The sequence below is a fragment of the Variovorax sp. J2L1-78 genome, from assembly GCF_030317205.1.
GTDB classification, from domain to species: domain Bacteria; phylum Pseudomonadota; class Gammaproteobacteria; order Burkholderiales; family Burkholderiaceae_C; genus Variovorax; species Variovorax arabinosiphilus.
In genome coordinates this window covers 336,440-392,941 of record NZ_JASZYB010000001.1, presented here as the reverse complement: position 1 = coordinate 392,941, position 56,502 = coordinate 336,440, and the positions used below count along the sequence as shown (strand labels likewise).

At 67.6% G+C, this 56,502-nt stretch carries 51 protein-coding genes (1 of these 51 running past the window's edge); 15 read left to right on the top strand and 36 right to left on the bottom strand.

Annotation, left to right across the window (positions count from 1 at the left end; translation table 11 throughout):
- Window positions 1–7: 7 nt before the first annotated feature.
- From QTH86_RS01895 to QTH86_RS01870, 6 genes are all read right to left on the bottom strand, one after another.
- Complete coding sequence (locus QTH86_RS01895) at window positions 8–709, bottom strand: ABC transporter ATP-binding protein (RefSeq protein ID WP_286646358.1); 702 nt, start codon at window positions 707–709, stop codon at window positions 8–10.
- A 1-nt stretch (window position 710) separates the two neighbouring features.
- Window positions 711–1,478, bottom strand: coding sequence for an ABC transporter ATP-binding protein (locus QTH86_RS01890; RefSeq protein WP_286646359.1), 768 nt, complete (start codon window positions 1,476–1,478; stop codon window positions 711–713).
- The gene (locus QTH86_RS01885; protein WP_286646360.1) at window positions 1,475–2,797 is read right to left on the bottom strand and encodes a branched-chain amino acid ABC transporter permease; all 1,323 of its coding nucleotides are present in this window, start codon (window positions 2,795–2,797) and stop codon (window positions 1,475–1,477) included. Before QTH86_RS01885 ends, QTH86_RS01890 begins: the two co-directional genes overlap by 4 nt.
- A 153-nt stretch (window positions 2,798–2,950) precedes the next feature.
- A complete protein-coding gene (locus tag QTH86_RS01880; protein ID WP_286646782.1) occupies window positions 2,951–3,904 on the bottom strand; it encodes a branched-chain amino acid ABC transporter permease in 954 nt (317 codons plus the stop codon).
- A gap of 87 nt (window positions 3,905–3,991) precedes the next feature.
- The gene (locus tag QTH86_RS01875; protein ID WP_444813537.1) at window positions 3,992–5,233 is read right to left on the bottom strand and encodes a branched-chain amino acid ABC transporter substrate-binding protein; all 1,242 of its coding nucleotides are present in this window, start codon (window positions 5,231–5,233) and stop codon (window positions 3,992–3,994) included.
- A 147-nt stretch (window positions 5,234–5,380) separates the two neighbouring features.
- Window positions 5,381–7,024: a 3-(methylthio)propionyl-CoA ligase gene (locus tag QTH86_RS01870; protein ID WP_286646361.1), complete on the bottom strand. Its 1,644-nt coding sequence runs from the start codon at window positions 7,022–7,024 to the stop codon at window positions 5,381–5,383.
- Window positions 7,025–7,185: 161 nt separating this feature from the next.
- On the opposite strand from QTH86_RS01870, the gene QTH86_RS01865 reads away from it, so the two are divergent.
- The 5 genes from QTH86_RS01865 to QTH86_RS01845 all read left to right on the top strand — a co-directional run bounded on the left by QTH86_RS01865 (window position 7,186) and on the right by QTH86_RS01845 (window position 10,850).
- The gene (locus tag QTH86_RS01865; protein WP_286646362.1) at window positions 7,186–8,670 is read left to right on the top strand and encodes a protein adenylyltransferase SelO; all 1,485 of its coding nucleotides are present in this window, start codon (window positions 7,186–7,188) and stop codon (window positions 8,668–8,670) included.
- Window positions 8,667–9,095 (top strand): peptide-methionine (R)-S-oxide reductase MsrB, encoded by a 429-nt coding sequence (gene msrB, locus QTH86_RS01860; RefSeq protein ID WP_286646363.1) that lies wholly within the window; start codon window positions 8,667–8,669, stop codon window positions 9,093–9,095. The genes QTH86_RS01865 and msrB overlap by 4 nt, the downstream gene beginning before the upstream one ends.
- A gap of 39 nt (window positions 9,096–9,134) precedes the next feature.
- The gene (locus QTH86_RS01855; RefSeq protein WP_286646364.1) at window positions 9,135–9,677 is read left to right on the top strand and encodes a septation protein A; all 543 of its coding nucleotides are present in this window, start codon (window positions 9,135–9,137) and stop codon (window positions 9,675–9,677) included.
- Window positions 9,674–9,937, top strand: a complete 264-nt coding sequence (locus tag QTH86_RS01850; protein ID WP_286646365.1) for a BolA family protein — start codon at window positions 9,674–9,676, stop codon at window positions 9,935–9,937. Before QTH86_RS01855 ends, QTH86_RS01850 begins: the two co-directional genes overlap by 4 nt.
- 127 nt (window positions 9,938–10,064) lie before the next feature.
- Entirely contained in the window at window positions 10,065–10,850 is a 786-nt protein-coding gene (locus QTH86_RS01845; RefSeq protein ID WP_286646366.1) for a foldase protein PrsA, read from the top strand.
- Window positions 10,851–10,898: 48 nt separating this feature from the next.
- On the opposite strand, the gene ygiD is transcribed toward QTH86_RS01845, so the two are convergent.
- A complete protein-coding gene (gene ygiD, locus QTH86_RS01840) occupies window positions 10,899–11,801 on the bottom strand; it encodes a 4,5-DOPA-extradiol-dioxygenase (protein WP_506555346.1) in 903 nt (300 codons plus the stop codon).
- Window positions 11,802–11,896: 95 nt separating this feature from the next.
- Window positions 11,897–15,922, bottom strand: coding sequence for a phosphoribosylformylglycinamidine synthase (gene purL / locus QTH86_RS01835; RefSeq protein ID WP_286646367.1), 4,026 nt, complete (start codon window positions 15,920–15,922; stop codon window positions 11,897–11,899).
- Between the two features lie 203 nt (window positions 15,923–16,125).
- On the opposite strand from purL, the gene map reads away from it, so the two are divergent.
- The 3 genes from map to QTH86_RS01820 all read left to right on the top strand — a co-directional run bounded on the left by map (window position 16,126) and on the right by QTH86_RS01820 (window position 20,075).
- Entirely contained in the window at window positions 16,126–16,950 is an 825-nt protein-coding gene (gene map, locus QTH86_RS01830; RefSeq protein ID WP_286646368.1) for a type I methionyl aminopeptidase, read from the top strand.
- A gap of 16 nt (window positions 16,951–16,966) precedes the next feature.
- Window positions 16,967–19,573: a [protein-PII] uridylyltransferase gene (locus QTH86_RS01825; RefSeq protein ID WP_286646369.1), complete on the top strand. Its 2,607-nt coding sequence runs from the start codon at window positions 16,967–16,969 to the stop codon at window positions 19,571–19,573.
- Window positions 19,574–19,670: 97 nt separating this feature from the next.
- Window positions 19,671–20,075 (top strand): DoxX family protein, encoded by a 405-nt coding sequence (locus QTH86_RS01820; RefSeq protein ID WP_286646370.1) that lies wholly within the window; start codon window positions 19,671–19,673, stop codon window positions 20,073–20,075.
- A 33-nt stretch (window positions 20,076–20,108) separates the two neighbouring features.
- On the opposite strand, the gene def is transcribed toward QTH86_RS01820, so the two are convergent.
- The 5 genes from def to smc all read right to left on the bottom strand — a co-directional run bounded on the left by def (window position 20,109) and on the right by smc (window position 27,982).
- A complete protein-coding gene (gene def, locus QTH86_RS01815) occupies window positions 20,109–20,648 on the bottom strand; it encodes a peptide deformylase (protein ID WP_286646371.1) in 540 nt (179 codons plus the stop codon).
- A gap of 51 nt (window positions 20,649–20,699) precedes the next feature.
- Entirely contained in the window at window positions 20,700–21,149 is a 450-nt protein-coding gene (locus QTH86_RS01810) for a hypothetical protein (RefSeq protein WP_286646372.1), read from the bottom strand.
- Window positions 21,150–21,267: 118 nt separating this feature from the next.
- The gene (ligA, locus tag QTH86_RS01805; RefSeq protein ID WP_286646373.1) at window positions 21,268–23,355 is read right to left on the bottom strand and encodes an NAD-dependent DNA ligase LigA; all 2,088 of its coding nucleotides are present in this window, start codon (window positions 23,353–23,355) and stop codon (window positions 21,268–21,270) included.
- 23 nt (window positions 23,356–23,378) lie between these two features.
- A complete protein-coding gene (locus QTH86_RS01800) occupies window positions 23,379–24,473 on the bottom strand; it encodes a cell division protein ZipA C-terminal FtsZ-binding domain-containing protein (RefSeq protein WP_286646374.1) in 1,095 nt (364 codons plus the stop codon).
- On the bottom strand, window positions 24,470–27,982 hold the full coding sequence (smc, locus tag QTH86_RS01795; RefSeq protein WP_286646375.1) for a chromosome segregation protein SMC: 3,513 nt from the start codon (window positions 27,980–27,982) through the stop codon (window positions 24,470–24,472). The genes QTH86_RS01800 and smc overlap by 4 nt, the downstream gene beginning before the upstream one ends.
- Before the next feature lie 104 nt (window positions 27,983–28,086).
- Between smc and QTH86_RS01790 the strand changes: the two genes are divergently transcribed.
- The 3 genes from QTH86_RS01790 to bla all read left to right on the top strand — a co-directional run bounded on the left by QTH86_RS01790 (window position 28,087) and on the right by bla (window position 30,526).
- Window positions 28,087–28,854, top strand: a complete 768-nt coding sequence (locus tag QTH86_RS01790; RefSeq protein ID WP_286646376.1) for a hypothetical protein — start codon at window positions 28,087–28,089, stop codon at window positions 28,852–28,854.
- An 89-nt stretch (window positions 28,855–28,943) separates the two neighbouring features.
- A complete protein-coding gene (locus QTH86_RS01785; protein WP_286646377.1) occupies window positions 28,944–29,636 on the top strand; it encodes a P-loop NTPase family protein in 693 nt (230 codons plus the stop codon).
- Between the two features lie 2 nt (window positions 29,637–29,638).
- Entirely contained in the window at window positions 29,639–30,526 is an 888-nt protein-coding gene (gene bla / locus QTH86_RS01780; RefSeq protein WP_286646378.1) for a class A beta-lactamase, read from the top strand.
- Window positions 30,527–30,539: 13 nt separating this feature from the next.
- Here the strand turns inward: bla and QTH86_RS01775 are convergent, their stop codons facing one another.
- From QTH86_RS01775 to QTH86_RS01740, 8 genes are all read right to left on the bottom strand, one after another.
- A complete protein-coding gene (locus tag QTH86_RS01775) occupies window positions 30,540–31,043 on the bottom strand; it encodes a disulfide bond formation protein B (RefSeq protein ID WP_286646379.1) in 504 nt (167 codons plus the stop codon).
- Complete coding sequence (locus QTH86_RS01770; protein ID WP_286646380.1) at window positions 31,040–32,152, bottom strand: sulfate/molybdate ABC transporter ATP-binding protein; 1,113 nt, start codon at window positions 32,150–32,152, stop codon at window positions 31,040–31,042. Before QTH86_RS01770 ends, QTH86_RS01775 begins: the two co-directional genes overlap by 4 nt.
- 11 nt (window positions 32,153–32,163) lie before the next feature.
- Entirely contained in the window at window positions 32,164–33,057 is an 894-nt protein-coding gene (gene cysW / locus QTH86_RS01765) for a sulfate ABC transporter permease subunit CysW (RefSeq protein WP_286646381.1), read from the bottom strand.
- Between the two features lies 1 nt (window position 33,058).
- Window positions 33,059–33,937, bottom strand: a complete 879-nt coding sequence (cysT, locus tag QTH86_RS01760) for a sulfate ABC transporter permease subunit CysT (RefSeq protein ID WP_286646382.1) — start codon at window positions 33,935–33,937, stop codon at window positions 33,059–33,061.
- Window positions 33,938–33,968: 31 nt separating this feature from the next.
- Window positions 33,969–34,976, bottom strand: coding sequence for a sulfate ABC transporter substrate-binding protein (locus tag QTH86_RS01755; protein WP_286646383.1), 1,008 nt, complete (start codon window positions 34,974–34,976; stop codon window positions 33,969–33,971).
- Window positions 34,973–35,548: an RBBP9/YdeN family alpha/beta hydrolase gene (locus QTH86_RS01750; RefSeq protein ID WP_286646384.1), complete on the bottom strand. Its 576-nt coding sequence runs from the start codon at window positions 35,546–35,548 to the stop codon at window positions 34,973–34,975. The genes QTH86_RS01755 and QTH86_RS01750 overlap by 4 nt, the downstream gene beginning before the upstream one ends.
- Complete coding sequence (locus QTH86_RS01745) at window positions 35,545–36,186, bottom strand: peroxiredoxin (RefSeq protein WP_286646385.1); 642 nt, start codon at window positions 36,184–36,186, stop codon at window positions 35,545–35,547. The genes QTH86_RS01750 and QTH86_RS01745 overlap by 4 nt, the downstream gene beginning before the upstream one ends.
- Before the next feature lie 76 nt (window positions 36,187–36,262).
- On the bottom strand, window positions 36,263–37,225 hold the full coding sequence (locus QTH86_RS01740; protein ID WP_286646386.1) for a LysR family transcriptional regulator: 963 nt from the start codon (window positions 37,223–37,225) through the stop codon (window positions 36,263–36,265).
- Between the two features lie 132 nt (window positions 37,226–37,357).
- Here QTH86_RS01740 and QTH86_RS01735 point away from each other — a divergent pair, with 132 nt between their 5' ends.
- A complete protein-coding gene (locus QTH86_RS01735) occupies window positions 37,358–38,002 on the top strand; it encodes an FMN-dependent NADH-azoreductase (protein ID WP_286646387.1) in 645 nt (214 codons plus the stop codon).
- Here QTH86_RS01735 and QTH86_RS01730 read toward each other — a convergent pair.
- The gene (locus tag QTH86_RS01730; protein ID WP_286646388.1) at window positions 37,975–39,390 is read right to left on the bottom strand and encodes an APC family permease; all 1,416 of its coding nucleotides are present in this window, start codon (window positions 39,388–39,390) and stop codon (window positions 37,975–37,977) included. The two genes, QTH86_RS01735 and QTH86_RS01730, sit on opposite strands and share 28 nt — an antisense overlap.
- A 109-nt stretch (window positions 39,391–39,499) precedes the next feature.
- Window positions 39,500–40,054, bottom strand: coding sequence for an NADPH-dependent FMN reductase (locus QTH86_RS01725; RefSeq protein ID WP_286646389.1), 555 nt, complete (start codon window positions 40,052–40,054; stop codon window positions 39,500–39,502).
- 124 nt (window positions 40,055–40,178) lie between these two features.
- Here QTH86_RS01725 and panE point away from each other — a divergent pair, with 124 nt between their 5' ends.
- Window positions 40,179–41,114 carry a 2-dehydropantoate 2-reductase gene (gene panE, locus QTH86_RS01720; protein WP_286646390.1) on the top strand — a complete coding sequence of 312 codons (936 nt, stop codon included), beginning with the start codon at window positions 40,179–40,181 and terminating at the stop codon, window positions 41,112–41,114.
- 124 nt (window positions 41,115–41,238) lie between these two features.
- Here panE and QTH86_RS01715 read toward each other — a convergent pair whose 3' ends face one another.
- From QTH86_RS01715 to QTH86_RS01700, 4 genes are all read right to left on the bottom strand, one after another.
- The gene (locus QTH86_RS01715) at window positions 41,239–41,781 is read right to left on the bottom strand and encodes a DsbA family protein (RefSeq protein ID WP_286646391.1); all 543 of its coding nucleotides are present in this window, start codon (window positions 41,779–41,781) and stop codon (window positions 41,239–41,241) included.
- A 123-nt stretch (window positions 41,782–41,904) separates the two neighbouring features.
- The gene (epsC, locus tag QTH86_RS01710; RefSeq protein WP_286649369.1) at window positions 41,905–42,810 is read right to left on the bottom strand and encodes a serine O-acetyltransferase EpsC; all 906 of its coding nucleotides are present in this window, start codon (window positions 42,808–42,810) and stop codon (window positions 41,905–41,907) included.
- A gap of 75 nt (window positions 42,811–42,885) precedes the next feature.
- Entirely contained in the window at window positions 42,886–43,920 is a 1,035-nt protein-coding gene (locus QTH86_RS01705; RefSeq protein ID WP_286646392.1) for an exostosin domain-containing protein, read from the bottom strand.
- 137 nt (window positions 43,921–44,057) lie between these two features.
- Window positions 44,058–44,681: a DUF4124 domain-containing protein gene (locus tag QTH86_RS01700; protein WP_286646393.1), complete on the bottom strand. Its 624-nt coding sequence runs from the start codon at window positions 44,679–44,681 to the stop codon at window positions 44,058–44,060.
- Between the two features lie 158 nt (window positions 44,682–44,839).
- On the opposite strand from QTH86_RS01700, the gene QTH86_RS01695 reads away from it, so the two are divergent.
- Window positions 44,840–46,312, top strand: coding sequence for an alpha/beta hydrolase family protein (locus tag QTH86_RS01695; RefSeq protein WP_286646394.1), 1,473 nt, complete (start codon window positions 44,840–44,842; stop codon window positions 46,310–46,312).
- 23 nt (window positions 46,313–46,335) lie between these two features.
- Here the strand turns inward: QTH86_RS01695 and QTH86_RS01690 are convergent, their stop codons facing one another.
- Window positions 46,336–47,658, bottom strand: coding sequence for an ABC transporter ATP-binding protein (locus tag QTH86_RS01690; RefSeq protein WP_286646395.1), 1,323 nt, complete (start codon window positions 47,656–47,658; stop codon window positions 46,336–46,338).
- Window positions 47,659–47,668: 10 nt separating this feature from the next.
- The gene (locus QTH86_RS01685) at window positions 47,669–49,396 is read right to left on the bottom strand and encodes an ABC transporter permease (protein ID WP_286646396.1); all 1,728 of its coding nucleotides are present in this window, start codon (window positions 49,394–49,396) and stop codon (window positions 47,669–47,671) included.
- A 118-nt stretch (window positions 49,397–49,514) separates the two neighbouring features.
- Between QTH86_RS01685 and QTH86_RS01680 the strand changes: the two genes are divergently transcribed.
- Window positions 49,515–50,057: a cysteine hydrolase family protein gene (locus QTH86_RS01680; RefSeq protein WP_286646397.1), complete on the top strand. Its 543-nt coding sequence runs from the start codon at window positions 49,515–49,517 to the stop codon at window positions 50,055–50,057.
- Between the two features lie 1,176 nt (window positions 50,058–51,233).
- Here the strand turns inward: QTH86_RS01680 and QTH86_RS01675 are convergent.
- The 7 genes from QTH86_RS01675 to ssuE all read right to left on the bottom strand — a co-directional run.
- The gene (locus QTH86_RS01675; protein WP_183026473.1) at window positions 51,234–51,449 is read right to left on the bottom strand and encodes a TOBE domain-containing protein; all 216 of its coding nucleotides are present in this window, start codon (window positions 51,447–51,449) and stop codon (window positions 51,234–51,236) included.
- 34 nt (window positions 51,450–51,483) lie between these two features.
- A complete protein-coding gene (locus QTH86_RS01670; protein WP_286646398.1) occupies window positions 51,484–52,308 on the bottom strand; it encodes an ATP-binding cassette domain-containing protein in 825 nt (274 codons plus the stop codon).
- Complete coding sequence (locus QTH86_RS01665) at window positions 52,305–53,270, bottom strand: aliphatic sulfonate ABC transporter substrate-binding protein (RefSeq protein ID WP_286646399.1); 966 nt, start codon at window positions 53,268–53,270, stop codon at window positions 52,305–52,307. The genes QTH86_RS01670 and QTH86_RS01665 overlap by 4 nt, the downstream gene beginning before the upstream one ends.
- Window positions 53,271–53,287: 17 nt before the next feature.
- Window positions 53,288–54,121, bottom strand: coding sequence for an aliphatic sulfonate ABC transporter permease SsuC (gene ssuC, locus QTH86_RS01660; protein ID WP_286646400.1), 834 nt, complete (start codon window positions 54,119–54,121; stop codon window positions 53,288–53,290).
- Window positions 54,122–54,128: 7 nt separating this feature from the next.
- The gene (gene ssuD, locus QTH86_RS01655; protein ID WP_286646401.1) at window positions 54,129–55,298 is read right to left on the bottom strand and encodes an FMNH2-dependent alkanesulfonate monooxygenase; all 1,170 of its coding nucleotides are present in this window, start codon (window positions 55,296–55,298) and stop codon (window positions 54,129–54,131) included.
- A 13-nt stretch (window positions 55,299–55,311) separates the two neighbouring features.
- Window positions 55,312–56,268 (bottom strand): sulfonate ABC transporter substrate-binding protein, encoded by a 957-nt coding sequence (locus QTH86_RS01650; RefSeq protein ID WP_286646402.1) that lies wholly within the window; start codon window positions 56,266–56,268, stop codon window positions 55,312–55,314.
- Between the two features lie 99 nt (window positions 56,269–56,367).
- A protein-coding gene (gene ssuE / locus QTH86_RS01645) for an NADPH-dependent FMN reductase (protein ID WP_286646403.1) crosses the window boundary here: on the bottom strand, window positions 56,368–56,502 show its 3' end. It continues 450 nt past the right edge of the window; the window shows 135 of its 585 coding nt (coding positions 451–585); its start codon lies beyond the right edge, outside the window; it ends in the stop codon at window positions 56,368–56,370.

The following is a 56,502-nucleotide window of genomic DNA, read 5'->3' as shown; positions in this document are numbered from 1 at the left end:
GGGGTTTTCAGACCTCCAGCCATTCCTTGCGCGTGGCCGCGTCGGCACGCAGGCTGTCGGGCGTGCCGTCGAAGACGATGCTGCCGTGCCCCATGACCAGCGCGCGGTCGGAAATGGCCATCGCGATGGTCAGCTTCTGCTCGATCAGCAGCACGGAAATCCCCCGGTCCTTGAGCCGCTTGAGGTATTGGCCGACCAGTTCGACGATCTTCGGCGCGAGCCCCTCGGTCGGCTCGTCGATGATGATCAGGTCGGGGTCGCCCATCAGCGTGCGGCACAGCGTGAGCATCTGTTGCTCGCCGCCCGACAGCACCCCGGCCTCGGTGTGCTGCCGTTCCTTCAGCCGCGGGAACATCGCGTACATGTCGTCGAAAGACCAGCGGCTGTTCTTCGCGGCCGCCTTGCCCTTCTGGCCCAACAGCAGGTTCTGGTGGACCGTGAGCTTCGGGAAGATGTCGCGGTTCTCGGGCACGTAGCCGATGCCCAGGTGCGCAACCTCGTAGGCCTTGCGGCGCAGGATGTCCTGGCCCTTCCAGTGCAGCGAACCCTCGGCATGCACCAGGCCCATGATGGCCTTGGCGGTGGTCGAGCGGCCCGAGCCGTTGCGCCCGAGCAGCGCGACGATCTCTCCCGCGCCGACTTCGAAAGACACGCCGTGCAGCACATGGCTCTTGCCGTAGTAGGCATGCAGGTCTTGGAGCTTGAGCATCTCAGTGGCCTCCTTGGGCGTCGGCCACGGCAGAGCCCAGGTAGGCCTCCTGCACGCGCGGATTGGCGCGGACCGCGTCCGGCGTGTCGAAGGCGATCACTTCGCCATACACCACCACCGCGATCCGGTCGGCCAGGCCGAACACCACGCCCATGTCGTGCTCCACCGTCAGCAGCGTGCGGCCCACCGTCACCTCCTTGATGAGCGCGATGAAGTGCGCAGTTTCCGTCTTGCTCATGCCGGCGGTCGGCTCGTCCAGCAGGATGACGCTGGCGCCGCCGGCGATGGTCACGCCGATCTCCAGCGCGCGCTGCTCGGCATAAGTCAGGTTCACCGCCAGCACGTCGCGCTTGCGTTCCAGCCCGACCTGGCGGATGAGTTGTTCGGTCCGCTCGTTGGCATCGTCCAGCTTCGACAGGAAGCGCAGGAAGGTGTAGCGGTAGCCCAGGCTCCACAGCACGCCGCAGCGCAGGTTCTCGAACACGCTGAGCTTGGGAAAGATGTTGGTGATCTGGAAGCTGCGCGACAGGCCCAGCCGGTTGATCTCGTACGGCCGCAGGCCATTGACCAATTGGCCGTTGAGCCGCACCTCGCCGCTGGTCGGCGCCAGCCGGCCGCTGATGAGGTTGAACAGCGTCGACTTGCCCGCGCCGTTCGGCCCGATGATGGCGACGCGCTCGCCCGCGTTCACCGCCAGGTTGGCGCCGCGGATGATCTCGGTCTTGCCGAAGTTCTTGCGCAAGTCCTTGAGTTCGAGCGCATAGGTCATGCCGTGACCTCCCGGCGCTTGATCTCGCGCTCGATCTCCTCCTGTGCCTGCCCCCAGGTGCGCACGAAGCGGCGGCGCACGATCTCGAGCAGGCCACCCCCCACCACCATCAGCCCGATGGCGATCGCCCAGCTCGTCGGACTGGAGGTGTCGAGCGTCAGCCCGAAGAATTGCAGCGTCGGACCGAGCGCGGCATTGAGCTGCATGTGATAGATCATCTCGACCACGCCGGCCACGCCCGCGACCAGCAAGGTGCCCGTGGCGATCAGCCCGGCGTACAGCGACCAGAAAGGCTTGAACCTGCCGAACTTGGCGACCCGCAGGTTCATCATGACCAAGCTGGCCACGCCGCCCGGTGCGAACATCACCATGAAGAGGAAGACCAGGCCCAGGTACAGCAGCCAGGCCTTGCTCAGTTCCGACAGCAGGATCGATGCGAACACCAGCAGCACCGCACCGATGATCGGGCCGAAGAAGAAGGTCGCGCCGCCCAGGAAGGTGAAGAGCAGGTACCCGCCCGAGCGAATGCCGTTCAGGCTGTCGGCCGCGTTCACGATCTCGAAATTGATCGACGCCAGCCCGCCGCCGACGCCGGCGAAGAAGCCCGCGATGATGAAGGCGGTGTAGCGCACGCGCTGCGTGTTGTAGCCGATGAACTCCACGCGTTCCGGGTTGTCGCGCACCGCATTCAGGATGCGCCCGAGCGGCGTGCCGGTGAAGGCGTACATGAGGGCGGTGCAGACGAAGCAGTACGCCGCGATCAGGTAATACACCTGGATCTGCGGGCCGAAGGTCAGGCCGAGGAACGGCGTGCCGTACACGCGGTTGGTGGTGATGCCGCCTTCGCCACCGAAGAAGGTCGGGAACATCAGCGCCATCGACGCCACGAGTTCACCGATGCCCAGCGTGATCATCGCGAAGGTCGTGCCCGCCTTCTTGGTCGTCACGTAGCCGAAGAGGATGGCGAAGAACATGCCGCCGAGCCCGCCGACCAGCGGGATCAGCACCAGGGGCACCGGCAGGCTGCCCTTGGCGGCGAGGTTCATCGTGTGGATGGCGATGAAGGAGCCGAGTCCCGTGTAGACCGCATGGCCGAAACTCAGCATGCCGCCCTGCCCCAGCAGCATGTTGTAGCTCAGGCAGATGATGATGAGGTAGCCGATCTGCGAGAGCATGGTCAGCGCCAGGCTGCTGCGGAACAGCATCGGCGCCACGATGAGCGCGACAGCGAACAGCGACCAGATCAGCCAGCGGCCGATGTTCCAGGGCGCGAAACGGTAGTAGCGCGTCGGCGCCGACGAGGGGGCAAGAGCATTCATCTCAGTTTTCCACCACGCCATCGCGTGGCACACAACACATAAGCCTGGCGCGGCCAAAGACCAGGGATGCCGCGGAACCGGCTTTGCCGGGCCGCTGGTATCGCCCCCTCGAGGGGGAGGCGCCGCAGGCGCTTCGAGGGTGGTGCTTCATCCTTAGTCTTCACGGGTGCCGAGCAGCCCCTTGGGGCGGAAGATCAGGATCAGCACCAGGAACAGGTACGGCAGGATGGGGGCCACCTGCGAGACGGTGAGCTTCATGAGCTCGTAGCCGAAGGTCTGGTCGGTGACGGCCACGCCCAGGCCCTGGAGTGCCGTCGCCATCGAATAGTCCATCGCCACGGCGAAGGTCTGGATGATGCCGATCAGCAGCGATGCCAGGAAGGCGCCGGCCAGCGAGCCCATGCCGCCGACCACCACCACCACGAAGATGATCGAGCCGACGGATGCCGCCATGGCCGGCTCGGTGATGTAGGTGTTGCCGCCGATCACGCCGGCCAGCCCCGCCAGCGCCGCGCCGCCACCGAACACCAGCATAAAGACGCGGGGCACGTTGTGGCCCAGCGCCTCGACCATCTCGGGGTGCTTGAGCGCCGCCTGGATGACGAGCCCGATGCGCGTGCGCGTCAGCAGCAGCCACACCGCCAGCAGCATCAGCAGGGCCACCGCCATGATGAAGGAGCGCGACTTGGGGAACTGGGTGCCGTAGAGCGTGAAGAGCGGGCCCTGCAGTTGCGTCGGGAGGCCGTACGGCACCGTCGAGCGGCCCCACAGCAACTGCACGACCTCCAGGATCAGGTAGGACAGCCCGAAGGTGACGAGCAGTTCAGGCACATGGCCGAACTTGTGCACCCGCCGCAGGCTGTAGCGCTCGAAGGCCGCGCCCAGTGCGAAGACCGCCAGCGGCGCGAGCACCAGCGCCGGCCAGAAGCCCACGATGCCTGAGATGGTGTACGCCAGGTAGGCACCCAGCATGTAGAAGCTGGTATGCGCGAAGTTCAGCACGCCCATCATGCTGAAGATCAGCGTGAGGCCCGAGCTGAGCATGAACAGCAGCAGCCCGTAGGCGACACCGTTGAGCAGCGAGATGGCAAAGAATTCCACGTTGATAGACGCTCGATCGTTCCCTGTGCGGGGGTTAAAACAAAAAGGCCCGCGTCACGACGTCGGGCCTTCGCGCTCGTGCGCTTGTGCGCCTCAGGGCCGTTTCATCTGGCAGCTGGTCGGCGTACTGGCCACGTAGGCTTCGTAGAACTTGACCGGCGCCAGCGTGTAGCCGGTGTTCTCCGGACTGTAGGGGTTCTTCGCGTCGACCTTCTGCCATCGCGTGATGTAGAGGCCCTGCTGCAACTGGTGGTCGGCCTTGCGCATCTCGACGTCGCCGTTGAAGCTTTTGAACTTCATGCCCTCCATTGCCGCGGCCACCTTCACCGGCTCGGTCGACTTGGTACGCACGAAGGCTTCGGCGAGCATCGCATAGACGGTGTAGATGTCGGTGGTGTACATGTCGTCGTTGAAGCGCTTCTTGTACTCGGTCATCAGCGGCACCATCACGCCGGGCGCGTTGTAGTGGCTGTAGCCCACCTGATAGACCTTGCCGTCCGACGCGGCGCCCATGGCCGTCGGCGTGCCGGTGGTCACGGCGTAGTAGGTGTAGAACTTGACGTTCAGGCCCGAGTCGTTCGACGCCTTGATGAGCAGCGCCAGGTCGGACCCCCAGTTGCCCGTGATCACCGTGTCGGCGCCCGACTGCTTGATCTTCGCGATGTAGGGTGCGAAGTCGCGCACCTGGGCCAGCGGGTGGAGGTCGTCGCCGACGATCTGCACATCGGGCCGCTTGACCTTGAGGTTTTCCTTGGCGAACTTCGAGACCTGCTGGCCGTGCGAGTAGTTCTGGTTGATCAGGTACACCTTCTTGATGTCGGGCTGCTCCTTCATGAAGGTGGTCAGCGCCTCCATCTTCATCGAGGTGTCGGCGTCGAGCCGGAAGTGCCAGTAGCTGCACTTGCTGTTGGTCAGGTCGGGGTCGACCGCCGCATAGTTGATGTAGAGCACTTCCTTGCCCGGGTTGCGGGCGTTGTGCTTCTCGAGCGCATCGATGATGGCCAGCGCCGGGCCGGAGCCGTTGCCCTGCACCACGTAACGGGCGCCTTGGTCCATGGCCGAGCGCAGCGCGCTGGTGGTTTCCTGCGGGCTCAGCTTGTTGTCGATGCCGATGATCTCGAACTTCACGTCGGCGGCGTTCTTCTTGTTGAACTCCTCCGCCAGGAACTGGAAGGTCTTGAGCTGGTTCGTGCCCACCGCGGCCATGAGGCCCGACAACGGATCGAGCCAGGCGATCTTCACGGTTTCGCCCTTTTGGGCCCAGGCGCCGACGGCATGCGCGGCGATGAGCGAGGCGGCGAGAAACTTCACTCGGAACTTCAATCGATAGGGCATCTTGTGTCTCCTGCGTCGGTGTTCGAACCGCGATCGAGATTACAAGTCTTTGGGGGCACTCCTCTCAGGGATTGCCCGCAACATCGCCGCCCACGAGCGCCTGGATGTCTCCAGCGCGGCAGTGCGATCTACCGCACGGTAGCAAGTTCACAGGCCTGGCAGCCGATAGTCCTTGAACTGCTCGCGCAGCTTGGTCTTCAGGATCTTGCCGGTCGCCCCGAGCGGAATGGCCTCGACGAACAGCACGTCGTCGGGGATCTGCCACTTGGCCGTCTTGCCCTCGTAGAACTTCAGCAGCTCTTCGCGCGTGAGCTCGGCGCCCGGCCGCTTGACCACCGCCACCACCGGCCGCTCGTCCCACTTCGGGTGGGCCACGCCGATGCAGGCCGCCATCAGCACGGCCGGGTGCGCCACCGCGATGTTCTCGATGTCGATGGAGCTGATCCATTCGCCGCCCGACTTGATCACGTCCTTGCTGCGATCGGTGATCTGCAGAAAACCGTCGGCGTCGATGGTGGCGACGTCGCCGGTCGGGAACCACCCGTGACCCTGTGCGTCGGGCACCAGCGGGTCGCCGCCCTCGCCCTTGAAGTACTCCTTGACGATCCACGGCCCCTTGACCAGTAGGTCGCCGGAAGCCTTGCCGTCCCAGGGTAGTTCGTCGCCGTTGCCGTCGACGATCTTCATGTCGACGCCGAAGATGGCGCGGCCCTGCTTCTGGCGGATCGCGTCCTGCGCATCGGCCGGCATCGTCAGGTGCTTGTTTTTCAGGGTGCACAGCGTGCCCAGCGGGCTCATCTCGGTCATGCCCCAGGCGTGGAGCACGTCCACCCCGTAGTCCTGCTGGAAGGCATGGATCATGGCCGGCGGGCAGGCCGAGCCGCCGATCACCGTGCGCTTGAGCGTCGAGAAGCGCAGGCCACCCGGCTTCATGTGCGTCAGCAGCATTTGCCAGACGGTCGGCACGCCGGCGGCGTAGGTCACGCCTTCGGCTTCGATCAGCTCGTACACCGACTTGCCGTCGAGCGCCGGCCCGGGAAAGACGAGCTTGCAGCCGGTCAGCGCGGCCGAGTACGGAATGCCCCAGGCGTTGACGTGGAACATCGGCACGACCGGCAACACCGAATCGCGCGCCGAGATGCCCATCACGTCGGGCAGTGCGGCGGCGTAGGCGTGCAGCAGCGTCGAGCGGTGGCTGTAGAGCGCGGCCTTCGGGTTGCCGGTGGTGCCGCTCGTGTAGCACATGCTGGACGCCGAGTTCTCGTCGAAGCGCGGCCAGGGGTAGTCGGTGGATCGGTCGCCCATCCAGGCCTCGTAGCTCAGGAGACCGGGGATGCCACTGTCGGCCGGCAGCTTGTCGGCGTCGCACAGCGCGATCCAGCGCTTGATCGTGGGGCAGCGCGCATGGACCGCCTGCACCAGCGGCAGGAAGTTCAGGTCGAAGCACAGGATCTGGTCTTCGGCATGGTTGGCGATCCAGACGATCTGGTCCGGATGCAGGCGCGGGTTGATGGTGTGCAGCACGCGGCCCGAGCCCGAGACACCGTAATACAGCTCGAGGTGCCGGTAGCCGTTCCACGCCAGCGTGGCGATGCGGTCGCTGAAGAGCAGATCCTCGCCTTCCAGCGCGTTGGCCACCTGGCGCGCGCGGCGTGCCACGTCGGCCCAGGTGTAGCGGTGGACGTCGCCTTCGACCCGCCGCGACACGATCTCACCGTCGCCGTGGTGGCGTTCGGCGAACTCGATCAACGACGAGATCAGCAATGGTTGGTCTTGCATCAAACCCAGCATCGGTGCGGCTCCTTCATCTCAATGCGCAAAAAGATGGGCGAGTATTGCGCACCGCAGCATGGCGCCGATGGGGGAATGCCCGTAGCGCTGTCGCGCCGGAGGCAGCCGGCGCGCATGGCCTTCCGGAAACGGGGTTTCGGGGGCTGCGGGACAATCGGGCCATGAACCTGCTCGTGGACGACAGCACCACCGCCGCGGCCTCGGGCCTGCACTGGATCGACGGCTTCCGCGCCCTGGGGCCGGCCTTCTTCACGCCGCTGCAGCCGACGCCGTTGCCAGCGCCCTACTGGGTCGGCCGCAGCGACGATGTGGCGCGGCAATTGGGCGTCGATGCCGACTGGCTGGTGTCCGATGAGGCGCTGGACGTGCTGACCGGCAATGCGCTCCTGCCGGGCATGGCGCCGCTCGCGAGCGTCTACAGCGGGCACCAGTTCGGCGTGTGGGCCGGCCAGCTCGGCGACGGCCGGGCCATCCTGCTCGGGGAAACCGAACGCGGGCTCGAGGTACAGCTCAAGGGCGCCGGACGCACACCCTACTCCCGCATGGGCGACGGGCGCGCCGTGCTGCGTTCGAGCATCCGCGAATTCCTCTGCAGCGAGGCGATGCACGGCCTGGGCATCCCGACCACGCGCGCGCTGGCGGTGACCGGCTCCGACCAACGCGTGCGCCGCGAGGAGATCGAAACCGCCGCGGTCGTGACCCGCGTAGCGCCGAGCTTCATCCGCTTCGGCCATTTCGAGCACTTCGCCGCCAACGACCGCATCGACGAACTGCGCCAGCTGGCCGACTACGTGATCGACCGCTACTACCCGGACTGCCGCGCGACGGAGCGCTTCGGCGGCAATGCCTACGCCGCCTTCCTGGAAGCCGTGAGCGAGCGCACCGCGGCGCTGCTCGCGCAATGGCAGGCGGTGGGCTTCTGCCACGGCGTGATGAACACCGACAACATGAGCATCCTCGGGCTCACCATCGACTACGGCCCCTTCCAGTTTCTCGACGGCTTCGACCCCGCGCATATCTGCAACCACAGCGACACGGGTGGCCGCTACGCCTTCAACCAGCAGCCCAACGTGGCCTACTGGAACCTGCACTGCCTGGCGCAGGCGCTGCTGCCACTGATCGGTGAGCAGGACATCGCCATCGCCGCGTTGGCGTCGTACAAGACCGTGTTCCCGCGCGCGTTCGACCAGCGCATGGCCCGCAAGCTCGGCCTGCCGGACGGCGAGAGCGCGGACCGCGGCCTGGTCGACGCCGTGCTGCGCCTCCTGGCCGCCGAACGCACCGACTGGACGATCTTCTGGCGGCGGCTGTCCGACGCGGTGGGCAGCGGCGACTTCACACCGGTGCGCGACCTGTTCATCGACCCCACCGGCATCGATGCCTGGCTGCCGCTGTACGCCGCGCAGCGCGCTTCGACGCCGTCGGCCGACGCCGCGGCCCGGATGCGCGCCGCCAACCCCAAGTACGTGCTGCGGAACCACCTGGGCCAGCAGGCGATCGAAGCGGCCCAGCAAAAGGACTTCTCGGGCGTCGCGACCTTGCTGACGCTGCTCGCATCCCCATCTGACGAACACGCCGGCTTCGAGGCCTACGCCGGCTTTCCGCCCGACTGGGCGTCCACCATCGAAATCAGCTGCTCCTCATGACTTCCGCTTTCACTCCCAAGATCCAGAAGACCGATGCCGAATGGAAGGCCGAGCTGGCCGAGAAAGGCGCCGAACCGGTTGCCTTCCAGGTCACGCGCCACGCCGCCACCGAGCGCCCCTTCACCGGCAAGTACGAAGCCCACTGGGACGACGGCAGCTACCACTGCGTGTGTTGCGGCGCCAAGCTCTTCGAGTCGGGCACCAAGTTCGACGCGGGCTGCGGCTGGCCCAGCTTCTCGGAAGAAGCGGTGCCAGGCGCCATCACCAACATCGTCGACCGCTCGCACGGCATGACGCGCACCGAGAACGTTTGCACCAACTGCGGCGCGCACCTGGGCCATGTGTTCCCGGACGGCCCCGCGCCGACCGGGTTACGCTACTGCATGAATTCGGCCTCGCTGAGCTTCGAACCCAGCAAGGGCTGATCGACCACCTTCGCGCACCTGCCCTGCACCCCGCCCCGCATGAAACTGCTCCTCGACTTCTTTCCGATCCTGCTGTTCTTCGGCGCGTACAAGCTCGCCGACATCTACGTGGCGACCGCCGTGCTGATGGGCGCCACCGTGCTGCAGTCCGTGATCATCTATGCCATCGACCGCAAGCTGCCGACCATGCAGAAGGCCACGCTGGTGCTGATCCTGCTGTTCGGTACGCTCACGCTGGTGCTGCACGACGATCGCTTCATCAAGTGGAAGCCAACGGTGCTGTACGGCGCCATGGCGGTGGCGCTGGCCGTGGCGCTGTGGGGCTTCCGGAAGAACTTCCTGCAGGTCATGCTGGGTGCGCAACTCCAGTTGCCGCAGCGCATCTGGACGCACCTGAACGTCGCATGGATCCTCTATTGCGTGTTCATGTCCGTCATCAATGCCTACGTAGCGCTGTATTTCAGCACCGAGGCATGGGTGAACTTCAAGCTGTGGGGCTACGCCTTCCCGATCGTCTTCCTGATCGCGCAGGGGCTGTACATCTCGCCGCACCTCAAGTCCGAAGACACGCCCGCCGCATGACGCTCTACACCGCTGCCGACCTCGAGGCCACGCTGCGCGAGAAGCTGCAGCCCAGCGCGCTCGAGGTGATCGACGAAAGCGCCGCGCACGCGGGCCACGCGGGGGCCGGCACAGAGGGCTACGGCACGCACTTCCGGGTGCGTGTCGCCTCCCCCTTGTTCGACGGCCGATCGCGCGTGGCGCGGCATCGCCTTGTGTATGATGCGCTGCACTTTTTCATCGCCGAAGGCGTCCACGCCATCGCCATCGAAACGCGCTGAGTCCGCCGTTCATCCGTCCCCTGCCCTTGAGCACCCTCCCCGATCCCACGGCGGCACGCGACTTCGTCTTTCATCCCCGCGTTTTTCGCGCCATCACCCTGCGAGTCCCCAGGACCCCATCCCTCCCATGAAGCAACACACCCTCAAGACCCTGGCCGCCGCCGTCGTGCTGAGCGCCGCCGCTGTCGGCGCGTTCGCGCAGAACGTCGCCATCGTCAACGGCAAGGCCGTGCCCAAGGCCCGCCTGGACGTGCTGGCCCAACAACTCGCCGGTGCCGGCCGCCCCGTCACCCCCGAGATGGAACCGCAGCTGCGCGAGGAAGTCATCGCGCGCGAGGTCTTCATGCAGGAAGCCCAGAAGCAGGGCCTGGACACCAGCGACGAGTACCGCAACCAGCTCGAACTCGCGCGCCAGGCGATCCTGATCCGCACGCTGTTCGAGAACCAACGCAAGACCAACCCGGTGACCGACGCCGACGTGCAGGCCGAGTACGACAAGTTCGTCGCGGCCAACGGCGGCAAGGAGTACAAGGCGCGCCACATCCTGGTCGAGACCGAAGACCAGGCCAAGAAGATCCTGGCCGACCTGAAGAAGGGCGCGAAGTTCGAGGACATCGCCAAGAAGCAGAGCAAGGACCCGGGATCGGGCGCCAACGGCGGCGACCTCGACTGGGCCAACCCGGCGAGCTTCGTGCCCGAGTTCTCGGAAGCCATGATCAAGCTCAACAAGGGCGAGACCACGCCGGCACCGGTGAAGTCGCAGTTCGGCTACCACATCATCCGCGTCGACGACATCCGCCAGGCGCAGCTGCCGAAGCTGGAAGAAGTGAAGCCGCAGGTTACGCAGCAGCTGCAGCAGCAGCGCCTGCAGAAGTACCAGGAAGAACTGCGCGCGAAGGCGAAGGTCGAATAACGACCTGCTCTCAAGCGAATCGGAAGAGCGGCCTGCGGGCCGCTTTTTTCATGCCCAGATCACCGAGCGCATCGAAATCGACGCCGACTGGAAATCGGCGTTGAAAAAGCGCGGCGCTTCCTTGCCGGCATCGACCGCACCGGCGGCGTAGAGCAGCGGCAGGTAGTGCTCGTGCGTCGGGTGGGCCTGCTGCGCCAGCGCCCCCAGCGACTGGAAGCGTGGCAGCGCGGCGAGGTCGCCCTTCTCCAGTTGGCCGGCCACTACGCGGTCGAACTCGTGCGCCCAGTCGTAGGCCTGGTTCGGCGCGGTGCCACGACGCGTCACGCGCAGGTTGTGCACGAGGTTGCCGCTGCCGACGATCAGCACACCGCGTTCGCGCAGCGCCTTGAGTTGCTGGCCGAGCATGGCGTGCTCGGCCGGCGCGCGGCCGTAGTCCATGCCGAGCTGCACCACGGGAATCTGCGCCTTCGGGAACATCGGCTTGAGCACCGACCAGGTGCCATGGTCGAAACCCCACTCCTCGGGGTCGATGCCGAGCGCCGCGCCGCTCACGGGTTGGCGCACCGCCTGGGCGATCTCCGCCGCCGCGGCGGGTGCGCCGGGCGCCGGGAACTGCTGGTCGAACAGTTCCTGCGGAAAGCCGCCGAAGTCGTGGATGGTCTTCGGCTTCGCCATGCCGGTGAGGAACCAGCCGCCGCGCGTGAGCCAGTGCGCGGACACGCACAGGATCAGTTGCGGCGTCGGGTAGGTGCGGCCGAACTCCGCCCCCAGCGCCTGCCAGCTGCGCCGGTAGGCGTTGTCGCCGACGGCGTTCATCGGGCTGCCGTGGCCGAGAAAGAGCACCGGCATGCGGGGCGACTTCTTCAGCGCCCGGAAGGGCTCGGCCGCCAGCCCATCGGCCAGCGGAAGGACGGCGCCCAGGGCGCCCACGAAGTCACGGCGATTCAGCATGACCCGATCATCGAACACACGCGCCGCCGGCAACCCTTTGAGTCACCGAAAGCGGTGCGCCAGCGCACACGAAACCAGAGAAAACCCGGGTCGCCTCAACCCACCCACTTGCGGGCGTTGCGCCAGATCTGCATCCAGGGGCTGAAATCGCTCTTGTCGCCCGAGGTCCAGCTCATCTGGATGTTGCGGAACACCCGTTCCGGGTGCGGCATCACCGCCGTGAAGCGGCCGTCGGCCGTCGTCACCGCCGTCAGGCCACCGGCGCTGCCATTCGGGTTGAACGGATACTGCTCGGTGGGCTGGCCGTGGTTGTCGACATAGCGCATGGCCGCGATGGCCTTCGTGGCGTCGCCGCGGTGCTTGAAGTTCGCGTAGCCCTCGCCGTGCGCCACCGCGATCGGCAGGCGGCTGCCGGCCAGGCCGCCGAAGAAGATGCTCGGCGATTCGAGCACCTCGACCATCGACAGCCGCGCCTCGAAGCGCTCGCTCTGGTTGGTGGTGAAGCGCGGCCAGGCTTCGGCGCCCGGGATGATGTCGGCCAGCTCGGCGAACATCTGGCAGCCGTTGCACACGCCCAGGCCGAAGGTATCGCCCCGGCCGAAGAAGGCCTGGAACTGGTCCGACAGCTTGGGGTTGAAGGTGATGCTGCGCGCCCAGCCGATGCCCGCGCCCAGGGTGTCGCCATAGCTGAAGCCGCCGCAGGCGACCACGCCCTGGAAGTGGGCCAAGTCGGCGCGGCCGGTCTGCAGGTCGGTCATGTGGACGTCGTGGGCCTCGAAGCCGGCCTCGGTGAAGGCGTAGGCCATCTCGACGTGCGAGTTGACACCCTGCTCGCGCAGGATCGCGACCCGCGGCCGCGCCGCCAGGTTCAGGAAAGACGCGGTGATCGACGCGTCGACGGCGCCCGCAGCGAGCGACACGTGCGCGCCCGGGTCCTGGGGCACGCCGGCCGCGGCGTGTTCCGAATCGGCGCAGGCCGGGTTGTCGCGCTCGCGGGCGATCTTCCAGCTGACCGAGTCCCACACCTGGTGCAGGTCGTGCAGGTTGGCGCTGAACACCGACTTGGCGTCGCGCCAGACTTCGAGCTTGCCCTTGCCGACGTCCATCGTTGAGGCATCGGACCGGGTCTTGCCGACGAAGTGACTGTGCGCGCTCAGGCCATGGGCGCGAAGCACCTGCATCGCCTCGTTGCGCTCCGCGGTGCGCACCTGCAGCACCATGCCCAGTTCTTCGCTGAATAGCGCCTTGAGCGTGAGCTCTTCGCGGCGCGCGCTGACCTGCTGTGCCCAGTTCTTGGCGTCGCCGGTTTCCATGCGGCTGTCGGAGATGCCGTCGCCCTCGGTGACCAGCATGTCGACGTTCAGCGCCACGCCGACGTGGCCGGCGAAGGCCATCTCGCAGGCGGTGGCGAACAGGCCGCCGTCGCTGCGGTCGTGCATCGCGAGGATCTTGCCGTCGGCGCGCAGCGCGTTCACGGCCTTGACCAGGTTCACCAGGTCTTCCGGATGGTCCAGATCAGGGACCGTGTCGCCGCTCTGCCCCAGCGTCTGCGCCAGGATGCTGCCGGCCATGCGGTGCTGGCCGCGGCCCAGGTCGATCAGCACCAGCGTGGTGTCGGCCTCGTCGCGGTCGAGCTGCGGCGTGAGCGTGCCGCGCACGTCGGCCAGCGTGGCGAAGGCGGTGACGATCAGGCTGACCGGCGAAGTGACCTTCTTTTTCTGGTCGCCAACCGACCACTGCGTACGCATCGAGAGCGAATCCTTGCCGACCGGAATCGAGATGCCCAGCGCCGGGCACAGCTCCAGGCCGACCGCCTTCACCGTCTCGTACAGCGCGGCGTCTTCGCCGGGCTCGCCGCAGGCCGCCATCCAGTTGGCCGACAGCTTGACGCGTGAGAGTTCGATGGGCGCGGCCAACAGGTTGGTGATGGCCTCGGCCACCGCCATGCGGCCGGAGGCCGGCGCGTCGAGCGCGGCCAGCGGCGTGCGCTCGCCCATGCTCATCGCCTCGCCGGCGAAGCCGCTGTAGTCGGCCAGCGTGACAGCGCAATCGGCCACGGGCACCTGCCACGGGCCGACCATCTGGTCGCGGTGGCTCATTCCGCCGACGGTGCGATCGCCGATGGTGATGAGGAAGCGCTTGGACGCGACCGTCGGGTGCGACAGCACGTCGATGGCGGCCTTCTGCAGTTCGACGCCGGTCAGATCGAGCGGCGTGAACCGGCGCGCGACGGTCTTCACGTCGCGCAGCATCTTCGGCGGCTTGCCGAGCAGCACGTCCATCGGCATGTCGACGGGCTGCACGTCGGCGCCCTCATCGACCAGGCGCAGCTGGCGCTCTTCGGTCGCCACGCCGACCACCGCGAACGGGCAGCGCTCGCGCTCGCAGAAGGCCTTGAACTGCGCCAGCGACTCCGGCGCGATGGCCAGCACGTAGCGCTCCTGACTCTCGTTGCACCAGATTTCCTTCGGCGCCATGCCCGACTCTTCGAGCGGCACGCCGCGCAAGTCGAAGCGCGCGCCACGGCCGGCATCGTTGGTCAGTTCGGGGAAGGCATTCGACAGGCCGCCCGCGCCCACGTCGTGGATGGCCAAGATCGGGTTCGCGGCGCCTTGCTGCCAGCAATGGTTGATGACCTCCTGCGCGCGACGCTCGATTTCCGGGTTGCCGCGCTGCACCGAGTCGAAGTCGAGTTCGGCCGCGTTCGCGCCAGTCGCCATCGAACTGGCGGCGCTGCCGCCCATCCCGATGCGCATGCCGGGGCCGCCGAGCTGGATCAGCAGCGAGCCAGCGGGGAAGAGGATCTTCTCGGTCTGGTCGGCGTCGATGCTGCCGAGCCCGCCCGCGATCATGATGGGCTTGTGGTAGCCACGGTGCACCGTGTCGGTGTCGCTCGCGATCGCCTGTTCGTACTCGCGGAAGTAGCCCAGCAGGTTCGGCCGGCCGAATTCGTTGTTGAAGGCGGCGCCACCCAGCGGGCCCTCGGTCATGATCTGCAGCGGGCTGGCGATGTGCGCGGGCTTGCCGTAGTGGCCGTCTTCCGGCCAGAGCTTCGACACGGTGAAGCCGGTCAGGCCGGCCTTGGGCTTGGAGCCGCGGCCGGTCGCACCCTCGTCGCGGATCTCGCCGCCGGCACCGGTCGAGGCCCCCGGGAACGGGGAGATCGCGGTCGGGTGGTTGTGCGTCTCGACCTTCATCAGGACGTGGCTCAGCGCGCCCTGCTTCTGGTAGCTGCCGCTGGCGGCGCCATCGGCCGCCACGAAGCGTTCGATCTGCGTGCCTTCCATGATCGACGCGTTGTCGGCGTAGGCGACCACGGTGTGCTGCGGGCTCAGCTTCTCGGTGTTGCGGATCATGCCGAACAGGCTGATCGGCTGCTTTTCCCCGTCGATCACGAAGTCGGCGTTGAAGATCTTGTGGCGGCAGTGCTCGCTGTTGGCCTGCGCGAACATCATCAGCTCGACGTCGCTCGGGTTGCGGCCGAGCCGGGTGAAGGCATCGACCAGGTAGTCGATCTCGTCCTCGGCCAGCGCCAGGCCGAAGGTGCTGTTGGCCGAGACGAGGGCCGCACGGCCGCCGGCCAGCACGTCGACCTGCGCCATCGGCTGGGCGTCCAGCTCGGCGAACAGCGCTGCGGCGCCGTCGAGGCCGGGCAGCACTGATTCAGTCATGCGGTCGTGCAGCAGCGCCGCCACGGCCAGCCGCTTGTCGCCGTCGAGCACCGGCGCCTTACCGATCAGCGGCGCCTTCAGGCTCAGGTGGACCTGCGTGACGCGTTCGACCCGGCGCAGCGCCAGGCCGCAGTTGTGGGCGATGTCGGTGGCTTTCGAGGCCCAGGGCGACACGGTGCCCAGGCGGGGCGTGACGATCAGTTCGGTCGACGCCTTGGGCGCGGCGAAGGGCTCGCCGTAGGTCAGGAGCGCAGCGAAGCGCTCGCGGGCCGCCGCATCGGGCGCCGCGTCGGTAACGACCAGGTGGACGAAACGGGCGGAGATCGCCTCGATTTTCGGCTCGACCGCCTGCAGCTTCGGCAGGAGCTGGCGGGCCCGGAAGTCGCTGAGTGCGCTGCCCCCCTCGAACACGGTCACGACGGGTTGGGCGGTGTGGGATGGCTGCGTCACGGTCGAATGGGCCGGCGGGGGCCGGCTGGCTGAAGGTGAATGAAGAAACACGCTGGACGGCCGCTGACTGGGGCCGTCCGTGGAAACCCGGAATTTTAGGCGACCGCGGCCGGCCCGGCCGCCCGGGCCGGCACCCCGCGAGCGCGCAGAGGTCATGCGCCGCACCGCCGGGCAGCGCGGGTGCCGAATGGGATAATCGCGGGATGAGTATTACCCTGAACGACGCAGCCGGCATCGCCGCCATGCGCACGGTCGGCCGCCTGACCTCGGAGGTGCTGGATTACCTGACCCCCTTCGTGAAGCCCGGCGTCACCACGAACGAAATCGACCGCCTGGCCGCCGAGTACATGGCCAAGCAAGGCACCACCTCGGCCACGGTGGGCTACCTGGGCGCGAGCAGCACGCCCTTCCCCAAGTCGCTCTGCACCTCGGTCAACCACGTGGTGTGCCACGGCATCCCGAACGACAAGCCCCTGAAGAAGGGCGACATCATGAACATCGATGTCACCGTCATCAAGGACGGCTGGTTCGGCGACAACAGCCGGATGTTCATCGTCGGCGATGCGTCCATCGCTGCCAAGCGCCTGTGCCAGGTCACCTACGAGGCGATGTGGCAGGGCATCCTGCAGGTGCGCCCCGGCGGCCACCTGGGCGACGTCGGCCATGCGATCCAGAAATTCGCCGAAGGCAACGGCTATTCGGTGGTGCGCGAGTTCTGCGGCCACGGTGTGGGCCGCAAGTTCCACGAGGAGCCGCAGGTGCTGCACTACGGCCGGCCGGGCACCATGGAACGGCTCGAGCCGGGCATGATCTTCACGATCGAGCCGATGATCAATGCCGGCAAGCGCGACATCAAGGAAGACGCCAAGGGCGGCCAGTACGACGGCTGGACCATCGTCACGCGCGACCACTCGTTGTCGGCGCAGTGGGAACACAGCGTGCTGGTCACCGAGACCGGCTACGAGGTGCTGACCCTGTCGGCCGGCAGCCCGCCGCCCCCGCCCTTCGTCACGTCGACGGCCACCTGAGCGCCGGAGTGCTGGCGTGATCGAAGTCGCCACCACGGTCGACGTGCCGTCGTTGCGCGAGGTCTACCGCGCACAGAAGATGGCGCTGTTCGACACCTTGCAGCACGGCAATGCGCCCACGCGCAGCGTGCACCAGGTGTTGCGACAGCTCGCCACTTTCGCGGACGAGGCCCTGACCGCGCTCTGGAACGATGCGGGCTTCGGCAACGACCTCGCGCTGGTCGCGGTCGGCGGCTTCGGGCGCGGCGAGCTCTTCCCCTATTCCGACGTCGACGTGCTGCTGCTGCTACCGGAGGTGCATGCGTCGAACATCGAGCCGGCGCGGCTCGAGGCCTTCATCGGCCGCTGCTGGGACGTGGGCCTGGAGATCGGCTCGAGCGTGCGCACCCTGGGCGAATGCCTGGACGAAGCGGACAAGGACGTCACCGTCCAGACCTCGCTGCTCGAGTCGCGCCTGATCACCGGCGACAAGAAGCTGTACACGGCGTTCCGCAAGCGCTTCTGCACCGCCATCGACCCCCAGGCCTTCTTCGCGGCCAAGTCGCAGGAAATGCGGCACCGGCACCACAAGTTCGACGACACGCCCTACGCGCTCGAACCCAACTGCAAGGAATCGCCCGGCGGCCTGCGCGACCTGCAGACGGTGCTGTGGATGACCAAGGCCGCCGGCTTCGGCCGCCGCTGGGAAGATCTGGCCAAGAACGGCCTGGCCACCGCCTTCGAAGTGCAGCAGATCAAGCGCAACGAGGCGCTGCTGAGCCTGATCCGCGCGCGCCTGCATGTCACGGCCAACCGCCGCGAGGACCGGCTGGTGTTCGACCTGCAGACGGCCGTGGCCGCCACCTTCGGCTACGAGGCCCTGTCGCAGCGCAAGGCGAGCGAGGCGCTCATGCGCCGCTACTACTGGGCCGCCAAGGCGGTGACGCAGCTCACGCAGATCCTGCTGCTCAACATCGCCGAGCGGCTCCAGCCGCAGGCCGAAGAACCCACCCGCATCAACGACCGCTTCTTCGAGAAGGCCGGGATGATCGAGGTGGCGAGCGACGACCTGTACCTAAAAGACCCGCACGCCATCCTCGAGACCTTCCTGCTCTACCAGAAGACCATCGGCGTGAAGGGCCTGTCGGCCCGGACGCTGCGGGCGCTCTACAACGCGCGCTCGGTGATGGACAGCAAGTTCCGCAACGACCGGGTGAACCACATCACCTTCATGCGGATGCTGCTGGAGCCGCGCGGCATCACGCACGCCTTCCGGCTGATGAACCAGACCTCGGTGCTAGGGCGTTACCTGCGGCCCTTCCGCAGCATCGTCGGGCAGATGCAGCACGACCTGTTCCACGTCTACACGGTCGACCAGCACATCCTGATGGTGCTGCGCAACGTGCGCCGCTTCTTCATCGCCGAGCACGCGCACGAATACCCCTTCTGCTCGCAGCTCGCGGCCGGCTGGGACAAACCGTGGGTGCTGTACGTGGCCGCGCTGTTCCACGACATCGCCAAGGGCCGCGGCGGCGACCATTCGACGCTGGGCGCGCGCGATGTGCACCGCTTCTGCCAGCAGCACAACGTCGAGCGCGAAGACAGCAAGCTCATCGAGTTCCTGGTGACCGAGCACCTCACGATGAGCACCGTGGCGCAGAAGCAGGACCTGAGCGACCCCGACGTGATCGCGGCGTTTGCCAAGCGCGTGGGCAGCGAACGCTACCTGACCGCCCTGTACCTGCTGACCATCGCCGACATCCGCGGCACCTCGCCGCGTGTGTGGAATGCCTGGAAGGGCAAGCTGCTCGAAGACCTCTACCGCTACACCTCGCGCGCGCTCGGCGGCCACCTGCCCGACCCGGACGCGGAAATCGAAGCGCGCAAGCGCGAGGCACTGGTGCAGCTCGCCCTGCACGCCCAGCCCTTCGAGGTGCACAAGGCGCTGTGGGAAACGCTCGACGTCGGCTACTTCATGCGGCACGACGCCTCGGAGATCGCCTGGCACGCCAAGCAGCTGTCGCGGCACGTGCCGCACAAGGACGTACCGGTCGACCCGCACGCGCCGCCCATCGTTCGGGCGCGCCTCTCCCCGGTGGGCGAAGGCCTGCAGGTGGTGGTCTACACGCCCGACCAGCAGGAGCTGTTCGCACGCATCTGCGGCTACTTCGACCAGGCTTCGTTCAGCATCCTGGACGCGAAGGTGCACACCGCCACCAACGGCTACGCGCTGGACACCTTCCAGGTCGTCACCGCATTCACGCCCGAGCACTACCGCGACCTGATCAGCATGGTCGAGACCGGCCTCACGAAGACCCTGGCCGAGGCCGGCGCCCTGCCGCCCCCCAGCAAAGGCCGCGTGTCGCGCCGGGTGCGCAGCTTCCCGATCCAGCCGCGCATCAACCTGGTGCCCGACGAGAAGGCACAGCGCTGGCTGCTGAGCATCTCGGCCAGCGACCGCGCCGGCCTGCTCTATTCCGTCGCGCGGGTGCTCGCGCGGCACCGGCTGCACCTGCAGTTGGCCAAGGTCACGACGCTCGGCGAGCGGGTGGAAGACACCTTCCTGCTCAGCGGCCCGGAACTGCAGGGGCAGCGTGCGCAGTTGGCGATCGAGACGGAGCTGATCGAAGTGTTGTCCGCCTGAATGGCAGGGCCGCATCGACGCGGTGGAGGGCCATCCATGTGTGAAATGTCTCGAACATGGACCACAATCCGGTTTTTCGCTTGAAAGGACCTCCCTCATGACCCGTTCCGACGACACCGGCAAACTCGTCCTCCGCTTGGCACTTGGGATCCTGATCCTGCTGCATGGCGTGGCCAAGATCAGTTCCGGCGTGAGTGGCGTCGGTGGCATGCTGGCATCGCACGGCCTGCCCAGTGCGCTGGCGTACCTCGTCTATATCGGGGAGATCGTTGCGCCGATCCTGCTGATCATCGGCTTCTACACCCGTCCGGCTGCGTGGATCGTCGCCATCAACATGGTGGTGGCGATCTGGCTCGTGCACATGAAGGACCTGCTCGTCATCGGAAAGAACGGCGGCTGGGCGCTGGAACTGCAGGGCATGTTCCTCTTCGGCGCGATCGCCGTGGCGCTGCTGGGCGCGGGGCGCTTCAGCGTGGGCGGCAGCAGCGGCAAGTACAACTGACGTGACAAGAGGCGGCTCCCGCCCGCCTCTGCATCAGTCGTCCTCGGCAGCGTCGAGACCGGGAAACAGCACGTCGGTGAAGCCAAAGCGCGTGAAGTCGCGTACCCGCATCGGGTAAAGCTTGCCCAGCAGATGGTCCACCTCGTGCTGCACCACCCGCGCGTGGAAGCCACTCACTGTCCGATCGATCGGATCGCCATACGGGTCGAAGCCGGTGTAGCGGATGGTCGAGAAGCGCGGCACCACGCCTCGCAGGCCGGGCACCGACAGGCAGCCCTCCCAGCCCTCCTCTTCCTCATCGCCGATCGGCATGACGACGGGATTCAGCAGGACCGTCTGTGGGATCAGGGGGGCGTCCGGATAACGCGGATTCACGGCGCCTGTGCCGAAGATCACCAGTTGCAGATCCACGCCGATCTGCGGCGCTGCCAGGCCTGCGCCGTTGACGGCGTGCATGGTCTCGAACATGTCCCGCACCAGCAGGTGCAGTTCGTCGGTGTCGAAGGCTGCAACGGGTTGCGCAGTGCGCAACAACCGCGGATCGCCCATCTTCAAGATTTCACGAATCGTCATCGGTTGATTATGTCAACCGCGGCCACGGCCTGCCGAAGCGCTCTGGCCAACCTACCGGCTCCCCCTGGGCGGCTGGCCCGGCCCACCCGTCTGCGCTTCACGATCAGCAGGGCTCTGGAACGGCGGGTAGCCCGTGACATGAGGACTTTGTCCAGGCAAGTTCGGATTTGGTCTTTGTCTCGGAGTGGCTGCTGGTCGGGGCGAACGATCTGGTCCGCGCTCGTCATAACGGCGTCCGCCATCGTAACCACGGTCGCGCCTGTCGTAATAGCCTCGATTGTCGCGCGCGTAGTAGCCGCGGTCGTAGTAGGTGCCGCCTTGAAGGTAGACCGACGGCGACACCACCACTGGGGCGGGCTCGTTGTAGTACGCCGGATAGGATGGTTGCGCGTAGTACGCATTGTTGTCGTAACCGTAAGAACCGGGCACGGCCACGCAGCCACTTAAAAGCAGCAGGCCGCTAGCAACCACCCCCATCGAGATCCATCGAATATTCATCATTTGACACTCCTTGTCTTCTCCCCTAGTAAACGCGCCAAAGGGCGGGCTGCCGACGTCGGCTCGGTGAAGTTAGGTAACAGGGACGTAACGGCTGGCTTCAACGTCGGTCGATCCGGCCTCAGTCGCCCTGCCAGCCCTCCGCGAGGATCGCCAACAACCCCGCTTCGTCGACCACCTTCACACCCAGCGCCTGGGCCTTGTCGAGCTTGCTGCCCGCCTCGGCGCCGGCCACCACGCAATCGGTCTTCTTGCTGACCGACCCCGCCACCTTGGCTCCAGCCTCTTCCAGTTTGTCCTTGGCCTCGTCGCGGCTGAGCGTAGGCAAAGTGCCGGTGATCACGAAGGTCTTGCCCGCCAGGGGACGCGGCGTCCGGGCGGCAGGTTCGCCCTCTTCCCATGTCAGTCCGCTGGCACGCAGCTGCTCGACCACCTCGCGGTTGTGGGGCTGGTCGAAGAAGGTCCGCAGGCTCGTCGCCACCACCGGTCCGACATCGTGGACCTCGAGAAGTTCCGCCTCGGGCGCATCCATGATGGCGTCCAGCTTGCCGAAGTGCTTGGCCAGATCCTTGGCCGTGCTCTCACCGACGTGGCGGACGCCGAGCCCGAAGAGGAAGCGCGGCAGGGTCGTCTTCTTGGAGTTTTCAAGCGCCGCGACGATGTTCGCCGCCGACTTGTCGGCCATGCGGTCCAGCCCCGCGAGCGTCGTGAAGCCCAGCTTGTACAGATCGGGCAGCGTGCGGATCAACTGCGCGTCGACCAGTTGCTCGACCAGTTTGTCGCCCAGCCCTTCGATGTCGAGCGCACGGCGCGCCGCGAAATGCAGGATGGCCTCTTTGCGCTGCGCGGGGCAGAACAGACCACCGGTGCAGCGGTAGTCGACCTCGCCTTCCTCGCGCAGCGCATCGGAGCCGCAGACCGGGCATTGGCGCGGCATGGTGAAGAGCGACCCGCGTTCGGTGTCGGGCTTGGCCAGACTGTCCGGCGCGACGCCCACGACCTCGGGAATGACGTCGCCAGCGCGGCGCACGATCACCGTGTCGCCCACGCGCACGTCCTTGCGACGCGCCTCGTCCTCGTTGTGCAGGGTCGCGTTGGTCACGGTCACGCCGCCCACGAAGACGGGCGCCAACTTGGCCACCGGCGTGAGCTTGCCGGTACGACCGACCTGCACCTCGATCGCCAGCACCTCGGTGAGCTGTTCCTGCGCCGGGTACTTGTGCGCCACCGCCCAGCGCGGCTCGCGCGAGACGAAGCCGAGCTGCCGCTGCAACGCGACGCTGTCGACCTTGTAGACCACACCGTCGATGTCGTAGGGCAAGGCGTCGCGCTGCCGGCCGATATTCTCGTGAAAGGCGATCAGCTCGATGGCCCCGCGCGCGCGCGCCGTCTGGCTGGCGACCGGAAAGCCCCAGGCATGGAACTGCTGCAGCCAGTCGAACTGGGTCGGGTGCTCGGGACCGCCCTCCTCCGGCGCGCTGACCTCACCCAGTCCATACGCGAAGAAGCTCAGCGGCCGCGATGCCGCGATGGCCGGGTCGAGTTGCCGGACCGCGCCGGCCGCCGCGTTGCGCGGGTTGACGAACACCTTCTCGTTCTTCTGGCCGGCCGCGATGCGCTCGCGCTGCCGCGCGTTGAGCGCGTCGAAATCGGCGCGCTTCATGTAGACCTCGCCGCGCACCTCGACCACCGGCGGCGCATGGCCGTTGAGCCGCAGGGGAATCTCGCGCACGGTGCGGATGTTCTGCGTCACGTCCTCGCCCACCTCGCCGTCCCCCCGCGTGGCCGCCTGCACCAGCACGCCGTGCTCGTAGCGCAGGTTCATGGCCAGGCCATCGAACTTCAGCTCGCAGACGTAGTCGACCTGCGGGCCATCCTCGGGCAGGCCGAGCTCCTTGCGCACGCGGGCGTCGAAGGCGCTCGCACCGGCGGGGGTGATGTCGGTCTCGGTACGGATCGACAGCATCGGCACCCGGTGCCGCACCTTGGCGAAACCGTCGAGCACCTGGCCACCCACGCGCTGCGTGGGCGAATCGGCGGTGCGCAGTTCAGGGTACTCGGCCTCGAGGGCCTGCAGGCGCTGGAACAGCTTGTCGTATTCGGCGTCGGGCAGCGCGGGCGCATCCAGCACGTAATAGAGATGGGCGTGGTGGCGCAGCTGCTCGCTCAATGCGGCGGCCTCGCGCGCCGCGTCTTCACGCGTCGTCATGGCGGTGTCTCCAGAAAAATGAGTCAGCTGAACAGGCGCCGCGCCAGGTGCGACCCTGCCGCCAGGTCGCGCGAATCCAGCGTGTCGTAGAGCTGCTCGAGGTCGGCGCCGATGGCGTCCATGGTGTCCTCGCGCAGCAGCTGGCCGTCGCTGTCGGTCACCACGCCATCCATCTCGCGGGCCAGTGTGGCAGCGGCTTCGCGCATGCGCGCAAAGGGCCGCTCGCCGCGGTCGACCTGCGGCACGTCGAGGCTCAGGGTCAGCTCGCGGATGGCCGACTGCGCCGGGTCGTCCGCCAGCGCCGCCTGGGTGTCGAAGGACAGGCCGGTGATCGGCGGCAGGCCCGCTTCGGCCGCCGGCAGCACCATCCGGCCCGGGATCATCCCGGCGACGAAGCCCAGCCGCGCCGCGTTCTGCTGCACATAGCCGGGGCTCCAGGCCGCGTGCCGTGCGCGCAGCACGAAGGCGAGTTGCGCGTCGTGCGCGCTCGCGAACTGGTCGAGCTCGCGCGCACGCGCCACTTCGTCGAGCATCTCGGGAAACTCCGGTGCACCACCCACCGCGTCGGCGAAGGCCTGCGCCTTCACCACGAACTCGGAATACTCGATCTCGTTGAGCGCGCCGGTGCGGTTGGCCAGCTGCACGCCCACCTGGAAGGCGCCGTAGCGCTGGCCGGCCACCGGGGGCTCCCATTCGCCGTTGTGTTCGTTCAGGCCCTCGATGGCCACCGGCTTGCTGCCGGCGCGCCGGGTGGCGGGCATGGCGGCGATGGCAGCATCGCCCGACACCAGGCCGTCGAGCGACACCGGCGCGATGACGTCGATCAGCGGGTCCAGCCCGCCGCGTCGATCGGCCATCGGGATCGGCAGGGCGCTGGGCGCCGGCAGGTCGGGGTCGAACAGCGGCTCGTGCCGCTCGTTGCCGGGCGTGGGGTGCGGTTCGACATGCAGCACCGGCTCTTCGTCCGACCGTGTGGGCGGCAGCTCGTCGAAGCCGGTGGGCGGTGGCGCGTCGGGCTGGCGCGGCGCATTGCGGCGCGACATCCAGGTGTCGTAGCCCACCACGGCGGCGAGGAAGAGGCCGCCGAGGACGGCCAGGGCGATGGTGAGGCTGCTCATGCTTCGACCATCGACACGGCGGATTCCATGTCCACCGCCACGATGCGCGAGACGCCCTGCTCCTGCATGGTCACGCCGATGAGCTGTTCGGCCATCTCCATCGCGATCTTGTTGTGGCTGATGAAGAGGAACTGGGTGCTCTTGCTCATGGCGGACACCAGCTTGGCGTAGCGCTCGGTGTTGGCGTCGTCCAGCGGCGCGTCCACTTCGTCCAGCAGGCAGAAGGGCGCGGGGTTGAGCTGGAAGATCGCGAAGACCAGCGCGATGGCCGTCAGCGCCTTCTCGCCGCCGGACAGCAGGTGGATGGTCTGGTTCTTCTTGCCCGGCGGTTGCGCCAGCACCTGCACGCCGGCGTCGAGGATTTCATCGCCGGTCATCACCAGGCGCGCGTTGCCGCCGCCGAACAGCTCGGGGAACATGCGACTGAAGTGCTCGTTGACGATCTTGAAGGTGCCGCCGAGCAGCTCGCGGGTCTCGCCGTCGATCTTGCGGATGGCGTCTTCCAGCGTGTTGATGGCTTCGTTCAGGTCGGCCGACTGCGCGTCGAGGAAGGTCTTGCGCTCGCTGGCGGTTGCCAGCTCTTCCAGCGCGGCCAGGTTGACCGCACCCAGCGCCGCGACCTCGCGGTGGATGCGCTCGATCTCGCTCTGAAGACCGACCAGCCGCACCTTGTCGGTCTCGATCGACGCGGCGACCGCCTCGAGGTCGGCCTGCGCGTCGGCCAGCAGCGTCGAATACTGCTCGACGCCCAAGCGCGCAGCCTGTTCCTTCAGCTGGAATTCGGTGATGCGCTGGCGCAGCGGGTCGAGCTCGCGCTCCAGCTGCAGACGGCGTTCGTCGCTGGCGCGCAGCTTCATCGTGAGGTCGTCGTACTGGCTGCGCGCAGCGCCCAACGACGTCTCGCGCTCGAGCTTGAGCGACAGCGCGTCCTGCAGCCCGGCCTGCGCCGCGGCGTCGGACAGGCGGCCGAGCTCGGCCTGCGCACGCTCCTGCTCGTCGGCCAGCGACACCGTCTGCTGCGCCGCCGTCTCGATCGCGCGGCTCAGTTCGCCGCGACGCGCCTCGACGCTGCGCCGGGTGAACGTGGCTTCCTGCGCCTGGCGTTCCAGGCTGCGGTGCTGGTCGCGGCTCGCGGCCAGCGCGCGGCCGGCCTCGATCACGCGCTCGTCCAGCTGCGCATGCCGCTCCTGTGCATCGGCCAGCTGCATGTCGAGTTCTTCGAAACGGCCGTCGGCGGCGATGCGGCGTTCCTGCAGTTCCTCGAGCTGGGCGTCGACCTCGCCGAGGTCGGCCGCCAGCTGTTCGCTGCGGGCGCGGGTCTGCTCGGCCAGTTGCGTGAGGCGCAGCGTCTCGACCTGCAGCTCGTGCGCGCGCGACTGCGTGTCGGCGGCTTCGCGACGCACGCTGACCAGGCGCTGCGCCGCGTCGGCGTAGGCCGCTTCGGCGCGCACCAGCGCCGTCCGCGCCTCGTCGCTGATCAGCGTCTGGGCGCGTAACTGGCGCTCCAGGTTTTCCATCTCCTGCTGGCGTGCGAGCAGGCCGGCCTGCTCCGAATCCTGCGCGTAGAAGCTCACGCTGTGCGTCGTGACGGCATGGCCGCTCTGGACGAAGATGGCTTCGCCGGGCTGCAGCTTCTCGCGCTGCGCCAGTGCCTCTTCGAAGCTGGGCGCGGTGTAGCAGCCGTGCAGCCAGTCGACCAGCAAGGCCTGCAGGCCGGCATCGTTCAGGCGCAACAGGTCCGACAGGCGCGGCAGCGTGGCGCTGCCCTCCGGCGCGCCCGCCGACGGCGGGTTGTAGAAGGCCAGCTTGGCCGGCGGCGCATCGTTGCCGAAGGCGCGGACCATGTCCAGGCGCGACACCTCGAGCGCGCCCAGGCGTTCGCGCAGCGCCGATTCGAGCGCGTTCTCCCAGCCCTGCTCGATGTGGATGCGGCTCCACAGCCCCTGCAGCCCGTCGAGGCCATGCTTGGCCAACCAGGGCGCGAGCTTGCCGTCGGTCTTGACCTTCTCCTGCAGCGCCTTGAGCGCTTCGAGGCGTGCCGACAGCTCGGCATGGCGGGCGCCCTCGGCGTTCACGGTCTGCTGCCGGGTGCGGCGATCGTCGTCGAGCTGCGGCACCGATTCCTGCAGATCCTGCAGGCGGGCGTCGGCTTCGGCGGCGGCCTCTTGCGCCGCGGAGAACTGGAACTGCAGGTCCTGCAGCTTCGCCTCGTCGGGCGCGGCCAGCGCCTGCTTGTCGGCGCGCAGGCGTTCGCTGCGCATCGTCAGCTGGCGGCTCTGCTCTTCGATGTTGCGCTGGTCGGCGGCCAGCACCTGAATCTGCTGCTGCACCTGCGACACGCTCGTGCGCTGCGCATTGGCTTCGTTCTGCGCACGCTGCTGCGCGTCTTCCAGTTCGGGCAGGCGCGCGTCGTGTTCTTCCAGCTGCGCGGCCAGCAGTTCGGCCTGCTCCTCGGCATCAACGCCCTGCCCGGCCAGCGTCTCGATCTCGGCCTCGGCGTCTTCCTTGCGGCCGCTCCACTGCCCGATCTGCTCGCGCAACTGGATCAGCCGTTGCTCGACGCGTTGGCGGCCTTCGACCACGAAGCGGATCTCGCCTTCGAGCCGGCCGACCTCGGCGCTGGCTTCGTAGAGCTTACCCTGCGCCTGGTTGACCTGGTCGCCGGCCGCGTAGTGCGCCTGGCGGACCGTTTCCAGCTCGGATTCGATGCGACGCAGGTCGGCGGTGCGCGACTCGAGGTCGTTCAGTGCCTTGTCGGCATCGGCCTTGATCTTGGCCTGGTCGGCCTCGCTCTCGCTGCGCTTCAAGAACCACAGCTGATGCTGCTTGCGCGTGGCATCCGCCGTGAGCGTGTTGTAGCGCTTCGCCACCTCGGCCTGCTTCTCCAGGCGCTCGAGGTTGGCGTTGAGTTCACGCAGGATGTCTTCGACGCGCGTGAGGTTTTCGCGCGTGTCGCCCAGGCGGTTCTCGGTCTCCCGGCGGCGTTCCTTGTACTTGGAGACGCCCGCGGCTTCCTCGAGGAACAGGCGCAGTTCCTCGGGCTTGGATTCGATGATCCGGCTGATCGTGCCCTGGCCGATGATGGCGTAGGCGCGCGGGCCGAGCCCGGTGCCCAGGAACACGTCCTGCACGTCGCGGCGGCGCACCGGCTGGTTGTTGATGTAGTAGCTGCTGGTGCCGTCGCGCGTGAGCACGCGGCGCACCGCGATCTCGGTGAACTGCGACCACTGGCCGCCGGCGCGATGGTCGGCGTTGTCGAACACCAGCTCGACGCTGGATCGGCTGGCCTGCTTGCGGGTGGTCGTGCCGTTGAAGATCACGTCCTGCATCGACTCGCCGCGCAACTCGGAGGCACGCGATTCGCCCAGCACCCAGCGCACCGCATCCATGATGTTCGACTTGCCGCAGCCGTTGGGTCCCACCACGCCGACCAGTTGGCCCGGCAGCAGGAAGTTGGTGGGTTCGGCGAACGACTTGAAGCCGGAAAGCTTGATGGAATTGAGACGCACGAGGGGTCGTTCCGTCTTGGCTCTGAGGCCAAGGTATTGATTTGTAAGGAATTTCGCACAGCCCGCCGGCTGCCGCCCGAGCGCTCGATGATAACGTGCGGGCCATGCGCGCATTACCCCTGCCGCCCGTCGAGGGCCGCTCATTTTTCACGGGTCGTCGCGCGGTGCTGGCCGGGGTCGCCGCCGCGGCACTCGGCCTGGCCGGCTGCGCCGCCACCCGCTCCACCGAACGCGCCGAAGGCTACGACAGCCGCGAATGGATGCAGTCCAGCGCCAACCGCATCGCCAACCTGGCGCTGCGCGACAACCTGCAGTCGATCCGCCGTGTGCAGCTCTCGCTGTACCGGCGCAACCCGCGCGAGTGGCGCAAGGGTTCGTCCAATGTCGACGATGCCATCCAGCGGACCTGGGACGCGGTCATGCAGGGCACGCCGCTGCCGCCCCTGGGCGGCAAGAGCGGCATCGATGCGGTGCGCCTGGCCTTCGAGCCCGCCTACGCCGGCGACCGCATCGCCGCCCTGGTCTACGGCTGGGCCACGATGCTCAAGGAAGCCAACGGCAACACCTGGGAGCAGACGATGGTCGACGGCGTGAACGCCGAGAACAGCTTCCGGGCGGCACGCAACATCGAGATCTCGCTGTGGCTGATCGGCTCGAAGACCGGCGCCGACGGCCAGCCGCTGCTGCTGGCCACCGAGATCAGCGAGCGCGGGCGCAACCTGGTGGTCGACCGCGAGCTTTCGAAGATCGTGGCGCGGCTCGACCTGCTGGCCGCCCAGGCCGACGAGAAGTACCGCCGCGCCGCGCTCGATTTCGCCCAGGGCTGGATCATGGGCAGCCTGGGGCCCTTCCTGTCGCTGACGAAGCCCTGAGCGGTGATCGCCAGGCGCCGCAACGTGGCACCTAAAATGCTTCGCACCCTTCGGCTTCCCCTCCACTCCCTCCTACCCAGGCACAACTCATGAGCTCCATCAATTTCATCGGCGGCGAAAAAGGTGGCGTCGGCAAGTCGGTCACGTCGCGGGTGCTGGCGCAGTACTTCATCGACCACAGCAAGCCCTTCACCGGCTTCGACACCGACCGTTCGCACAGCTCCTTCACGCGCTTCTACGAAGGCTTCGCCTCGCCGGTGGTGGTCGACAGCTTCGAGGGCCTCGACAAGGTGGTCAACGGCTTCGAGCACAACCCGCAGCAGAGCGTGATCGTCGACCTGGCGGCGCAGACGCTGGCGCCGCTGTCGCGCTGGATCAAGGAATCGGACCTGTTCGACGTGTTCGCCGAACTCGGCGTGGCGGTCAACTTCTGGCACGTGCTGGACGACGGCAAGGATTCCACCGACCTGCTGGGCACGCTGATCGACACCTTCGGCGACCGCCCCAACTACATCGTGGTGCAGAACTACGGCCGCGGTAGCGACTTCGGCATGCTGCTCGGTTCGCAATCGCTGCAGAAGGCGGTCGCCCACGGCGCACGCGTGATCGCGCTGCCGCGCCTGCACGATGCCAGCATGCGCAAGATCGATGCGCAGAACAGCAGCTTCTGGAAGGCCGTCAACGACCGCGAAGGCCCGCATGCCCTCGGTCTGCTCGAGCGCCAGCGCGTGAAGACCTGGCTGGGCACGGCCTACGCGGCCTTCGACACGCTGCCGCTTTGAGCATGCAGCGGCGCGCGTTTCTGCTGGCGGGGTCGGCCGCCGCCGCCGGTGTCCCCGCTTTGGCTGCGACCGATCCGGCCCTCAAGCCCTTCCGCGCGAAAGTCGCGCAGGCCAAGCTCAATCGCATCGAGGCAGACAGCGGCGGGCGCCTGGGCGTCTGCATCCTGGACACCGCCACCGGACGGCGCCTGGTCCACCGCGCCGGCGAGCGCTTCCCGATGTGCAGCACCTTCAAGCTGCTGGCCGCGGCGATGGTGCTCCAGCGGGTCGACCAAGGCCAGGAACGGCTCGACCGGCCGATCGCCATCGAGCGCGCAGTGATCCTTCCTCACTCCCCCGCGACCGAGCCGAATGTCGGCGGCACGATGACGATGGGCGCTCTGTGCGAAGCGACGCTCACGCAGAGCGACAACGCCGCCGCCAACCTCATGCTGACCAGCTTCGGCGGGCCAGCCGCCCTCACCGCCTACCTGCGCGCACTGGGCGACCCCGTGACCCGGCTCGACCGCAACGAGCCCGGCCTGAACGAAGCGATCGCCGGCGACCCGCGCGACACGACGACGCCGGCCGCCATGCTCGGCCTCGTGCGCAAGCTGGTGCTTGGCGACGCACTCAAGCCCGGTTCGCGCGTGCAGCTGCGGGATTGGCTGATCGCCAACAAGACGGGTGGACAGAAGATCCGCGCGGGCCTTCCTGCCGGTTGGCAGGCGGGCGACAAGACGGGCGGCGGCGCCTTCGGCACCAACAACGACGTGGCCATCGTCTGGCCACCGGGACGGCGGCCGATCCTGGTGTCGGCCTACCTCACGCAGACGACCGCCCCACTCGCGCAACGGGACGCCGCACTCGCTGCGGTCGCAGCGCTGATCCCCGATTTCATCGGCGCCTGAGCGCCGAGCGCGCTCAGGCGCGTGGCGGGCGCTTGACCAGCAGCACCAGCAACAGCACCGCGAACGCCACGAAGCACAGGAAGGACCAGTTCGCGATCGACAACCCCAGGAAGGTCCAGTCGATCTTGGTGCAGTCGCCGCTGCCGCGGAAGATCATCGGGATCGCCCGCTGCAGTGGAAAGGTCTCGATCATCCCGTAGATGTCGCGCCCGCAGGAACCGAATTCCGGCGGGTACCACTGCAGCCAGCTCTGGCGGGCCGCGGTGTAGGCGCCGCCGATGGCCACGATCAGTGCCAGTGCGGCGCCGGTGGCCTGCAGCCCCCGCCCGCGTGCCAGGGCGGTCAGCCCGGTGATCACCGCCACCAGGACGAGCGCGTAGCGCTGCACGATGCACATCGGGCACGGCTCGAGGCCGACCACATGCTGGAGGTACATGCCGAAGGCCAGCATGGCCACGCAGGCCAGGCAGATCAGCGCGAACGCGCGGCGCGGTGCGCCGAAATACCAGTCGATCAAGGAGACACCCAATCCTCTACAAACACCCGGGCCTTGCGCGGCGTGGCGACGACGGTGTCGCCCTCGGCGAGGCCCAGGTCCCGGAACTGTTGCGCAGGGAGTTGCGCTTCGATGATGGCTCCGGATGCAGGATTATCAGGACTCGTTTCGACGGGTTCGAGTTCCAGCCGCGCGATGGGTCCGACGACGATCGCGCGAGAAATCTTTGCGACCAGGCCGCGCGAGGCATCGCCCGTCCGGGCGCCAGCGGCATAGGGCTGAATCTCGATGTCGTGCGGCCGCACATACGCGAGCGCCTTGCTGTCCTGCACGCCGCTGTGCTCGGGCGCCTGCAGGCGGATGCCTTCAAGCTGCACCTCGCCCTCGTGCGCGCGGCCGTGGAACAGGTTCACGTCGCCCAGGAAGCCGTAGACGAAGGGGCTGGCCGGGTGGTCCCAGACCTCCTGCGGCGAGCCGACCTGCTCGATCCTGCCCTTGTTGATGACCACCACGCGGTCGGCCACCTCGAGTGCCTCTTCCTGGTCGTGCGTCACGAAGATCGAGGTGACGTGCAGCTCGTCGTGTAGGCGGCGCAGCCAGCGGCGCAGCTCCTTGCGCACCTTCGCATCCAATGCGCCGAACGGCTCGTCGAGCAGCAGCACCTTCGGCTCCACCGCGAGCGCGCGGGCCAGCGCGATGCGCTGGCGCTGGCCACCCGAGAGCTGCGAGGGGTAACGGTCGGCCAGCCAGTCGAGCTGCACCAGCTTGAGCAGATCGGTGACCTTCTGCTTGATCTGCGCCTCCGAGGGGCGCTCGCGCCGCGGTTTCACGCGCAGGCCGAAGGCGACGTTCTCGAAGACGGTCATGTGGCGGAACAGCGCGTAGTGCTGGAACACGAAGCCGACCTGGCGCTCGCGCACGTGCACGTCGGTGGTGTCCTCGCCCGAGAACAGGATGCTGCCGGCGTCGGCCGTTTCCAGCCCCGCGATGATGCGCAGCAGCGTGGTCTTGCCGCAGCCCGAAGGGCCGAGCAGTGCGACCAGCTCGCCGGAGGCGATGTCGAGGTTGACGTCGTTCAACGCGCGGAAGTCGCCGAACTGCTTGCTGACGTTGCGGATTTCGATGCTCATGGTGTTCTCTTTTAGGCGGCCTGCGGGCGCTCGGGGGGCAGCTCGGCAATGGCCTTCATCTCGCGCTCGTGGCGCCACTCGATCACCGACTTGATGACCAGCGTGACCAGCGCCAGGATGGCCAGCAGTGACGCGACGGCGAAGGCCGCGACCGACTGGTACTCGTTGTAGAGCACCTCGACGTGCAGCGGCATGGTGTTGGTCTGACCGCGGATGTGGCCCGACACCACGGACACCGCACCGAACTCGCCCATGGCGCGCGCATTGCACAGGATCACGCCGTACAGCAGGCCCCACTTGATGTTGGGCAGCGTCACGCGCCAGAAGGTCTGCCAGCCGGTGGCGCCGAGCACGATGGCCGCCTGCTCCTCGTCGGTACCCTGTGCCTGCATCAGCGGAATCAGTTCGCGCGCGATGAAGGGGAAGGTCACGAAGACGGTGGCCAGCACGATGCCGGGCACGGCGAAGATGATCTTCACATCGTGTGCCGCGAGCCAGGGGCCGAGCCAGCCCTGTGCACCGAAGACCAGCACGTAGATCAGGCCGGCCACCACGGGCGACACCGCGAACGGCAGGTCGACCAGCGTGGTGAGCACGGCCTTGCCGCGGAACTCGTACTTGGCGATGGCCCAGGCCGCGGCCACACCGAAGACGAGGTTCAGCGGCACGGCGATGGCCGCGGTGATCAGCGTGAGGCGGATCGCGCTCCAGGCGTCGGGTTCCTTCAGCGCCTCGACGTACGCGCCGAAGCCCTTGCGCAGCGCCTCGGTCGCCACCGCAGCCAGCGGCAGCACGAGGAACAGGAACATGAAGAGCAGCGCGAGCCCGATCAGGGTCCAGCGGACCCAGGGCGCTTCGGTGGTACCGGCGCGTGCGCGGCGAATCACTTTTTTCGGAGCACTCATGTCAGGTCGCCGATCGCCGGCGCTGCCAGCCTTGCAATGCGTTAATCACCAATAGCAGCAGGAACGAGATCACCAGCATCACCAGCGCCACCGCGGTGGCGCCGGCGTAGTCGTACTGTTCCAGCTTGCCGATGATGATGAGCGGCGTGATTTCCGAGATCATCGGCATGTTGCCGGCGATGAAGATGACCGAGCCGTACTCGCCCACCGCGCGCGCGAAGGCCATGGCGAAGCCCGTGAGCAGCGCCGGCAGGATGGAAGGCAGGATCACGCGGGTGAAGGTCTGCAGCCGGGTCGCACCGAGCGAGGTCGCGGCTTCTTCCAGTTCCTTCTCGGTGTCTTCCAGCACCGGCTGCACCGTGCGCACCACGAAAGGCAGGCCGATGAAGATCAGCGCGATCACGATGCCCGCCGGCGTGAACGCCAGCTTGATGCCGTGCGGCTCGAGGTACTGGCCGATCCAGCCGTTGCCGGCCAGCAGCGCGGTCAGCGAGATGCCGGCCACGGCCGTGGGCAGCGCAAACGGCAGGTCGACCAGCGCATCGACGATCTTCTTGCCCGGGAACTTGTAGCGCACCAGCACCCAGGCCACCAGCAGGCCAAACACGAGGTTGACCAGCGCCGCGATGAACGACGCACCGAAGGTCAGCCGGTACGACGCCATCACCCGCGGCGCGGTGACGGCCACCCAGAACTGGTCCCAGGTCAGCGTGAAGGTCTTGAAGACCAGTGCCGACAGCGGAATCAGCACGATCAGGCAGAGGTAGAAGACCGTGTAGCCGAGCGTCAGATTGAAACCCGGCAGCACGCGCCGGGTGCCACGCGCACGCGAAACCGGCGCTGCCGCGGACGACAGCGCCGACGAGGGGGCGCCGCTCATCGCGCGGCGCTCCGGAGCCGAACCAGGGCGTTCACTTGGTGCCGGGCGTGTAGAGCTTGTCGAACTGGCCGCCGTCGTTGAAGTGCACCTTCTGCGCTTCGCCCAGGCTGCCGAAGAGTTCGGCCACGGTGAACAGTTGCACCGGCTTGAAGGTGGCGGCGTACTTCTTCAGCACGGCCGGCGAACGCGGGCGCAGCGCATGCTTGGCGGCGATCTCCTGGCCCTCTTCCGAGTACAGGAAGTCGAGGTAGGCCTTGGCCACGTCGGCGGTGCCCTTCTTGGCGACGGTGCGCTCGACGATGGCGACCGGGTTCTCGGCCAGCACGCTGATCGACGGGTACACGGCATCGACCTTGCCGGCGCCGAATTCGCGGTCGATCGACAGCACTTCGGATTCGAAAGTGATCAGCACGTCGCCGATGTTGCGTTGCAGGAAGATGGTGGTCGCGTCGCGGCCGCCCTTGCCCAGCACCGGCACGTTCTTGAACAGCTTGCCGACGAACTCGGCGGCTTGGGCGTCGGTGCCGCCCTTCTTCTTCACGTAGCCCCAGGCAGCCAGGTAGGCGTAGCGGCCGTTGCCGCCGGTCTTGGGGTTGACGACGATCACCTGCACGCCCGGCTTGGTCAGGTCTTCCCAGTCCTTGATGCCCTTGGGGTTGCCGTTGCGCACCAGGAACAGCATGGTCGACGTGGTCGGCGATGCGTTGTCGGGGAAGCGCTTCTGCCAGTCCTTGGCGACCACGCCGATGCCGGCGAGGAAGTCGACGTCGGTGGTGGTGTTCATCGTCACCACGTCGGCGTCGAGGCCGTCGGCCACCGCGCGCGCCTGGGCGCTGGAGCCGCCGTGGGCCTGGTCGATCTTCACGTCCTTGCCGGTCGCCTTCTTGTAGCTGGCGATGAACGCCGGGTTGATGTCCTTGTAGAACTCACGGGCCACGTCGTACGAGGCGTTGAGCAACGTCGTGGTCTGGGCGATGGCGCCGGAAGCGGCCGCGGCGAAGACCACGGCGGCGAGGATCGTCTTGATTCTAGAAGTCATAGGGTGGCCAGGTTGTCGGAAGCGTTGTGGCCGGCCAGCAGCTGGCTCGGCGTTTCGGTCAGCGACTGCAGCAGCGCCAGGCCCAGGGGCCAGTCGCCGTGTCCGGAGTCGACATTGATGTGGCCCGCATTCTGCATGCGGACGAATTCGCTGCCCCAGGCGCGGGCATAGGCGCCGGCCAGGCGCACGGGGCAGAAGGGGTCGTTGCTGCTCGCCACCACCACGCTGCGGTACGGCAGCGCGGCATAGGGCACGGGCGCGAAATCGTTGAGGGCGGCGCGGCGCTCGGGGTCGGCCGGCGCTACCAGCAAGGCACCGGCTATGCGTTCGGTCACCTCGGGCGGCAGGTGCGTCGTCGCGATGCAACCCAGGCTGTGCGCGGCCACGACCACCGGTGCGTCCTGCGCCAGGATCAGGTCGCCGATTGCCTTCACCCAGGAGGCGCGCCGCGGCGACACCCAGTCGTCCTGCTCGACGCGCACGGCACCGTCCAGGCCCTCGGCCCACAGGCTCTGCCAGTGGCCTGGGCCCGAATCGCGCCAACCCGGAACGATGACGACGCGAAAGGTCACTTGTTCGGTTGCGGCGTGACGCGCAGGTACGGTCGCACAGCCTTGAAGCCTTTGGGGAAGCGCTCCGCCAGTTCGGCCGGATCCTGGATGCTCGGGATGATGACGACGTCGTCGCCGTCCTTCCAGTTGGCCGGCGTCGCGACCTTGTGGCTGTCGGTGAGCTGCAGCGAATCGATGACGCGCAGGATCTCGTCGAAGTTGCGGCCGGTGCTGGCCGGGTACGTCAACGTGGTGCGGATGACGTGCTTCGGGTCGATGATGAACACGCTGCGCACGGTGGCCGTGGTCGACGCGTTCGGGTGGATCATGTCGTACAGGTTCGCCACGGTGCGGTCGGCGTCGGCCAGGATCGGGAAGTTGACCGTGGTGTTCTGCGTCTCGTTGATGTCGGCGATCCATTCCTTGTGCTTGCCCACCGGGTCGACGCTCACCGCGATCGGCTTCACGCCGCGCTTGGCGAACTCGGTGGCCAGCGCCGCCGTCTTGCCCAGTTCGGTGGTGCAGACGGGCGTGAAATCGGCCGGGTGCGAGAACAGCACCACCCACGAATCGCCGGCCCAGGCATGGAAGCTGATGGGGCCGTCGCTGGAATCCTGCTGGAAATCGGGGGCGGTGTCGCCGAGTCGAAGGGTGGCCATGGTCGTTGCTCCTGGGGTTGGAGCGCCGATTGTGCGAACCCTCGCTCGGATAACAAACGAATATCTGCTTGTTTGTTTATCGCGATTCGGGAATAAGGGGTTCGGCCGGACACGGTTCTTCGCAGGGGGCCGCCGCATGGGGCTCGTCACCGTCGAGATGCGCCGACAGGAAGTCGATGAGGTGCCGCACCGCCGGCACCTGGGCGCGGCGCGGCGCGAACATGGCGTGCACGATGCCGGCCGGCGGCGTCCAGCCCGGCAGCAGTTCGACCAGTTCGCCACTCCGAATCTCGCGGCGGCACATGTAGTCGGGCAGCATGCCGGCGCCGACGCCCTGCACGATGGCGGATTTGAGCGCCAGCAGGTCGTCGGCCACGTAGCGGGGCTGGTGCGGCACCTGGTGCAGCTTGCCGTCCGGTCCATTGAGCGGCATGACCGCTCGCCCGTCGCCGGCCGCCATCGCCACGGTATCGATGCGCATCAGGTCCTCCGGCCCCTTGAGCTGTCCCTGGTGCGCCATGCGCTCGGCGCTGATCACCAGCAAGCCCCGGCTGATGCCGAAGCGACGCGCCGAGAGCGTCGCGCTGTCTTCGATCACCGCGCGCACGCGCAGCGCCAGGTCGACGCCGTCTTCCACCGGATCGACCGGCCGGTTCATCACCCGCATCTCGACTCGCACCAGAGGGTAGCGGCGCATGAACACCGGCAGCAGCGGCCCGACGCTGGCCTGCGCGAGCGTGACCGGACAGCTGATGCGCACCGTGCCGCGGGGCTCGGTCTGCACCTGGGAGACAGCCTCCGCCGCCGCCTGCGCCGCATCGCGCATCTCCACGCAGTGCCGCAGGTACACCTCACCGGCCGACGTGAGCGACAGCCGACGCGTGCTGCGCTGCAGCAGCTGCACGCCGAGCACCGCTTCCAGATCGGCGACTCGTCGCGACAGGCGCGACTTGGGAATACCCAGCGCCTTGCTGGCGGCGGTGAAGCCGCCCCGCTCCGCCACTTCGGCGAAGAACACCATGTCATTGAGGTCTTGCATGTCCGGATTGTCCCAAATCAAGAACGATCTGACGCGAATATGGCTACTTATCGCCCACTCACCCCAAAAATAGAATTGTCTCCATGCCGGCCATCCCCGCCGATGCTTCCAACCGAAAGTGAGCGAACGATCATGAAACTGCTGCAAGTCGATTCCAGCGTGCTGGGCACCAACTCCGTCTCCCGCCAACTGACCGCCGAAATCGTGGCCGAATGGCGTCGCGTCCACCCCGACACCACCGTCGAGCACCTCGACCTGGCGGTGGACACGCCCAACCACTTCGACGCCAATGCCCTGGGCATCAAGGTCGCCGTGGCCGAGCCGACCGAAGCGCAGAAGCGCGAGAACGCCGTCTCCGAGAAGCTGGTCAGCCAGTTCCTCGCCTCCGATGTCATCGTGGTCGGCGCCCCGCTCTACAACTTCTCGGTGCCCAGCCAGCTCAAGGCCTGGATCGACCGCCTGGCGCAGGTGGGCCGCACCTTCAAGTACACCGAGAAAGGCCCCGTGGGCCTGGCCGGCGGCAAGACGGTCATCGTCGCGTCGACGCGCGGTGGCCTGTACTCGACCAGCGAAGGCGGCCGGGCCATGGAGCACCAGGAAAGCTACCTCAAGGTGGTGTTCGGCTTCTTCGGCATCACCGACGTGCGCATCGTGCGTGCCGAAGGCCTGGCCATGGGCGAAGCAGCCAAGGCAGCGGCGATCGAATCGGCCCGCGCCGAGATTCGCACCGCCAGCGCCGAAGCCGCGAATCAGGGCGTCGCTACGCTCGCGGCCTGAGCGCCTGGCCGCCGGCTGTGGCGGTTGACCAGCACGGTCACCCCCCACAGCACGACGCCGATGGCCAGCAGCACCGCCGCGATCTGGTACTGCACCATCGCGCGGCCCGTCCAGGGTCCCACCAGGAACGCGCATGACAGCGCGCCCACCACCGGCAGGAGGGTGGGCGTGCGGAAGTGCTTGTGCGCGACCTTCTCACGCCGCAGCACCAGCACCGCGACGTTCACGATCGTGAACACGCACAGCAACAGCAGCGCCGTCGTGCCGCCCAGCGCGGGCACGCCACCGACGAAGCCGATCAGGCCGAAGGCCAGCAAGGTGGTGAAGCCGATCGCGACGTAGGGCGTGCGCCGCTTCGCATGCACCTTGCCCAGTGCGTCGGGCAGCACTTTCTCGCGGCTCATGCCGTAGACCAGGCGGCTCGCCATCAGCATGTTGATGAGCGCGCTGTTGGCCACCGCGAACATCGTGATGAAGCCGAAGATCCACACCGGGAAGTTCGGCGCGCCCGCCTGCACCACCTTCAGCAACGGCGTCTCGCCCTCGCCCAGGTCCTCCGGCGACACCAGCGTGATGGCCGAGATCGACACCAGCACATAGATGACGCCCGTGATGGCCAGGCCCGCCAGCAGCACCTTCGGAAAGATGCGCGACGGGTCCTTGCACTCCTCGGCCATGTTGACCGAGTCCTCGAAGCCGACCATGGCGAAGAAGGCCAGCGTGGTCGCGGCGATCACCGACCAGAAGGCACCGCCGCCCTCGGGCGACGCCTTGAACTGCGTGATGCGCGAGACGTCGCCCTGCCCCGAACCGATCGCCCAGGCGCCGATGCAAATGATGATCAGGAGGCCGGTCAACTCCACACAGGTCAGGACCACGTTGGCCTTGACGCTCTCGCCGACGCCACGGAAGTTGACGATGGCGACCACCGCCATGAACAGCAGGGCGACACCGGTGATCCCCCAGCCACCCGCGCCCAGGTCCAAGCCGAACGCCCCCGAGAAGTTCGCCGCAAAGGCGCGCGACGCCGTCGACGCCGAGGTGATGCCCGAGCACATCACCGCGAAGGCCACGATGAAGGTGATGAAGTGGATGCCGAAGGCCTTGTGCGTGTACAGCGCCGCGCCGGCCGCACGCGGGTACTTGGTCACCAGTTCCAGATAGCTGAAGGCCGTGACCAGCGCGACCGCGAACGCCACGAGGAAGGGCAACCACACGACGCCACCGACCTGCTTGGCCACCTGCCCGGTCAGGGCGTAGATGCCGGTTCCGAGGATGTCGCCGACGATGAAGAGCAGCAGCAACCAGGGCCCCATCACGCGGTGCAGCGCGGGCTCGGCCTCGCCTTGGTGGGCCGTGGGCGATGTGTCGGGGGTGGCCTGTGTCATCGGGCAGCTCCGGTAGAAGGACGACACGCAGTGTCGCGTCGCCAGGCGGCCCGGAGTGTCGTGATCGGGCCCCTGCGCGTGTCAGCCGGCTCCTGACGCCAAACGACGGTCAGGCCGCGTTGTGCGTCTTCACCCAGGCCACGTACTTGTCCACCCAGCTCTGCAGGAACTGCCGGCTGGCTTCCGACACATGGCCCTTGTCGTCGAACAGGCCTTCCTTGTTCTGGATGAAGGCCTCGGGCTGGCCGAGCGTCGGCACGTCCAGGTAGGCCAGCACATTGCGCAGATGCTGCTGCGCCAGTGCCGTGCCGATGGCACCGACCGACACGCCGATCACCCCGGCCGGCTTGCCGCCCCAGACGCTCTGGCCGTAGGGCCGCGACGCATGGTCGATGGCGTTCTTGAGCACGCCCGGGAACGAGCGGTTGTATTCCGGCGTGATGAAGAGCAGGCCCTGCGCCGCGGCGATCTCCGACTTGAGCCGCTTGACAGCCGGCGCCTGGTTGCCGTCGTCGTCCTGGTTGTAGAGCGGCAGGTCGCCGATCTCGACGTGTTCGAAGGTGAACTCCGACGGCGCCAGGTGGGCCAGCGCGAGCGCGAGCTTGCGGTTGAAGGAATCCTTGCGCAGGCTGCCGATGACGACGGCGATCTTGAACTGACTCATGAAAAGCTCCTTTGGATTCGAACGGGGGGATCGAACCATTATGAGGAGCTTCGAATGGCCGTGCATCCCCCTGCAGGCAGGGATCGATGCATCATCGTGTTTCCATCTTCAGGAGTCATGGGTCATGCGTTTTCTCATCGTGGGCGCCGGTGCGCTCGGCGGTTATTTCGGTGGCCGGCTGCTCGAGGCCGGTCGCGACGTCACCTTCCTGCTGCGCGCCCGGCGCGCGGCGCAGATCGCACGCACCGGCCTGGTGGTGCACAGCCCCGCAGGCGACCTGCACATCGGGGCGCCGCCGCACCGGCTGTCCGAGCAGCTCGGCGAACCCTTCGACGTGGTACTGGTCGGCTGCAAGGCCTACGACCTCGAGGACACGATGGCGTCCTTCGCGGCAGCAGTCGGCCCGAACACGGCGATCCTCCCGCTGCTCAACGGCCTGGGCCACATCGACCGGCTGGTCGAACGCTTCGGCAGCGACAAGGTCCTCGGCGGCCTCTGCATGATCTCGGCCACGCTCGATGCAGAAGGCGCGGTGCGGCATCTGAACGATCTGCACGGCCTGACCTTCGGCGAGCGTGACGGCACGATGTCGCCCCGCGTCGAGGCGATCGCGGCTCAGTTCGAGGGTGCCAACTTCAACGCGGTAGCCACCCGCGACATCCTGCAGGAGATGTGGGAGAAGTGGGCCTTCATCGCCGCCACCGCGGGCCTCACCAGCCTGATGCGCGCAACCGTCGGCGACATCGTGAGCGCTGGCGGCCAGGACATCGCGCTGGCCATCGTGGACGACTGCGCCGCCATCGCGGCGCACAACGGCCACCCGCTGCGCGATGCCGCACGACAGCGCATGCAGGGTGCGCTGACTGCGGCCGGCTCACCGATGACCGCTTCGATGTACCGGGACCTGCGGCTGGGCGGCAAGGTGGAGGCGGACCACATCATCGGCGACCTGTTGGCCCGCGCGCCGACGCCTGCGCCGGCCGTGCCGTCCGTGCTGCGCACGGCCTACGTGCATCTCAAGGCCTACGAAGCGCAGCGTGCGCGCGAAGCCACGACCTGAACGAGCACGGGTGCGGGCGCATACCGATTTGCATGCAAAGTGAGAACAAGGCGCGAAGCAGCAGACAGTGCTGTAGCACGGCAAGGCGAAGCAACGCAGTTATCGCTTTGAAGGCAAATCGGTATCAGCCCTTGGCCAGTGCCTGCTCGATGGCCTGCTGCAGGTGCGCCAGGCCGAAGGACACGTCGACGAACGCGCCATTGAGATAGAAGCTCGGCGTGGCGCGCACGCGCAGCTGGTCGGCCACCTGCATCTGCTCCTGCACGCGCTGCAGGTAGACGTGGTCGCGCATCTCGTTCTCGTAGCGCGCCATGTCCAGGCCGACCTGCTGCGCATGGTCGCGCAGATGCGCCTCGCCCAGGCGGTGCTGGTGCGCGAAGAGCAGGTCGTGGAAGGGCCAGAACTTGCCCTGCGCACCGGCCGCTTCTGCGGCTTCCGCCGCGAGTTCGGCGTGCGGGTGCACCTCGCGCAGCGGGAAGTGCCGAAAGACGAAGCGCACCTGGCGGCCGAAATGGTCCCGCATGATCTTCACCGCCGGGGCCGCCTGGGCGCACGACGGGCATTCGAAGTCCCCGTACTCGATAAGCGTGACGCGCGCATCGGCGGGTCCGAGGATGTGGTCGGTGGCCGGGTCTGGCACGAGCAGGGGGTTCACGGTGGCGTTCATGGCGATGTCCTGTGTGGGGTGGGCCCGCAGAAGCGGCAACGACACGCAGTATGGTCCGCCTCGATGTCGCTGGCGATACGGCCGGACGCGTGTGTGTGACAGATGAAATCTGCCACCCCCGCGTCAGGGGCACGGCCTGTTCTGCAGGCTGGCCTGGGTCACGCTGGCGCCGGGCGGCACGTCGTCGGTGATCCACACGTTGCCGCCGATGGTGGCGCCCGCGCCCAGCGTGACGCGGCCCAGGATGGTCGCGCCGGCGTAGATCACCACGTCGTCCTCGACGATCGGGTGGCGCGGCAGCCCTTTCTGCAGATGGCCGTCGGCACCGAGCGGGAAACGCTTGGCGCCCAGGGTCACGGCCTGGTACAGCCGCACGCGTTCGCCGATCACCGCGGTTTCGCCGATCACCACGCCGGTGCCGTGGTCCATGAAGAAACCGGCGCCGATGGTCGCGCCCGGGTGGATGTCGATGCCAGTCTGGCCGTGCGCCAGCTCGGCCACGATGCGCGCCAGCAGCGGCAGGTCGAGCCGGTACAGCCGGTGCGCCAGGCGGTGATGGATCATCGCGAGCACGCCGGGGTAGCACAGCAGCACCTCGTCGACGCTGCGTGCGGCCGGGTCGCCCTGGTAGGCAGCGAGCACGTCGCTGTCGAGCAGCCGGCGGATCTGCGGCAGCGAGGCGCCGAAGGCCCGTACGGCGTCGGTGGCGCGCGCGTCGATCGCCGCCTCGTCGATCGCCTGCTGGCGCCCGACGTAGCGCAGTTCCAGCTTGGCCTGCGTCAGCAGGCCGAGCAGCGCGGCGTCGAGCGTGTGGCCGACATAGAAGTCTTCGCTCTCGTGGCGCAGGTCCGGCGGCCCCAGGCGCATCGGGAACAACGCGCCCTTGAGCGCCTCGACGATCTCGGCGAGCCCCTCGCGGGACGGAAATTCGCGCCCGACGGGCTCGCGGGAACGCTTCTGCGAATCGCGCCATTCGTTGCGCGCATCGCGCAGGGCGCGGACGATGTCGTCGACGTCGAAGGAATGCATGACCGGCTGCGTGCCCGCGGCACGCGATGGAGGAACAGCCTGCGGTTGTAGCGCAAAAACCGCCGCCGACGGCCGCTAAGGCTTTGCGCCCTGCCCACCCGCCTCGGGCACGGCGGACGCGGGGCGCGACGCCAGCAAGGACTTCAGCGCCCGCTTCACCCGCTTGGCCCGGGCTCGCAGGTACAGGTTGCGCATGTCCGAAGCGAGCAGGTCGAGGTAAGGCCGCAGCGTGCCCTGCAGCGCGACCTTCTGCGCGAGGATCAGCCGCAGGGTTTCCGCGAGATGGTGAAAGGCATGCGGACGGTCGATATGCTGTTCCCAGGCCTCGCGTGCGGCACGCCCGAGCGCCACATGCGGCGCGTCCGCCAGGATGCGCGGGAGGTCGCCCACCTGGCTCTCCTTGACCCGGAGGCTGAACTTTTCCCAGGGGATGAAGGGCGGCGGAACCCAGTCGTCGGACAGGATGACCGGGCAGCGGCCCATCTCCATCGCCTCGAACAGGCGATAGGTGCTCGGCCCGATGCCGCGCGGCGACAGCATGAAGCGGCTGCGCACACAGACGCTCGCGTATTCGCCTTCATATGTCGCGCGCTCCTCCGGGCTCAGAAGCCAGGCATGCCGCTGGGTCGTGTCGGCCACATACGTCTCGGGAATATTCGTCTTCAGGATCCGATCGCGCACCTCGCAGTTGTTCGCACCGACAAAGGAATAGAGCAGGTCCTGGGGCAGGTTCAAATCCCGCGCGCGGCTCACGGGATGGTTTTCTTCGATGCGTGCGAGATACACACCGCCCGCAGACACCCCCGGCTTGTGGTGCACGGCGCGGAGCGACGGATAGATACCCTGCATCAACGGGAAGGCGTAGTCCCAGTCGTGATAGATGAATGTCTTGTCGGGGTAGCGGCGGCGCAACGGATGCCACAGCACCTCTTCCATGAACATGTCCGCCCCCTGGTGCCCCTCCATGAAGAGGATGGCGTCGGCCGCCTCGGGGTCCTCGGTGAGCGTGTGCACGCCGTGCACGTCGAGCGCCGCCGCCGCCGAGAGCCACTCCGCAGCATGCGTGCCCCAGATCGCGTTCGGATACGCCGTCAGGACTTTGATTTTCATGATCCCACCACCCGTTGTGACCAGACCGTCCGCTGCGGGGACCCAGAGGGCCTGGGCCGAGGCGGCGCCCGAAAAGTGAACTATCGTTACACGATAGCCGACTCACCGGCGATCCACCGCCTCCGTTCGCTGTATGCCTATTGGCAGACCACGGTGGTGTTGACCGGCCGGCAGGTGCGGCCGTCGGGCTGCACGTAGCGGTCGACGTTGCCCTTGGGGTCGTAGTGGTTGCCCATGTTGTCGCGGCAGCCCGAGGCGTCGCACTGGCGCAGGCGCGGGCGCATGTCGCGCGGTGGTGGCACGGGACGGGGGTAGTACCCGCCGCCATAGTCCTGTCCGACGTTGCCCTGGCGCCAGGCGTCGTCGGAGGCCAGCTGGGCCTCGCGCTGCCGGCGCTCGGCCTGGTCGCGTTCGGCCTGGGCACGCTGCTCGGCGCGTGGATCGATCACCACCAGGCCGCTGCCGCCGGTCGGCGCCGACTGGCGCTGCACCGTCTCGACCGATTCGCGCTGCAACTGCCGGGCGCGCGCCACGCTGTCGAGCTGTTCCTGGCGACGATCCTGCGCTGGCCCGGCCGACGGCTGGGTCGCCTCGGGGCCCAGCACCACCTCCGACTGGCGATCGCCCTGCGCGCAGCCGCTGTCGGTGTAGCGCACCTTGCCCGCCGCATCGACGCAACGGACCACCTGCGCGCCGGCCCCGGCGGCGAAAAGCGCTGTCGACGCAACGAACAGGACGGTGAAGGCACGAAAGCCAGACATGCCGTCACTGTAGCGCCAGCTTGTCGCGCAGGCGATACGGGCCTGGGGTAAGCCCTTGGCGCGTCAGGCTTCCTCGCGCCCTAGCCTGCATGCACAAAAGCACGGTCGTGCCGAAGCCCCGTTCACGCCCCCCCCCGACCTACCGATCCGGAGACACCATGGAACCCATGCGCACCCGCCCCGTCCTGCTCGCCCTCGTGGCCACCGCTGCCCTCGCCGCCTGCGGCGGCGGCGGGGATGGCGGATCCAGCCCGCCGCCCGCGCCCGAGGAAACGCGCGTACAGGACAGCCGCAAGTCCTACGTGCCCGCCGAGCCGAACGCCACCACCTTTGCCGCGCTGGCACCGGCGGCAGGCGACACCGTCGCCCCCTCCTCGACCAGCCGCTGGGCCGGCGTGCTCAACGGCGCGGCCTATCGCATCGAGGTGCCGCAGAACTGGAACGGCAAGCTGGTGATGTACGCGCACGGCTATGCCGGTACCGGCAACACGCTCATCGTCAACAACCCGCAGATCCGCCGCTACCTGATTGCCAACGGCTACGCCTGGGCGGCGTCGAGCTACACCAAGAACTACTACGACGTGCGCGCCGGCGTCGAGGACACCAACGCCCTGGCGCTGGCCTTTGCCCGGATCGCGGTCGACAACGGCCGGCCGCTGACGCCGCCCAGCCGCATCTACATCACCGGCGTGTCGATGGGCGGCCATATCACCGCCGCCGCCATCGAGGACGAGGCCTACACCACCGCGAACAACAAGGTCCGCTACAACGGCGCCGTGCCGATGTGCGGGGTGCTCGGCGACACGGAGCTGTTCGACTACTTCGCCGGCGCCCAGGTGACGGCACAGTCGATTGCGGGCGTGCCCACCTATCCGTTCACCCAGTGGGCCGACATCCAGGCGCAGGTGACGGCCGCGCTGTTCACCCAGTTCCCGACCGCGCCCGTGACCACCACCGCGCTGGGCAACCGCTACAAGTCGGTGCTCAAGAACCTGACCGGCGGCGAACGACCCCTGTTCGAGCTGGGCCTGGCCTACGGCGGCTCGTTCTCGGCGGTGTGGGGCGTGTTCGGCGGCGACGGCACGGTCAACGGCATCCTGAACAAGCCGGTGATCGACACCAACCGCTTCACGTACACCATCGACAACGACGCCGCCGCGACCACGACGCTCAATGCCACCACGCAGAAGCTCACGGCCGACCCGGAGGCCAACCGCCTGCGGCGCGACGGGCTGCGCTGGATCCCAGTGACGAGCGGCAACATCCACATCCCGGTCGTCACGCTGCACACGCTGGGCGACCTGTATGTGCCCTTCAGCATGGAACAGATCTACCAGAAGCGCGTGGCCGCCAAGGGCAACAGCCAGTGGCTGGTGCAGCGGGCGATCCGCGGCGCCACGCACTGCGACTTCACCGTCGCCGAACAGGTGGAGGCCTTCGACGCGATGATCAAGTGGGAGCGCGACGGCGTGAAGCCGTCCGGCGACGACGTGGTGACGCCGACGACGGTCGCGCAGCCGAGCTACGGCTGCACCTTCACCCGCAACACCTTCGGGCCGGAAGACACCGCCACGACGCAGCAGTTGCGCGGACTGATCGCCAGCAGCGGGGCCAGTTGCCCGGCGCAGTGAAGCCGCGCAAACGCCATCGACCTTCAGCGCGGCGCCGGTGCCTCCGCGGCGCTGTCGCCCTCGGGCAATTGAATGAGGCCGGTGCGCAAGTCGTACTCGAAGGCTTCGCCGTAGCGGCCCCATTCGATGGCGGTGCGCAGCACCCGTTCGGCCACCGGCGCATCGAGGCTCTCGCGCAGCAACTGCAGAAAGGGCTCCTGCGGCAATTCGCCTGAGGGCGCCTGCTCCAGGCTGTGGCGGATATGCGCCGCCAGCGGCACGCGTGCGAGCAGTTGCTGGCCGAAGAGCTGCTGGCGCAGCGTGTGGGCGCCCTCGACATAGCAGCGGCCGAGCTCGGTCAGGTGCAGGTCGGCATCGGCCAGCTTGGCAAAGCCCAGCAGGGCCAGCGCCTGGGCCAGCGGCAACAACGCATGGTCGGGCAGCTCCGCCTCCGCTGCCAGCTGCGGCAGGTCTGCACGTCCGTTTCGCGCGTCGTCCACCAGCATCTCCAGCAACGCCTCCATGCGGTCGACGTCGGCGTCGGGCAGCCGGTCGCTCAGGTGCATGTGCGCCGTCTCGTCACGCACCCGTCCGGCACTGGGCGCGCCGGACGTCATCAGCCGGTAGACCTCGTCGATCAGGGCACGCACTTCCAGGCTGTCCACGTCGCGCGGACGCGGCAGCGCGATCGGCAGCTCGGCGTGCACATGCCCCGGATTGCTGGCGAAGATCAGCACACGGTCGGCCATCAGCACCGCTTCCTCGATGTTGTGCGACACGACCAGCATGGCCTTCGTCGGCATGGCGCCGCCGTCCCACAACTGCAGGATGTCGTCGCGCAGCCGCTCGCCGGTGAGCACGTCGAGGGCCGAGAAGGCCTCGTCCATCAGCAGCACCTCGGGCTCGACCACCAGGGCGCGCGCGATGCCCACGCGCTGCCGCATGCCGCCCGAGAGCTCGCGCGGCAAGGCGCCTTCGAAACCGGCGAGGCCGATCAGTTCGATGGCCGCACCGGCACGCCGGGCACGCTCCACGCGCTCGATGCCGCGCGCCTCCAGCCCGAGCTCGACGTTCTGCTGCACCGTCAACCACGGAAACAGCGCGAAGGACTGGAACACCATTGCGATGCCCCGTGCGGGGCCATACAGCGGCTGGCCGCGATAGCGCACATCGCCCACATCCACGCCGATCAACCCGGCCATGATGCGCAGCAGCGTCGACTTGCCCGACCCGGACTGGCCCAGCAACGCGACGATCTCGCCTTCCGCGAGGTGGAAATCGACGCCTTCGAGCACGGACCGCGCCGCGCCGTCTGCCGAGCGGAAGGATTTGCCCACGCCCTGGAGTTCGATGATGGCTTCGGTCATGGCGGCGCTTTCAGAAATGCATGCGGTCTTCGGCCAGCGCGTAGAGCTTGCGCCAGACGAAATGGTTCATGCCCATGACGAACACGCACATCACGCCGATGCCCAGCGCGATGCGCGGGAAGTCGCCGATGGCGGTCATGTGGGCGATGTAGCTGCCCAGGCCCGCGGCCTGCAGCGTGGTGTCGCCCCAGGTGACGTACTCGGCCACGATGCTGGCGTTCCACGAGCCACCGCTGGCCGTGATGGCGCCGGTCACGAAGCTCGGGAACACCGCCGGCAGCAGGTAGCGCTTCCACTTCAGCCAGCCGCCCAGGCCCAGGTTGCCGGCGGCGTAGCGCAGTTCGGTCGGCACGCTGGACGCGCCGGCGATCACGTTGAACAGCAGGTACCACTGTGTGCCCAGCACCATCAGCGGCGAGAGCCACACGTTGGGGTCGAGCTGCCAGCGCACGATGAAGAGCACCGCCACCGGGAACATCAGGTTCGCCGGGAAGGCGGCGAGAAACTGCGCCACGCCCTGCAGGCGCCCGGCCCAGCGTGGGTTCATGCCGATCCACACGCCCACCGGCACCCACACCAGCGCAGCCAGCGCGATCAGCACCAGCACGCGCACCATGGTGTAGAAGCCCAGCACGAAGACATGTGCGACCTCCGACCAGCCGACTTCGGTGTGGATGAAGCGCCCGAGCCAGACGATGGCCAGCAGCACGGCCGCGGCCAGCGTGGCGTCCCACACGCGCTCGATGGTGGCGTTGGGCGGCCGGGGCCGTGCCTTGATCGACGTGCCGTCATGGTCACGGCGCAGCAGCACCACCGACCAATCGATGAGGCGCGTGAAGACGAGGCCGACACGCTGCAGCCGATCGGTGCGACGCAGCCAGGTCAGCAGCCACGAACGGGGAGCCTCGTCGCCGCTGCCCTCCTCGAAACGGAACTTGTCGGCCCAGGCGATCAGCGGACGGAAGAAGAGCTGGTCGTACAGCACGATGCCCACCAGCATGCCGCCGATGGCCCAGCCGATGGCGCCGAGGTCGCGCACCTCGATCGCCATCGCGATGTACGAGCCCACGCCCGGCAGCTTGATGCTCTGGTCCGACACCGAGATCGCCTCCGAGGCGACCACGAAGAACCAGCCGCCGGACATCGACATCATCATGTTCCACAGCAGGCCCGGCATCGCGAAGGGCAGCTCCAGCCGCCAGAAGCGCTGCCAGCCCGACAGCTGGAACACCTCCGCCGCTTCGCGCAACTCGGACGGCACCGTGCGCAGCGACTGGTAGAGGCTGAAGGCCATGTTCCAGGCCTGCGAGGTGAAGATGGCGAAGATGGCGGCGCATTCCACGCCGAGCAGATTGCCGGGGAACAGCGCGATGAAGCCCGTGACCGTGATCGACAGGAAGCCCAGGATTGGGATCGACTGCAGGATGTCGAGCATCGGCACCATCACCCGCTCGGCCGCGCGGTACTTGGCCGCGACCGCCGCGAAGGCGCAGGCGAACACCAGCGATGCGGCCAGCGCGAGGAACATGCGCAGCGTGGTGCGCAGCAGGTAGTACGGCAGCACCAGCGGGTCGAGGCTGATGGGCATCGACTGGCCCAATTGATAGGGCCGCGCCATCTGCGAGCCGCCATAGGCCAGGGCGAAGAGCAGGGCCAGCACCAGCGGCAGCAGTGCCCAGTCCCAGCGATTGCCGCCCGATGCGACCACCTGTCGCGGGAAATAGCGTCTGTCGAGCATGGAAGGAGGCGGTTGGGGAGGTGTCGAGCAGGCGCGCGAAGGGGTCGCATTGTGTCCCCTTCACGCTTTGGCGAACCTGACTTCGACGCTGCGGCCCGCATTTGCCATACTCGACCGCATGAACACCGCCGTCCTCGTCATCGATGTCCAGCAAGGCCTGTGCGAGGGCGACGATGCCGCCTTCGCGTCGGCCGAAACCATCGCCCGCATCAACCAGGTGAGCACCAAGGCCCGCGCCGCGGGCCGGCCGGTGATCTTCATCCAGCACGAGTCGAACGACGGCGCCCTCGTGCACGGCAGCGCCGGCTGGCAGCTGGCGCAGGGCCTTGAAGCGCTGCCGACCGACCTGCGCGTGCGCAAGACCGCGGCCGATTCCTTCCATCGCACGGCGCTGCAGGACCTGCTGCAGCAGCACGGCATCGACGCGCTCGTGGTCTGCGGGATGCACACGGAGTTCTGCGTCGACACCACGACGCGTCGCGCCCTCGCGCTGGGCTACCCGGTGACGCTGGTGGAAGACGCGCACACCTCGGCGGGCAATGCGGCGCTGTCGGCACCGCAGGTGATCGCGCACCACAACATCACGTTGAGCAACATCGAGAGCTTCGGGCCGCGCGTGCGGCTTGTGGCGGCGGCGGCTCTGCGCTTCGACGGCTGCTGACCTACACCGTCCTCACTGCGCGCCCGCGGGCCTCGGGCGAACTTGTTCAACCCTCTTCATGGCTTCTTGTTCTCAAGATTTGAGCCTTTGAAATCCTGCGCGATACCGCGGCACGTATTCAACGACGTTGCCTGGCGCCAAGCGTTTGACCTGAGCGGAGGGCCGGAGGTCTGTCCACTTGAAGGAAGGGATAGGTACAAATGTGCGCGTCACTTGCGTGCGTTGGCATCCAGGTAGGCCGCCCTTATGGTCAGCCGTACGAGCGCTTCGTATTCAGGTTCCAAGCGGACCCTATCGCGTGAAACAAGAATTTGGCCGGTGCCTGGTAGCTTTATCGAAGCGACTCCGCGTCTGCTCCCGGCGCCATCAGTAACGACTAGTTCGACGAAACAGGCTGAATACCGCGGCTCTTGCCAAGTCTTCAGGAAGACCCGCTTCACCTCGATGCTGGCAACCGGGCTACTCGATACCTCTGAATCGCGGTCGAGTGAAGCCGCAAGCAATTCCTTCCAGTCCGCCACGGGTATGGGAAAAAAGCCCTCATAGAACTTAACGTCGAGGTTGGCAGCATGCCAAACGGCGCTGCTGGCCTCGTTGCACGAACTGCATGACTCTGGCGGAGTGACTGCAAGCAAATTGACTGGAGCCGGCGCAGTTCGTATTCGACCTAGCGTTGCTGGGTCTGTGTAGGGCGCGAAGTGCAGTCGATTTGTTGCACACGACGACAAGAGCAATACAAACGCAAAAGCGACAAGGGATTTCATGTTCGCCGGGAAAGGGTGACCCATGATGGTAAGCGTGAGGCCTGACGTTTGACTTGAGCTGCGGATGGAAGGCAGTCCACTTGAAGTAAAAATTAGGCGTCACTCGGCCAGATACGTAAGCACACTCGGCTCATGCACTCCGGCCGCCGCACCGAGCTGGCCGACGTCCAATGATCCGCGCCTTCGTTCGCTTTCACTGCATCCGGCCATCTGCAGAGACGGATGGCGTCGAAGTCGGGGCATGTCTCGGCTGGGTCGCCATCGATCGCAGCCTGTCTGCCTCGAAGCACCCGACATGCGCAATGCCGCAGGCATTCAACTGCGCGTCGATGGCGCAGTGCGCAGCCCATTGGATGCGATGGCTAGCGAGCGTTGAGCCTGCACGCGGGCCGTTGCGGCCCGCGCCTGCTTATCAGAGCTTCGCGATCGACACTTCCGTCGACTTCACCAGCGCGACCACGTCGGAGCCGGGCTTGAGCTGCAGCTCGTCGACCGAGCGCGTGGTGATGACCGAGGTGACGATGCCCCAGGGCGTCTCGACATCGACTTCGGAGACGACGTCGCCTCGGATGATCTCCTTGACCTTGCCCTTGAACTGGTTGCGGACATTGATGGCTTGAATGGACATGGTGTTTCTTTCGGTTGGATGGAAAAACTGAAAATCAAACCGCCCAGCGCAGCACGTGGGCCGGGCCGTCGGCCCAGCGCGTGTCGTTGGCGGATTCCGCCTCCTCGGTAGCAGGCTTCTGCAGCACGCGGTCGAGGATGCGTTTTTCGATGGCGGCGAAGGCCGGGTCGCCCTGCGAACGCGGCCGTGCGAGGGCAATGTTCTCGTCGAGCGCGATGCGGCCGTCCTCGATCAGGATCACGCGGTCAGCCAACGCCACCGCCTCCTGCACGTCGTGCGTCACCAGCAGCGCGGTGAAGCGGTGCGTCTGCCACAGGCTCTCGATGAGGCGGTGCATCTCGATGCGCGTCAGTGCGTCGAGCGCGCCGAGCGGTTCGTCGAGCAGCAGCAGCCGCGGGTGGTGCACCAGCGCACGGGCCAGCGCCACGCGCTGACGCTGGCCGCCCGACAGGCGCGCCGGCCATTCGTTCTCGCGGTCGGCCAGCCCGACCTGGGCGAGCACCTCGCGGCCCCGCGCGCGCAGGTGCGACGGCAGGCCAAGCGTGACGTTGTCCAGCACGCGGCGCCACGGCAGCAGGCGCGCCTCCTGGAACATGATCCGCGTGTCGTCGTGCAGGCCGTCGATGGTTCGGCCGTCGGTCGACAGCGTGCCGTCGGTCGAGGGCTCCAGGCCCGCCACCAGCCGCAGCAGCGTGCTCTTGCCGCAGCCGCTGCGCCCGACGATGGCGATGAACTGGCCCGGCTCGATGGTGAGCTGCGTGTTGCGCAGCACCTCGCGTTCGCCGTAGCGCTTGTGCACGTTGCGGATTTCGAGCTTCACGCCGCCCGCGATGATCGGCGCTTCGAATACTGCACTCATGCCCCGGCTCCCGGCTTGAACAGCGGTGATGCGAGCGCATCGATCTTGCGCGGCAGCAGTTTCTCGGCGAAGAAGGCGTCGGCGATCTTCTGCTGCTCGCCGATCACGTCGAGCGACGCAGGACGCACGGCATAGCTGCGGCGCGCGTTGGCCTGCTCGACCGTGGCGGCATCGATGCCCCACACCGGCGCCAGCAAGGCCGCGGCGTCCTTCGGATTCGCCTTGACCCATTGGCCGGCCTTGGCCAGCTCGGCATAGATCACGCCCAGCACGTCGGCGCGCGCGGTCGCGAACTTGGTGCTCGCGAGGTAGTAGCGCTGGTACGACGCGATGCCGGTGCCGTCGGCCAGCACGCGCACCTTGGACTGCCGCTGCGCGGCGGCGAGGAACGGGTCCCACACCACCCACGCGTCGATCGCGCCCTTCTCGAAGGCCGCGCGGCCATCGGCCGGCGTGAGGTAGGCCGGCTCGATGTCCTTGAGCGAAAGGCCCGCCTTGTCGAGCGCGGCGATCAGCAGGTAGTGCGCACCGGCCGCCTTGGCGAAGCCGATCTTCTTGCCCTTGAGGTCGGCCAGCGTCTTGATGGGCGAGTCTTCGCGCACCAGGATGGCCTGGGCCGCGGGCGACGGCGCCTCCTGCGCGACGAAGGTGAGCTGCGCGCCGGCTGCCTGCGCGAACACCGGCACGGTGTCGGCCACGTCGGCACTGAAGTCGAGGTTGTCGAGGTTGAGCGCTTCCAGCAGCGGCAGGCCGCTGGTGAACTCGTGCCAGCTCGGCTTGACGCCCAGCGGGGCCAGTTGCCGTTCGAGCGTGCCCTGGGTCTTGAGCACGACGATGAGCGTCGACGACTTCTGGTAGCCGATGCGCACGGTCGACGTGCCCTGCGCGAAGGCAGACGCCGCGCCAAGTGCGGCCAGCGTACCGAGCGCGCCACGGCGCGTGAGGGACAGCGATGAGGTCATGGTGTTTCTCCCTGGGATCACTTGGCCTGGTAGCCGGGGTGCCAGCGCAGCCACCAACGCTCCAGCCCGCGGGCGAAGAGGTCGGCCAGCTTTCCGAGCAGTGCGTAGAGCAGGATGCCGACCAGCACGATGTCGGTCTGCAAAAACTCGCGGGCGTTCATCGTGAGATAGCCGATGCCGGCCTGCGCCGAGATGGTCTCGGCCACGATCAGGATCACCCACATCAGGCCCAGCGAAAAGCGCAGGCCGACGAGGATCGACGACAGCGCGCCCGGCAGGATCACCTCGCGGTACAGCTGCCAGCGGCTGAGCCCGTAGGTGCGGCCCATCTCGATGAGCTGCGGGTCGACATTGCGGATGCCGTGGAAGGTGTTGAGGTAGATCGGGAAGAACACCGACACGCTGATGAGGAAGAGCTTGGCCGTTTCGTCGATGCCGAACCACAGGATCACCAGCGGGATGAGCGCCAGCGCCGGGATGTTGCGCACCATCTGGATGGTGGAGTCGAGCAGCGTCTCGAAGAACTTCACCGAGCCGGTCAGCAGGCCCAGCGCGAGGCCGAGCCCGCCGCCGATCGCGAGCCCCGCCAGCGCACGGCCGGCACTCACCTTCACATGGGTCCACAACTCGCCCGAGGCCGTCAGCGTCCACGCGGCCTTGACCACGTCGAGCGGCGCCGGCAGCACGCGCGTCGACAGCCAGCCGAGCGACGACGCGATCTGCCAGGCGACGATGAGCGTGACCGGCACGATCCACGGCACCAGCCGCCCGGCCACATTGGCGCCGAAGCCTTTGAGGCCCGCGAAGGACGGCGCGTTGGTCGCCGGCAAGGGTTGCACTTGTTCGGTCATGGGGTTCTCAACTCTGGGAGACGAGGCGCGATGGCGCATCGAGGTTCGCGACGACCTCGCCGAAGGGTCCGGTCAGCGTCTGGCCCGGCAGGCCCGGGCGCTGCTTGCGCGGCAGCAGCGGGAAGACGAGTTCGGCGAAGCGGTACGACTCCTCGAGGTGCGGGTAGCCCGAGAGGATGAAGTTGTCGAGGCCGAGTGCGGCGTATTCCTCGATGCGTGCCGCCACTGTCTTCGCATCGCCCACCAGCGCCGTGCCGGCACCGCCGCGCACCAGGCCGACGCCGGCCCAGAGGTTGGGCGAGATCTCGAGGTCTTCGCGCTTGCGCTTGGCGCCGCCGGCATGCAGCGCAGCCATGCGCCGTTGGCCGACCGAATCCATCTTCGAGAACGCCGCCTGCGCGCGGATCACGGTCTGGTCGTCGACACGGCTGATCAGGTCTTCGGCCGCCTGCCACGCCGCGTCCTCCGTCTCGCGCACGATGACGTGCAGGCGGATGCCGAACTTGACCGTGCGCCCCTTGCGCGCGGCGCGCGCCTTCACGTCGGCGATCTTCTTCGCGACTTCGGCGGGCGGCTCGCCCCAGGTGAGGTAGGTGTCGACCTGCTCGGCCGCCAACTCGTGCGCCGCTTCGGACGAGCCGCCGAACCACACCGGCGGGTACGGCTTCTGGGTCGGCGGGAACAGCAGCTTGGCGCCCTTCACGCTCAGGTGCTTGCCCTCGTAGTCGAAGGTCTGACCGTCGTGGCTGCGCGCGATGATCTCGCGCCAGATGCGGATGAACTCGGCCGACTGCTCGTAGCGCGCCGCATGGTCGAGGAAGACGCCGTCGCCTTCCAGTTCGGCCTGGTCGCCGCCCGTCACCAGGTTCACCAGCACGCGCCCGCCCGAGAGCCGGTCGAAGGTCGCCGCCATGCGTGCGGCCAGGCTCGGCTGGTGCAGGCCGGGCCGCACGGCGACCAGGAACTTGAGTTTGTTCGTCGCGCCGATCAGGCTCGACGCGATGACCCACGGGTCTTCGCACGAGCGGCCGGTCGGGATCAGCACGCCTTCGTAGCCGAGCCGGTCGGCCGCGCCGGCGATCTGCTGCAGGTAGGCCAGGTCGACCGTGCGCGCGCCTTCGGTCGTGCCGAGGTAGCGGCTGTCGCCGTGCGTGGGAAGAAACCAGAAGACTTGCATGGAGGTGTCCTCGTCAGGCGATGCCGGCCGCAGCGGCGTCCAGCACGTTGATCTTTTTCGGGATCAGCTTGAGCGCGAAGAAGGTGTCGGCGATCTGCTGCTGCTCGGCCAGGATGGCCTTGGTGATCGGCGTGGTGCCGTAGCGGTTGCGGCCGACGAAGAGGTCGAGCGCCGGCTTGGGCAGGCCGAGCAGCGCCGCCAGTTCGGTGGCGTAGGCGCCCTGGTTGGCTTCGGCCCACTGGTCGATGCGGTTGATCTCCTCCACGACGAGCTTCAGCACGTCGGCGTTCTTCGCGACGTAGTCGAGCGACGAGAAGTAGTAGGCGCGGTTGCCCACCACGCCGGTCGCGTCGGCCAGCAGGCGGGCGTCGAGCGTGGTCTGCGCGGCGGCGAGGAATGGGTCCCAGATCACCCAGGCGTCGACCGAGCCCTTCTCGAAGGCGGCGCGTGCATCGGCCGGCGGCAGGTAGACCAGGTTCAGGTCGCTGTAGGCCAGGCCGTGCTTCTCGGCCAGCTTGACGATGAAGTAGTGGACGTTGCTGCCCTTGTTCAGCGCGATCTTCTTGCCCTTGAGGTCGGCCACCGTGCGGATCGCGGAACCCTTGGGCACGATCACGGCTTCGACCGCCGGACGCGGCACCGTCGCCGCGACATAGGCCAGTGGCGCGCCGGCGGCCTGCGCGAAGATCGGCGGCGCTTCGCCCACGTCGCCGAAGTCGATGGAGCCGACGTTGAGCGCCTCGAGCTGCACCGGGCCGGCGGTGAACTCGGTCCACTTCACCGACACGTTCAGCGCCGCGAGCTGCTTCTCCAGCATGCCCCGGCCCTTCAGCAGACTGAGGATGCCCTTCTGGTTGCCGATGCGCAGCGTGCGCGCGGGGGCTTGCGCGAAGGCGCTGATCGATGGCAGCAGCACGGCGGCGGCAGCGCCCTGGATCAGGCGGCGGCGAGGAATGGCAGGACGGGTCATGGTTCGGTTTCTTTCGGCGTGCGTTGTCCCGCACCGCGCGCAGCAGTGTTTTCGAAGGACGGTGAAATGGGAGCGAGAGGCGTGCAGACGGGCGTGCCGTCAGACGCTACATCGCACCTGAGAGAAGGGCACCGGGTCGAAGCCGCGCCGCGGCGCGAGCTTCAGGCCTTCGGCCGCCAGCGCCTCCGCGGCATCGTCGAGCCGACGGGCCAGGTCGGCGTGCACCTGGTAGGC

Bases quoted from the DNA above. Each gene is read 5' to 3' on its own strand.
- QTH86_RS01895 (WP_286646358.1), bottom strand. From the start codon at position 709: ATGCTCAAGCTCCAAGACCTGCATGCCTACTACGGCAAGAGCCATGTG.
- QTH86_RS01890 (WP_286646359.1), bottom strand. From the start codon at position 1,478: ATGACCTATGCGCTCGAACTCAAGGACTTGCGCAAGAACTTCGGCAAG.
- QTH86_RS01885 (WP_286646360.1), bottom strand. From the start codon at position 2,797: ATGAATGCTCTTGCCCCCTCGTCGGCGCCGACGCGCTACTACCGTTTC.
- QTH86_RS01875 (WP_444813537.1), bottom strand. From the start codon at position 5,233: ATGCCCTATCGATTGAAGTTCCGAGTGAAGTTTCTCGCCGCCTCGCTC.
- QTH86_RS01870 (WP_286646361.1), bottom strand. From the start codon at position 7,024: ATGCTGGGTTTGATGCAAGACCAACCATTGCTGATCTCGTCGTTGATC.
- QTH86_RS01865 (WP_286646362.1), top strand. From the start codon at position 7,186: ATGAACCTGCTCGTGGACGACAGCACCACCGCCGCGGCCTCGGGCCTG.
- msrB (WP_286646363.1), top strand. From the start codon at position 8,667: ATGACTTCCGCTTTCACTCCCAAGATCCAGAAGACCGATGCCGAATGG.
- QTH86_RS01855 (WP_286646364.1), top strand. From the start codon at position 9,135: ATGAAACTGCTCCTCGACTTCTTTCCGATCCTGCTGTTCTTCGGCGCG.
- QTH86_RS01850 (WP_286646365.1), top strand. From the start codon at position 9,674: ATGACGCTCTACACCGCTGCCGACCTCGAGGCCACGCTGCGCGAGAAG.
- QTH86_RS01845 (WP_286646366.1), top strand. From the start codon at position 10,065: ATGAAGCAACACACCCTCAAGACCCTGGCCGCCGCCGTCGTGCTGAGC.
- ygiD (WP_506555346.1), bottom strand. From the start codon at position 11,801: ATGCTGAATCGCCGTGACTTCGTGGGCGCCCTGGGCGCCGTCCTTCCG.
- map (WP_286646368.1), top strand. From the start codon at position 16,126: ATGAGTATTACCCTGAACGACGCAGCCGGCATCGCCGCCATGCGCACG.
- QTH86_RS01820 (WP_286646370.1), top strand. From the start codon at position 19,671: ATGACCCGTTCCGACGACACCGGCAAACTCGTCCTCCGCTTGGCACTT.
- def (WP_286646371.1), bottom strand. From the start codon at position 20,648: ATGACGATTCGTGAAATCTTGAAGATGGGCGATCCGCGGTTGTTGCGC.
- QTH86_RS01810 (WP_286646372.1), bottom strand. From the start codon at position 21,149: ATGATGAATATTCGATGGATCTCGATGGGGGTGGTTGCTAGCGGCCTG.
- ligA (WP_286646373.1), bottom strand. From the start codon at position 23,355: ATGACGACGCGTGAAGACGCGGCGCGCGAGGCCGCCGCATTGAGCGAG.
- QTH86_RS01800 (WP_286646374.1), bottom strand. From the start codon at position 24,473: ATGAGCAGCCTCACCATCGCCCTGGCCGTCCTCGGCGGCCTCTTCCTC.
- QTH86_RS01790 (WP_286646376.1), top strand. From the start codon at position 28,087: ATGCGCGCATTACCCCTGCCGCCCGTCGAGGGCCGCTCATTTTTCACG.
- QTH86_RS01785 (WP_286646377.1), top strand. From the start codon at position 28,944: ATGAGCTCCATCAATTTCATCGGCGGCGAAAAAGGTGGCGTCGGCAAG.
- bla (WP_286646378.1), top strand. From the start codon at position 29,639: ATGCAGCGGCGCGCGTTTCTGCTGGCGGGGTCGGCCGCCGCCGCCGGT.
- QTH86_RS01770 (WP_286646380.1), bottom strand. From the start codon at position 32,152: ATGAGCATCGAAATCCGCAACGTCAGCAAGCAGTTCGGCGACTTCCGC.
- cysW (WP_286646381.1), bottom strand. From the start codon at position 33,057: ATGAGTGCTCCGAAAAAAGTGATTCGCCGCGCACGCGCCGGTACCACC.
- cysT (WP_286646382.1), bottom strand. From the start codon at position 33,937: ATGAGCGGCGCCCCCTCGTCGGCGCTGTCGTCCGCGGCAGCGCCGGTT.
- QTH86_RS01755 (WP_286646383.1), bottom strand. From the start codon at position 34,976: ATGACTTCTAGAATCAAGACGATCCTCGCCGCCGTGGTCTTCGCCGCG.
- QTH86_RS01745 (WP_286646385.1), bottom strand. From the start codon at position 36,186: ATGGCCACCCTTCGACTCGGCGACACCGCCCCCGATTTCCAGCAGGAT.
- QTH86_RS01740 (WP_286646386.1), bottom strand. From the start codon at position 37,225: ATGCAAGACCTCAATGACATGGTGTTCTTCGCCGAAGTGGCGGAGCGG.
- QTH86_RS01735 (WP_286646387.1), top strand. From the start codon at position 37,358: ATGAAACTGCTGCAAGTCGATTCCAGCGTGCTGGGCACCAACTCCGTC.
- QTH86_RS01730 (WP_286646388.1), bottom strand. From the start codon at position 39,390: ATGACACAGGCCACCCCCGACACATCGCCCACGGCCCACCAAGGCGAG.
- QTH86_RS01725 (WP_286646389.1), bottom strand. From the start codon at position 40,054: ATGAGTCAGTTCAAGATCGCCGTCGTCATCGGCAGCCTGCGCAAGGAT.
- panE (WP_286646390.1), top strand. From the start codon at position 40,179: ATGCGTTTTCTCATCGTGGGCGCCGGTGCGCTCGGCGGTTATTTCGGT.
- QTH86_RS01715 (WP_286646391.1), bottom strand. From the start codon at position 41,781: ATGAACGCCACCGTGAACCCCCTGCTCGTGCCAGACCCGGCCACCGAC.
- epsC (WP_286649369.1), bottom strand. From the start codon at position 42,810: ATGCATTCCTTCGACGTCGACGACATCGTCCGCGCCCTGCGCGATGCG.
- QTH86_RS01705 (WP_286646392.1), bottom strand. From the start codon at position 43,920: ATGAAAATCAAAGTCCTGACGGCGTATCCGAACGCGATCTGGGGCACG.
- QTH86_RS01700 (WP_286646393.1), bottom strand. From the start codon at position 44,681: ATGTCTGGCTTTCGTGCCTTCACCGTCCTGTTCGTTGCGTCGACAGCG.
- QTH86_RS01695 (WP_286646394.1), top strand. From the start codon at position 44,840: ATGGAACCCATGCGCACCCGCCCCGTCCTGCTCGCCCTCGTGGCCACC.
- QTH86_RS01690 (WP_286646395.1), bottom strand. From the start codon at position 47,658: ATGACCGAAGCCATCATCGAACTCCAGGGCGTGGGCAAATCCTTCCGC.
- QTH86_RS01685 (WP_286646396.1), bottom strand. From the start codon at position 49,396: ATGCTCGACAGACGCTATTTCCCGCGACAGGTGGTCGCATCGGGCGGC.
- QTH86_RS01680 (WP_286646397.1), top strand. From the start codon at position 49,515: ATGAACACCGCCGTCCTCGTCATCGATGTCCAGCAAGGCCTGTGCGAG.
- QTH86_RS01675 (WP_183026473.1), bottom strand. From the start codon at position 51,449: ATGTCCATTCAAGCCATCAATGTCCGCAACCAGTTCAAGGGCAAGGTC.
- QTH86_RS01670 (WP_286646398.1), bottom strand. From the start codon at position 52,308: ATGAGTGCAGTATTCGAAGCGCCGATCATCGCGGGCGGCGTGAAGCTC.
- QTH86_RS01665 (WP_286646399.1), bottom strand. From the start codon at position 53,270: ATGACCTCATCGCTGTCCCTCACGCGCCGTGGCGCGCTCGGTACGCTG.
- ssuC (WP_286646400.1), bottom strand. From the start codon at position 54,121: ATGACCGAACAAGTGCAACCCTTGCCGGCGACCAACGCGCCGTCCTTC.
- ssuD (WP_286646401.1), bottom strand. From the start codon at position 55,298: ATGCAAGTCTTCTGGTTTCTTCCCACGCACGGCGACAGCCGCTACCTC.
- QTH86_RS01650 (WP_286646402.1), bottom strand. From the start codon at position 56,268: ATGACCCGTCCTGCCATTCCTCGCCGCCGCCTGATCCAGGGCGCTGCC.